This window comes from Algoriphagus aestuariicola, from assembly GCF_017254835.1.
Lineage (GTDB): Bacteria > Bacteroidota > Bacteroidia > Cytophagales > Cyclobacteriaceae > Algoriphagus > Algoriphagus aestuariicola.
This window is the reverse complement of the sequence record NZ_JAFKCW010000002.1, coordinates 403,701-461,371: the sequence shown is the minus strand read 5'-3', so window position 1 is coordinate 461,371 and position 57,671 is coordinate 403,701. Positions and strand designations below refer to the sequence as shown.

Here is a 57,671-nt window from a genome sequence, read left to right as displayed (position 1 = left end):
GGCCCCCTTCCCTGAAGTCGATGGATTTGGTTTCTGTACGCCAAGGCTTGGGAGCCCACCAAAGATCGAGTATTTCAGGATCTGTCCATGCCGTCCATACTAGCCCCAATGGGGCATCAAAGCTTCTTTTTACGGTGATTTTCTGGTTTTCCTTGTCAACCAAAAAGTCAAATAAGGCTGTCTTTTTCATTTTTTTTCTGTTTTAACGTTGCTAATACTTGGTCTAATTGTTCAAAACGTTTGGCTACCAATTCCCGGAATTGGTCGAGCCACTTTTCTATTTCTTCCATTTTTTCGGTTTGCAGGTGGTAGTAGATTTCCCGGCCTTTTTGGTTTTGGTTTAAAAGTTCGCTTTCGGTCATCAGACGGATATGCTTGGAAACCGCTTGTCTAGTGATGTCAAAATGATCTGCAATCGCGTTCGGCGTCATCGGCTGGGTCGCCAACAATAATATGATGGCGCGTCTTGTGGGATCGGCTAGAACCTGGAAAATATCTCTCCTGAGCATAGTGAAGTTCCGGTTTCAAAATATGGCTTCCCAAAAAAGGCAGATTGGGAAACCATTCGGTTGCTAATTTAAGACAAGAAACCATTCGGTTGCAAATAAATTTGTGTTTTTTTTCGAAGCGGGATTGCCAAGCCTGGTCTGAATCAGTCTCTCAAAGTGTACGGAAAGGTGTGTTTAACAGGGGGGTGTTCGCCTAACTTCGGAGATCTTAGGCTCGGTATTCTTTTAAATCTTAGTCGCACAAGCATGGATATCAGTCGAAAAACAGGCTTTTTTCAAAAAAAAGCTTATAAAAATCGCTGAAAATCAGTTTTATACTTTTTATACTCTTAGCTTTGAGTCGGCGAATAGCCAATTAATAATATCAAATTTTACCAATGAATACTGGAACAGTAAAATTCTTCAACGAGGCCAAGGGATTTGGCTTCATAGTTGACAATTCCTCAAAGGAGGAGATTTTTGTACACGTTAGCGGCCTGATCGACAAGATCCGTGAAGGCGACACAGTTTCTTATGATACTGAGCGTGGCAAAAAAGGGATGAATGCAGTGAATGTAAAGATCGCCTAAGATCTTTGCATCTTGAAAATAGGATTCTCGGACTATTGCAGGCCGGTTTTTTCTAAGTTCAACTCCACCGGTTAGCATCGGTCCGACTTTAGTTCATAGTCCAAAGGGCTATGAACTTTTTTGTTTTTGTCGGGTGGCAAGTTGGCGTAGGGCCCCGGTTTTTTGATAGCAAATGCCAAGGAGCGACCTTCAGTCAGTCATGAATCAAATCTAACTTTCATCCTTGCTGGCGCGGCAGGAGTGTTTTGTCGCTGGCTACAATCGTACTATGGGAGCGGAAAGCCAAGCCCCATACAACATTTTAGACTTTCACTTTGGAAGAAATCAGGCTGGGATTTCTATCTTTGGTGCTTTCCATGTCGAGAGAAGACCTATTGGTGCTTCTCAGAAGAAAAAAATCAAACCTAAAACACTATGAAATTCAAGCCTGGAGTAAAATACGGGGAAGAGCTTAAAGACCTTTATGCTTACGCAAAGGAAAACGAATTTGCCTATCCTGCGGTCAACGTGATCGGGACCAATTCCGTCAATGCGGTATTGGAAACAGCCAAAAAGGTAAATTCTCCTGTCATCATTCAGTTTTCAAACGGCGGAGCACAGTTTTTTGCGGGAAAAAGCCTTCCCAATGACAAACAACAGGCTAGCATCGCTGGAGGAATCTCCGGCGCGCAACATGTACACCAAATGGCCGAAGCCTATGGCGTTCCGGTGATTTTGCATACCGACCATGCGGCATTGAAGCTTTTGCCTTGGATAGACGGATTGCTTGAAGCTGGCAAAGCTTACTATGCCGCCTACAAAAAGCCGCTTTTTAGCTCCCACATGCTGGATCTCTCCGAAGAGCCATTGCACGAAAACGTCGAAATCTCTTCCAAATACTTTGCTGAGTTTACCAAGCTTCAGATGGCCATCGAAATCGAGCTTGGAGTGACTGGTGGCGAAGAAGATGGAGTGGACAATTCCGACGTGGATTCCTCTCGCCTGTACACCCAGCCTGAAGAGGTAGCCTATGCCTACGAGCACTTGAAGAAGATTGGCGATCTATTCACGATAGCTGCGGCGTTTGGCAACGTGCACGGCGTTTACAAGCCGGGCAACGTCAGCCTGAAACCTATTATCCTGAAAAACTCACAGGACTACATCAACGCAAATTATGGTACAAATGGGAAACCTTTGAACTTCGTGTTCCATGGCGGGTCCGGTTCGTCCGTTGAAGAAATCCGTGAAGCCAATTCCTACGGTTCGATCAAGATGAATATCGATACTGATATGCAGTGGGCTATGTGGGAAGGAATTCTTAATTTTTATAAGAAAAATGAAGGCTATCTGCAAACCCAGCTGGGCAATCCAGAAGGCGCTGACAGTCCAAATAAGAAATATTACGATCCACGCAACTGGCTGAGAAAGGGTGAAGAGAACTTTGTAAAGCGTCTCGAGCTCGCCTTTGACATGCTGAATGCGATTGGCAGAAACTAATCCTAGATGCGATGAAGAAGAAAGTCACCTGAAAAGGGTGACTTTTTTTGTGGGCTTGGGTGAGCAAAGAAGTTTAGTTGTCACCCCGAGTAGCCGTATAGGGCGGAGATTAAGAAGAATTGCCGTAGCTTGTTAGTAATGTAAGTATTATGAAAAAATCCCTTCTGATCTTATCTATTTTGACTACTGCCTTTAGTTTATCCTGTAGCGAATCAACACAGTCAATGCCAGAAGTCGAAAATTATTGGCCAAACGCAGGCATTACGTACGAGATTTTTGTCCAGTCCTTCTACGACTCCAATGGGGACAGCATCGGGGATTTTAATGGGGTGTCACAAAAGCTGGATTATGTAAAGGAGCTGGGAGCCAATGCGATATGGTTTATGCCGATCATGCCTTCGCCGACTTATCACAAATACGACGTCACCGACTACAAGGCGGTGCATCCAGACTATGGGACGATGGAGGATTTCAAGAAACTTGTCTCTGAGGCACACAAGCGGGACATCAAGATCGTGATCGACCTGATCATCAACCACACCAGCAGCGAGCACCCTTGGTTTCTCGAAGCTAAGACCGGTCGGGAAAATCCCTATCGGGATTACTACGTATGGGCCCAAAAGGACACTATTGCCGATTTTTTGGACAAGAAAACCGTGACGCTCGATTCGGACAACATTCGTCAATGGCATGACCCGGGTTCAGGAGAGGATTTCTACTATGGATTTTTCTGGGGAGGAATGCCGGATTTGAATTTTGACAATCCAAAGGTACGGGAGGAAATCTATGGAATCGGTAGATTTTGGCTGGAGGAAGTGGGGGTTGACGGTTTTAGACTAGATGCCGCCAAGCATATTTTTCCGGATGACAGGCCCTTGGACAACCATGAGTTTTGGGGTGAATTTCGCGCAGAGATGGAATCCATCAAGCCGGATATCTATCTTGTGGGAGAGGTGTATGACAAAAAGGAAATCGTTGCGCCTTACCTGCCAGGCTTGCCCGCATTGTTTAACTTTGACTTTCACTACACTTTGATCAAAGCCATGAACGAGGGAGAGGGGATGCTGCTACCCCGTATGCAGAAGGAGCTCTTGGATTATTACCAGGGTGTAACGCCAACTTTTATCGACGCAACTATCTCATCCAACCATGACCAGCCTCGCCTTCTCAATGAGCTGGGTTCTGACCCGGCCAAGTATAAGCAGGCAATCGCCGTTTTGCTTACCATGCCCGGCGCGCCTTATTTATACTATGGGGAAGAGATTGGTATGCTGGGATTGAAGCCGGATGAGCACATTCGAGAGCCATTTTTGTGGGATGAGAAGACAAAGGACAGGGGGCGCACGCAATGGATAACGGCTAAATACAGCACGGATTCTACGGTCACGCCGCTTGAGCTGCAACGAAAAGATCCCAATAGCTATTTTCACCATTATAAGAGCCTGATTGCACTGCGCAATTCTCATCCCGCCCTTGCTATCGGAAGCTTGGATCTACCTACAGGTGAATTGCCTAAGTCAGCGATGGTCTATTTTAGACGTCTGGGCAGCCAACAGGCCTATATAGTTCACAACTTGGGCAAGGAGGAAATAGAAGTGCCGATTCCCGAGGGATTTGATAGCCACATTTTTGGGTTGGGGGAAGCTGAGCTGGTTTCAGGCGCGGTGAAGTTGAAGGGGAATGCAAGCCGGGTGTTTCTGAGCCAGTAGTTTTATTGGGTAGGGTAGATTTTGAGTAAATCAGGATTTCTAGTTGATGGTTTTTTGGAGATAAGGCATTAGAATCTATTTCGGTGTGGCCTTGCCTCTCGGGGTTAAGAACTTATTTTTATTTTTTGAAAAGGAGCAGAATTTCAGCATTGCGAAGTCTGAAAACTCCCAATTTTCATATTGCATCCGACCGAATAACTTTCTAGATTTAATTGTTTGTGAATCTTTCACTTATCGGCCTGTGAGCGGAGAGGATTTTTAGTTTGGCTGGCAGGCTCGGCGTTTTTTCCACCGTTTTTAAGAATCTCTTACATCATGTCAACTTTCAAGATCAGGCTTAGAGGCCAAGAACTGCCCAAGGAAATTTCCCAAGCTGAAGACCAGGCGATGGGCTACTACAACATCAGCAGGATATTCACAGTCGAAAGCTCAACTCGCAGCGATGTACCGGAGCAAATCGTCGAGCTCGGGGATGATGAAGTATTGGAGTTGAATTTTGAGGACAACTCGGTTTGGCTCGGAGATGCCGAATCCATCAAGCAGATTTTCGCCAAGGAACTCAAGCGGGGTGGGGACGGAGACGAAGTATATCTCTCTGGACAGATCGAGACCGATGAGCAGGATAGGAGCTTGGTCCAATCTGTAGTCATCAAAGCGGCCAAGGTTTTTGTGAAAAACCAGGTGATCCGTCCAGGTATTCGGCAGCTTGCGACAAAGGCGGAAAATTCGGCGTTGAAATATGCCGGAAAAACCTTTGAAGACGATGGGGCGGCAGTCGTGCTCTCTGTCAGTGAGGATTTTGATTTGGGCTTAGCCGATTTTTCAAAAGTGGACTTGGGTAAAAAGTGCCTTTTTTTCATCCACGGAACAGGCTCTTCCACTTTGGGGTCTTTTGCGGAGATGAAAGGCACGCCGGAGTGGAAGGCGATGGTTGAATTCTATGGCAAAAATAACCTGTTGGCGCTGCAGCATCGCACGCTGACCTGCAGTCCTTTGGAAAATGTGTTAGCAGGTCTGGAAATACTGCCAGCTGGTATTACGCTCGATCTGGTAACGCACTCCCGTGGAGGCCTGGTGGGAGATTTGTTCGCACGGTTTGCTTCCCACGCAGAGGGCTTCGGAGATACGGAAAAGAAAGTCCTCAAAGACAATGACCGGGAAGAAGATCTCGATACGATCCAAAAAATCGCTGACCTGATCTCCAAGAAAAAGATCACGGTCGATCGCGTCGTCCGGGTGGCTTGTCCGGCAAATGGGACCACGCTCGCGTCCAAGCGACTGGATATGTTCCTGAATGTAATCATCAATCTTTTGGGAACAGCCATCGGCAGCGTATCCAATCCGATATTTGCCACGATGAAGGAGTTGGTGTTGGCGTCGATCGAGACCAAAGACGATGTCGCCGTACTTCCCGGACTGGAATCCATGAATCCCGAGTCGCCATTTATCAAGGTCCTCAATTACCAAGCAACAGCTTTGGAGATTAATTCCAAGCTGATTGTGGTGGCAGGCAGCAGTGAGTTGAGTGTTTCGCTGAAGAGCCTCGTCGTGCTCGTGGGCAAATTCTTTTTCCGGGGTAAAAACGACCTAGTAGTGGATACCGCCAGTATGGAATTTGGCGCAAAGCGAAAGCCCGGCAACGTCTTCCTGTATATGGAGGAAACCGGCGAGATCGATCACATCAAATATTTTAAGACGCCGAGGGTAAGAAAGATGATCCAGGCTGCCTTGTTTGGCAACCCTGAGGAGTTTGCTGGCAAAAGCAGAACGGATGGGATTACCTTCCTCCGGGGTGACTACCGGAGCCAAGAACGTGGTGGCTTGTTTCTGGAAGGGGGAGTGTACAAGGGAACAGACATCAGCGGCAAGAAGCCGATTTTGATCCTGTTGCCAGGCATCATGGGATCCAACCTGCGAGACAGCCAGGATTTGCTTTGGATAAAATATACCCGGTTTTTGACCGGGGATTTGAAGTACCTGCTTCCTTCTGATATTGATGGGATTTCAGCGGATTCACTGATCAAAACCTCCTATGAGAAGCTGGGTGAGTATTTAAGCAAAAACTACGATGTGGTCGCCTTTCCATTTGACTGGAGGCTCGGTATGGAGGGCAATGCCAAGCTTTTGAATACCAAAATCCTCGAACTGATGAAGCTCGGGCAAACCATCAAGATGATTGGGCATAGCATGGGAGGGGTGCTGATCCGGGATTTTATTCTTTATCATCCTGATACTTACAAGCAACTGAATGATCGACCCGGATTCAAGATTCTATTCCTTGGCTCACCTTTGGGTGGCTCATACAGGATTCCTTACGTCCTTTTCGGCAGGGACGGAATCATCAAGCTACTGGGCAAAATAGACATCACCAATACTTCCAAGGACTTGATGAGCGTCTTTGTCAATTTCCCCGGCATCCTCGCGCTGCTTCCGATCAACAAGTCGGGCAAGCATGACTTTTCCGACAGGAAGTTTTGGGAAAAGCTGCGCAAAGCCTCGGGAGACGATTCTTGGCCGATTCCAAATGACAGTGACCTGAAGACTTTTGGCAAATACCAAGAGCTGATCCTCCAGCAGGAAAGTAAGATCAGCTACGAAAATATCTATTACATCGCCGGGCAAAGCCGCAAGAAAAAATCGACGATTTGTGATCTGGAAATCAAGGATGAAAAACTCCATTTCTATCAAACAAACCGTGGCGATGAAAGTGTGACTTGGGAAAGTGGCATACCCAAAGGGATCGTAGAGTCTAAGCACCTATACTATGCGAATGTGACCCACGGCTCGCTTTCGGCAGAAAAGAAAATCTTTGGGGCAATCGAGGACATCCTGACCCAGGGTAAAACGGGCCGTCTCCAAAATGCACTTCCTGTTGGACGGGGTGATGAAAAAAGCTTTCCTGCCAAGGAAGAGGAGGTTTTTGATATCAGTGAGCAGAATACGGTGGCAACGCTGCTGGGTATCGGTGGAGAGGGAGAGGAGCGGGAGCACGAAGCTCCGATCCAAGTTAAGGTCTGTCATGGAGATCTCACCTATGCTGACTACCCGGTGCTGGCTGGGCATTTCCAGTTTGACGCCATTTTGACTACAGAGCGAGTCATTGATGGTAAGCTCGGAGGAGAGCTTTCGAGGCTGTTGAGTCTGGGACTCTATCCCGGACCTGTCGGCACTCATCAGATTGTCTTGACTAAGGACATTACTACCGAGGAGAAGTTATTCAAGGGCACAGTGGTGGTGGGATTTGGCGTCCCGGGCGAGCTGACACCATTTCAGATGATGGTGACCGTTTCCAAGGGAGTGGCGCGATACCTTACGATCCGCAATATCCGCGATGACGATACTACCCAGCCAAAAGAAAAAGAAGCTCCCAAAAAGACCGAAACGCTTGGCATCTCTATTCTCGCGTTGGCGACATCCTATGGCGGTTTTTCCAGTGATACCTCCATCAGGTCGATTATCTTGGGGATTCAGGATGCCAACCGTAATATTCGCAAGACCTACAACAACAAGGTGAAGGTCATCGAGGAAATCGAAATTATCGAACTGTACCAAGATCGCGCGCTTGGCATACTGAGGACGGTTAAAAACCTCGAGCAGGACGAAAGCCGGGAATTCAACATCAGCGTACCCAATCTTTGGCTGAATCCGAAAATTGGACGCTTGTCAAGAATCCCACATGACAATACTTCGGACTGGTGGACACGTATCAAGGTGACCGAGGAGACGATCGACGAGGAGTCCAAGACAGGCTTTGGCAGAACTATCCGCATGGCATTGGCTACCAACGGGGCAAGCGAAAAAGAAATCCCGCTTTTGACCAACGTCAGAAATATTGAGAGTCTGCTTGTGGACATGACGCGTCGAAATCAATACGAGCCCGAGATTGCGAAAACCATGTTTGAGCAATTGATCCCCTTTGAATTCAAAGAGGATCTCAAGCGCCAAAACAACATCACCTGGGTGCTCGACAAACGAACTGCGAACTTCCCTTGGGAGATGCTCCAAGAAGATCTGAACGGCATGCCACTTTGCATCCACTCAGGGATGGTCAGGCAGCTGGCGACCACCAATTTCCGAAGGCTTTCGACTACCGTTCAAGACAAGAGGGCCTTTGTGGTTGGCGATCCCGACTTGAAAGGATATATGAGCCAGCTAAAGGGAGCGGAGCGGGAGGCGAGCCATGTGGCAGAAAAACTGAAAGATGCGGGCTTCGCATCGGAAGTGCTAATCAACAATTCGGCACCCCAAATTATCCTGAAGCTCTTTACCCAAAACTATAGAATCATCCACCTTGCAGGACACGGCGTATTCAATGCCGACCCCAAAAAGCCCACTGGAATGGTGATTGGCGACGGTTATTTCCTGACTCCAAGTGATATCGCCCAATTGAGCAAAGTACCGGAGTTCGTTTTTGTAAACTGTTGTTACCTGGGCCATACAGATGCTTTCTCTGAGGAAATGACACACAATAGAAACAGGCTGGCGGCAAATATCGGTACCCAGCTTATCGAAATTGGCGTGAAGGCCGTCATCGTGGCGGGTTGGGCTGTGGACGATAGCGCCGCCTTCGATTTCTGTAAGAGATTTTACGAGTGCTTTCTTGGCGGCTCGGCTTTTGGTGAAGCGGTGAAGTCGGCTAGAAAGTACGTTTACGAAAACCATCAGGCCCGTACCAACACTTGGGGAGCCTATCAATGCTACGGCGATCCTTTCTATAAGATCGATGGCCCATTGACGGGTAGCAAACCAGGAAAAAGCTTCTTTCTCAAAGAGGAAGTGGAGATCGAATTGGATAATCTTCGCTTCCAGCTGGAGTCCAAGAATGTGACACCCGAGGTCGCAAAGAGGCGGCTCAGTGAGCTAGAGGAGGGATTTCAGCAGGCTAACCTTTCGAGTGACAGAATTCTCGAATACCAGGCGGATGTCTATGCCAAGTTGGGGGATTATGCGAAGTGCAAGAAGTCCTACGAGCAGTTGTTTCTGAACGAGCGAGCTGGCTTTAGTTTTAAAGCAATTGAACAGTATTGCAACATTGCGGGCAAATACCTAGTTGAGCGGCTGCAAAGTGGGGAGAAGTTGGAAGACTTGGTAGTTACTATTGACGACATTATCCAAAAGCTACAGGGCTTGCTGGCGATAGGAAAGACTTCTGAGCGGTATAGTCTTCTGGGGAGTGCATACAAAAGAAAACTCATGTTGTTGAAATCCAAAGAACAGGTGCTTTTTACAGAGACGCTGCTCAATTCGGCGAACGCGTATTTTGAAGCCGCCAAAATCAAAGGTTTTTCAGATTCCTACGCGGTCAACAATTGCCTGCAATTAGGTAGAATTCACGAACTGGTGACTGGGGAGGGCTTGGATTTTGTCGAAGGGAAGGCAAAGTTGAGCTTGGCAAAGCTCATTTCTAGGTATAAAAATTCGGTAAATTCTTCCACAAGTTCCAAAAAGGATTTCTGGGATTATGCTGCCGAGTCCAATTTGATGCTGTCCGAGCTGATCCTTTCATTTAGCGAAAACAAAGCCGAAAAGGTGAAAAAGTCATACCAAGAGCTTTGGGCTATTGCGGGGAGCCCGTCCAACCAAAAAGCTGAGCTGGAGCATTTGGATATTTTGCTGAAGGGCCTAGCTCTGTCTTCAGCCGATGAGGGAACGAAAATTTTCTCGGAGCTGGATAAATTGAGAAATGGCCTCAGCATATCCTGATATGCCTTATTAGACCCAAGTTCAAATCGTCATGAATCGGAAAAGAAGGATATTTGTCAGTTTCGTAAATCCGGAAATCTTGGATCCTCGGAGGATGGAGATCCAAAAAGCTGTGATCAAGAAAATTGAAAATCAGGGCTTCGAGCCAGAGATGTTTTTTCACAAAGGCTCCGCTGCCTACCTCTCTTGGTCCTTTCAAAACCTGATAGAAATTATGGGTAGGTGTGTTGGAGCTGTGGTCATCGCCTTTCCGAGATGGGAGATCGAGGAAGAAGAAGGTGCAAGAATGCGTATCGTGAGTGAGTATGCACAGATCGAAGGGGCGATTGCCACAGTCTTGAATTTACCGCTTTTCATCATGGCCGAGCGGGGTGTGGCCGATCGAGGGGTAACCTGGACAGGTGCTGGGCACCCCATCCACTATATCCCTACCGATGCTAATGCGGACTGGGTAGAAAATTCCGCCTTCCTTCAGCGCTTTGGCATTTGGAACGACCAGGTCAGCCAAAGGTCTGATGTTTTTCTGGGATACAGCAGCAAAGCTCGCAACACTGCCATGTCGGTTCTCGCCTTCTTGAGGGATAGACTTGGGATCAAGGTCAGAAACTGGGAGATTGATTTTGCCGCGGCTGGAATCATCATAGATGAAATTGAGACGGCAAGTAAAGTGTGCAGCGGAGGGATTTTCCTTTTTACAAAAGATGATCAGTTGGAGGGAAATGAGATGAAAGCAGCACCTAGGGACAATGTAGTATTCGAGGCTGGTTTTTTTACCGCTGCCAAAGGGAGGGACAAAGTCCTAATCATATTGGAGGAGGGAGCGAAGATGCCCGCAGATCTCGGCGGAAACATCTATTTGTCCCTTCAAGACCGCGAGGACATACGGCCAATCGAGTCGGCGATCAGAGATTTTATCGAGAAAAGGATCTAGTTTTCTGATTGCGTTTTTGCCGTGGATCTGAGGATAAAGGATGACGTTTGGTAAAGGGTGTGTTTGGCGGGTCTTAACATCAATTTGGGAATCCCGCTCGGGAGTTGTTATTCGGACAACTCAGCCAGTTTTCTTTGGACTTTTTCATTTTTGAGTTCAAGAGAACCTTGAACTCAACGTTTTTTTTTGCGGCAAAATTAGAATTCAAAGAGGAGGTATTTTTGACCTGTTTTTGTTGAAAAATTAAAGTATTGACCTTGATAATGAGTGGTTTATGTAAAAAATAAACTATTTTGTATTGTGTTCATATAGACTTTTTTATAAACTAAACCAATTGATGTCGCATGAAACTCACGCTACTTACTGTATTGCTTGGATGGATTCTGTTGTCGGGAGAGATTCAAGCACAAGACAAGTCGGTCACGGGGACAGTGATCTCGGGAGAGGACAATTTGCCGATGCCCGGTGTCAATGTGTTCCTGAAGTCCGATCCGAACAAGGGGACCATAACTGATGTGGATGGTAATTTTTCAATCGAAGGAAATCCAGAGGATATTTTAGTGTTTTCTTTTGTCGGATTTCTCTCCCAAGAAGTGTTGATCGGAAATAACACATCCATTAAGGTAGTATTGGAGGTGGATGAGACCACCTTGGGAGAAATTTTGGTGGTAGGCTACGGTACGACCAACAAACGGGATCTCACAGGCTCCGTCGGATCGGTAAAAGGGGAGGAAATCGCACGACTCCCCATGGCGTCTCTGGACAATGCCTTGCAGGGCAGAGCCGCGGGCGTATTTGTCGCCTCACCTTCTGGAACGCCGGGTGCCGGTATTACCATGCAAATCAGGGGGAATACTTCCCTCTCGGCATCCAGCGAGCCGCTTTATGTCATCGATGGGATTCCCATTATTTCGGAGGATCTATCGGGTCTTTTCTCGGGTGGCCAGTCTACGAACTCCCTAGCGGATATCAATCCCGGTGACATAGAATCTATAGAAATCCTGAAGGATGCGTCAGCAACGGCTATTTACGGCTCCAGGGGCGCAAACGGGGTAGTTCTGATTACTACCAAGAGGGGAAAGACCGGTGAGGCTAAGATAGAGATCAATGGCTTATATGGTGTCCAGAGCATTACCAATGAAATCGAGATGCATTCCTCTCGGGAATATCTGGAATTGATGAACGATGCCATTCGTCAGGATATCCGAGCAGGAGAGAGCTATGGGTACGATAACATCACGGATGTTTGGGGGATGGATCCGGCAGATCCAGATCTTCAAAATACCCATTGGTATGATGCCATTTTTAGAAATGCGCCCATTCAGAGCTATGATATTTCAGCATCGGGTGGGACAGAGAATACCCAATACTACACCTCCCTGGCATACTTCAATCAAGAAGGAGTGCAGTTGGGAACTGGCTTTGAGCGGATTTCGGGTAGAGTAAATTTGGATACTCAGGTCAAAAGTTGGTTGAAGGTCGGGACTAATTTGAACTTGAACCGCACCATACAGGATCGGACCATCAACGACAATTCACTCTACGGTGTGGTGATCAATACCATTGCCGGAGATCCCATGATGCCGGTCTATGAAGAGGATGGAAGCTACGCGGATCCTTTTAGCTACTTTGGCTGGTGGATGCTGGACAATCCCGTGCTGATAGCCAATGAGTACTACCGATTTACGCGGACGGTAAGAAGTCTGGGAACAGTTTACGGCGACGCAACCTTGTCAGAGGGGTTGACGCTAAGGGGCTCCATGTCTATCGACTATACCAATTTGGACGATGAATCCTATACTCCGATCATATCCCGCGAGTCCCAAAATTCGGATTACAACGGTCAAGGAACCTATGGTTCAACTCAGGATTTTACATGGTTGGCAGAAAGCTATCTGACCTATACCAGGGATTTTGAGCAAAGACATTCCCTGACGGCGGTGGTGGGGTTGTCTTATCAGGAATCAAACCGAAAATTCGCTGATATCACGGCACAAGGTTATCCCAATGATCAGTTTACTAATCTCGCGGTAGCCTCCAGGGTTACAGCCGGGTCCACCAATGGAACCAACTGGGGCTTGGCCTCCTATTTTGCGCGAGTCAACTATTCCTATTTATACAAATATCTGTTCACATTCACAGGGCGAGCTGATGGATCTTCCCGGTTTGGCGAGAATTTTCGCTTTGGTTTTTTCCCATCCGGATCGTTTGCCTGGAGAATGGGGGACGAGGAGTTTATGCAGTCACAGGATCTGATTTCGGACTTGAAATTGAGGGTGTCTTACGGGATCACGGGAAATCAGGATGGCATAGGAGACTTTGCTTCGAGGGGCCTTTTTGGCGTGGCAGCCTATCGCCAGACCCCAGGCTTGGTTCCCACTCAATTGAGCAACAGCAACCTCTCTTGGGAGACGACGGCACAATTTGATTTTGGTGTGGACATGGGATTCTGGGGTGACCGGATAATGCTTTCAGCGGATTATTTCATAAAAACGACTGACGATCTGCTTCTAAACCGTCTGATTCCTGGGATTGCGGGTTTTACCACCGTTACCGAAAATATCGGCAAAATCGAAAATAGGGGATTTGAACTGACGCTGGGAGGGGTGGTACTGGATGGCCCGCTGGGCTGGAACAGTTCTTTCAATATTTCTCAGGTAAGGAATAAAGTGTTGGAATTGGAAGTGGATGATCAGATTGTCAATGACTCCCATATTCTTTCTGAAGGCCATCCGATTGGTACATTTTACCTGATTGATCACGAGGGGGTAGATCCCCAAACAGGAAATATGAAGTGGGTAGATGTCAACGATGACGGAGCTATCAACTCCGCTGATCGACGAATTGTAGGGAATGCGCAGCCTGATTTTTTTGGTGGATGGAACAACAACCTGAGCTACAAAGGATTCGATCTGGGCTTGTTCTTTCAGTTTGTGGTGGGAAACAAAATCTTCAATCACAGCCGAGCGTCGTACGAAAACCTCGGCTGGTCACGTATCGGAACGGGTTTTCCTTTGCCGGACGGAAACAACCACAAACTGGTCGATGAGCGCTGGATGGAGCCGGGAGATCAAGCTGAAATCCCAAGAGCTTCCCTCAGTTCGGTTAACTGGAGAGAGTTTTCTACCCGATGGCTGGAAGACGGATCATTTTTGAGGTTGAAAACCGTGACTTTGGGCTATAATTTTTCACCAGAGATGGTCGAAAAAATAGGTCTGAGTAAATTCCGTGTTTATATCCAGGGACAAAACCTGCTGACCTTCACCGGTTATACGGGCTTGGATCCGGAAGTAAATCAGGATTCACGGAATCCACAGGCGGCGGGAGCTGATTTTGGAACTTACCCGCAGACCAAGAGTTTTTCCATTGGCTTCAACATTGGGCTTTAATCTTAAGAAATCATGAAAAAAACAGTTTCAATATTAGCGGTGATACTTGGATTGGGGGCTTGTAACGTGCTGGAACAGGAGCCTCAGGACGCCCTGGATTCTAGTATGGCCTTGGTCGATGGAGCGTCAGCAAATGCCATTCTCAATGGGGTGTATAGCATCATGGGAGATGACTACTACTACGGTGTGGAGTATGTTCTCAACATGGATTTGATCGCCGATAATGCAATTTTTCAGGGATTTTACGATTCCCAATTTGAGATTGATCAGAAGACAGTTCCGTTCACCAATGTGTTTGTCACGGAATCCTGGCCAGTGATGTACCGGGTGATCAATTCGACCAACTTGCTGATTGAGGGTGTTCCTGGGCTGGATGATCCCAATTTCGCCAATGAAGAGGATGTACTTGGGCAAGCCCATGCCTTGAGGGCCTTGGCATATTTTGATCTGCTACGGGTGTTTGGAGAACATTATATCCCAAGTTCCGAATTTGGGCTTCCATTGTTGTTGTTGCCGATTCCGGAAAACGATTTCAATCGGATTCCGGCAATTCCTAGAAGTACTGTTGCGGAGACCTATGCACAGATCAACAAAGATCTGGATTTGGCTCTTTCGCTTCTTTCCGAATCCATGGATCCGGGAACAATGAACTATTACGCGGCCTTGGCCCTGAGAGCCCGGGTTGCGCTGTATCAGAAAGACTATGAAGTAGCAAAAGCCGCGGCCGATGAGATCATCGAAGAGGGTGGATTTGCCCTCGTAGACGATTTGGATGAACTGTACTATACCACCGAAATCACGGATGAAACGATATTTGACTTGGAGTTTAACGACCAAGATCAGAGTTCCTTCAATGACTACACCATAGGGAGAGACGAATACAACCTAGATGAAGATTTGATCCGGGCTACGGAGGCAGGAGATCAACGTGCGAATTATTATGGCTTCTCTAGAAATGCCAACCGGACCCTGAAGTATACGGACGGAACCAATGCAAACAACACAAAAATATTCCGTTTGGCAGAGATAATTTTAATTCGAGCAGAAGCTGCAGCGATGATTTCAGGAGATCCGAACAGCGGACTTACAGATATTAATACTATCCGTGGGAGGGCTAGCATCAGCCCGATTACGACCTTGGCCAGCATGGATGCCTTTATCGATGCGTTGCTTCAGGAGAGGAGGATTGAATTGGCTTTCGAAGGTCACCGTTTTTTTGATTTGGTGAGGTTTGATAGGGCGGAGGCAGTCCTGGGGATGCCAGATTTCAGAAAGATATTTCCAATACCAAGAAATGAGTTGCAGGTGGCTGAGCCGGGAACTTTAGTACAAAATCCAGGATACGAGACCTTGTAAAAATGGCTTTGCGATCTGGGTGACTTCCTTTTTGGCGAACGAATGGTTGGGAAAATAAAAAGAGTTATTCTGGTACAAGGACATGGGGTTTCCTCAGTGACATTTATCACTACATTGCTTAATAGGAAAACCGACTTTTGTGAATACCCAAAAACAATGACAGTTGAACAACTTCGGGAAGCTTTTCCCAACTTCACCGATCCCAATCTGCTGAAAGCCATCCTGAACTCGGGTCAAGTCATTTCCTTGCCTGCGGGAAAGGTCCTGATGGAGCCAGGACAATTCATCAAAGCGGTTCCGCTCGTTCTAGAGGGCTCGGCTAAAATCCTGAGGATGGACGAGGATGGAAAAGAACTCTTCCTGTATTACCTCGATCCTGGAGAGACCTGTGCGCTTTCCCTTACCTGCTGTTCGGCTTCCAAACCGAGCGAGATCAAGGCGGTGGTTGAAGAGGACGCCTTGATGGTTTTCATTCCCATACAAACCCACGAGCAGTTCTCGGAGGATTTCAGGCAGTGGAAGGATTTTGTGTCCACTACATATCAACGTCGCTTTCAGGAACTACTGGTTGCTTTGGATGCGGTTGCATTTAAGCGTATGGATGAGCGCTTGATGCGCTATCTGGTGACAAAAATGAAGCAGTACAAAGCCAACGAACTGCATACCACCCACCAGGAAATCGCCAACGAACTGGGAACATCAAGGGAAGTCGTGTCGCGTTTGTTAAAGCAGTTGGAAAAGAAAAAATGGATAGAACTTGGCCGAAACATTATCTATATCCGGGATGATTTTGAGGAATTGATCGCGAGATAACGTCAATTCATAATCAGAAGAGGAATTCGGGTATGGTAAGCCATTTCGATGGATTGGCTTTTTTGGAATATCTGCTCCCAGAGATTTTTGTGCTGGTGACACATCACCAGGATCATATGGTCATGTTCATCGAGGTATAGTTCCAAGCCTTGTGAAGCGCTGCTGGCGTAGAACGTATGGATTCTTACTACGGTATCTGGATACTTCTTTTGAAGATATCCCTCCATTCCCAAGACTGCCAAGTTCCCCTTGAAATCGGCACTGGTTTGAACGTGAAGTATCTCCAATCCGAGCCCCCAACGACGGGTCATGTCCACTATCCAGTCAATGAATTTTTCCTCATGGTTTGCAAATTCCAGCGCAAGTGTCACTTTTTTGATCTGTAAAATCTCAGCCTGGGCAGGGACGACAAGCACTGGGCAATTTGCCTCCCGTACCACGCTTACGGTCGTGGAACCTACCAGGCTCTTTTTAATGCCGCTCGCTCCTTGAGTCCCCATGACAATAAGCGTGGCCTCGCGCTCTGCTGCTAGTCTTGCAATATTAATCGATGGATTCCCCTCCAAGATTTCGTAGTCCATTTCAACTTCTGCTCCAGAATATCGATCCAAGGTCTCTTTTAGTAGCTTTTTCCCGTCAATATACATGGACTCGAGAATGTTTGCCGTCTGCGAAGCAAAGTCATAGGCAACATTGAGCACATGGACAAGGGTTATCTTGCCATCTCGTTTGTCGGCAATGGAAATGGCAAAATCCAATGCCTTCAATGAGTTTTCGGAGAAGTCCAGTGGGACGATGACGATCATTGCGGTTTGATTTTCACTAATTTAAGATTTTGTCGCCAGGTACGAAAGCTATCCACTGGTTTGTGAATGTGTCCGAGGCAAAGAGGATCGTCATGCAGTCCTCTCTGGTTTTTTATGAATTGTAACAATTGTTACCGCCATTGGCGGAGGCCACTCCTTACTTTTGTAGCATAAACAGAATGCATTGAAATGGACATTGTAAGCCTTTTGGGATTTGCGGCGGCGGTAATGATCGGAGTTAGTTTGGGACTGATCGGCGGTGGAGGATCCATCCTGACAGTACCGGTTTTGGTTTATATTCTGGGCGTTGATCCCCTACTGGCTACCGCATACTCGCTTTTTGTGGTTGGATCCACGTCGCTGGTTGGAGCCGGGACTTTTATGAAAAAGGGCTTGGTCAATTATAAAACGGCTCTGGTCTTTGCGATTCCTTCTTTTGTTGCCGTTTTCCTGACCAGAAAGTACCTCGTGCTCGCGCTTCCGGATCCTCTTTTTTTTGCGGGAGAAAGTCCAGTCTCTAAGAGCGTTGGGATCATGGTTTTTTTCGCCTTGATCATGCTTGCGGCGTCGATCTCCATGATCCGCAACAAAGAATGCGTGGATTGTGATGAAAATGAAAAAGTACGCTTCAATTTTCCCATGATAGCTCTGGAGGGCTCAGTTGTGGGCCTGGTCACTGGGGTAGTGGGTGCAGGAGGAGGATTCTTGATTATTCCGGCTTTGGTATTGCTGGCAAAACTACCGATGAAGATGGCTGTGGGTACTTCACTTTTGATCATTGCGGCGAAGTCCCTGATCGGATTTTTGGGGGATGTTTCTACCCAATCGATCGATTGGCAATTGCTCTTGGTGTTTACCGCTTTGTCAATAGGGGGGATATTTATTGGAAGCGCTCTTTCCAAAAAAATCAACGAAAAGGCTCTGAAAACAGGTTTTGGATGGTTTGTGTTAGTCATGGGGATCTATATCATCGGCAAGGAACTAATGTCGCTCTAATTTCCAAATAATGGCGCCAGCCCGGAAGAGATTCGGTAACGGATGAATATGATGAAGTCCAGTGCCTGTTGGGTGACAAATGTTACTGAACTCATGGATGCACATCAGCTAGCTTTGTGAATTCAAGTTCTACCATGTTCAGCCTTTTTAACACGACAGCGAGAAAATTCAAAGACATCCCAGCCGCTGTTTTTAAAGAATTGGCTTTCAAGCCTGATACTGAAATCCTGGATGTCAGGACAGCCGTGGAGTTTTCATCAGAAAAGATCGAAGGTGCCAGAAATCTCGACATCCGAAATCCGGATTTTTTAAACCAGGCCAGGAATCTCCCAAAAGACAAAACCTACCTAGTCTACTGTAGAAGTGGAAGCAGAAGTGGCCAGGCTTGTGAAATTTTGTCCGAGCTGGGATCTGAAAAAGTGAATAATCTTTCTGGCGGGCTTGTCAGGTGGCCTTTTGGGACGATCTAATTATTTACAGGTCATTTGTTTTTTTCAATAGTCCGCAATCCAATGTGGACTCCGACTTCGTAAATCCGCAAAGACTAAACTTTGCGACCATGAAAAAACTATCATTTCATCCGATTGCATTTGCCGTGGCGGTGAGTGCTGCTATTCTTTTTTCCTGTAATGAAGAGGAAAATCCACCTTTGGTAGAAATGCCAGGAATGACCCCGGAAGTAAACTTTACTGCATTGGCAGAGGGGAATCAACTTCTGTATTTCGAAGAAGGAAATCTGAGCGCTCCCGTAGCTACAGTAAACATCACTGGGCTTAGCTCCGGCGAATCGCTTATTTCGATTGACTACCGTCCTGCGACTGGTCAACTTTACGCGCTGAGTTCGTTGAGTCGCATCTATTTTATCAACGAAAACTCGGGTGTGGCTACACCGCTCGGAGCATCAGCCTTCACTCCTGCAATCGAAGGGGAAATGGCTTCTATTGATTTTAATCCCACGGTGGACAGGATAAGACTGGTCGCCGAGAGCGGTCAAAATTTGAGGCTGCATCCCGAGACTGGAGCAGTGGTCGCCACAGATGGACGTATAAATGGAGGTACAAATCCGGTGATAGGTGCCGTAGCCTATACCAATAGCGTTTCGGGAGCGAGTTCCACAGTCCTTTTTGACATTGACATTGCGACGGATAAGCTCTACCAGCAGGTGCCACCTAACGATGGGGGCTTGATGGAGGTTGGAGATCTCGGGGTGGACTTGGATGGATCAGTAGACCTGGATATACTAGCGGACAATTCACTGGCCCTCGCTGTAAACAGATCTGCGACTGATACCCGATTGTATTCCATCGACCTTGCGAGTGGTGAGGCATCTTGGGTCGGTGTGTTTTCCCAACCTGTGATTAGCTTGGCCTTAAAAACCAATCCTGTGGCCTACGCTATTGACGAAGGAGGGATGCTGTATCGCTTCAATCCGATGAATCCACAGCCGACCATGGTTGAGCTTCAAGGCCTCAGCATGGGAGAAAAAATAGTCGGACTAGATTTTCGCCCTGCGAACGGGCAGCTGCTTGCAATCTCCTCCAACAGCCAACTTTATTCGGTAAATCCTTCCAGCGGTGTGCTGACTGCGATCGGAAATCCATTGATGCCCATGATGGAGGGGGATATCGCCGGATTTGACTTCAATCCCACGGTAGACAGAATAAGGCTGGTCACCAGTACTGGCCAAAATCTGAGACTGCATCCAGACCTAGGGACAGTGGTGGCGACTGATGGTAGACTGAACCCCGGGATGCCGATGGTATCTGGTGCCGCCTATGCCAATAATATTGCCGGAGCAACAACCACCACCTTGTTTGTAGTTGATCACATGACCGGATCGCTGTTTACCCAGATCCCGCCTAATGATGGCGTACTAGTGCCAGTAGGCTCACTCGGCATAACAATTACCGCGCAAAACGGTTTTGATATCGGTGGACATTCGGGGAGCGCTTTCGCTGTATTGACATCCGGGAGTGCTTCGGGCGTTTACAGTGTCAATTTGACCACGGGTGCGGCTACCAAACTTTCGGATTTGACGTTTAGCCCGGTCGCGATGACCGTTGGACTTGGGTTTTAGTATATAGTTGGGTTAGTGGGTTCAAAAGGCCAGGTTTATGACTTGGTCTTTTTTTGATTTTTGACAATGCCAGAAGCTGCGAATTGGCGAAGGGGTCTGCTCGGGCGAATTTGTCAGGAGCAGAGCCTATCGGTATGCCCCGATGTAAAATGCCAGCCAAAGAAACAGCGGCACAAAGTAGGCGATCAACACCACCAGCGTACTCTCTTCGATCGTTCTCCTGCTGATCGAATGAAATCCCAATACCCAAAGTGCGCCGTAGATCAACTCAAAAATATTCAGCACCGAAAGGGGATAGTGGTACTTGACGTCGACATTACTAGGACCGACTATCCAAAGCGCAGAAAGGGGCTCAAAATTTTGGATGTCAAAATAGGTGACACTCCCCGAAGGATTCATGTAAACAAGGAGGCGAAGTAGTTCAGGAAAGACGAAAACAACTTCTGCGACCAGGGCAAACTGCCAAAGTTGCCTGAAATTTGCCTTATACCCGATCATCAATCCGATTGACCAAAAAAGAAAAGCGATAACGGTAAACTTCCAAAGCAGGGAAAAGGGTGTCCACAAGTAGTTCAGCATGTTGAAGATGTGGAAAAACATCAATCCGCCCTGTTGGTCTAGGTTTTCGTAGTCGGGAATGGATTCCAATACCAGCGTGTTGGTCAAATACCTGATTACCAAAAAAATAAGCACGAGGAGGAAATAATAAACGCGTTTGTCGAAATCAATCAGCTCTTCCAGACGTTGTGCAATCGGTGAAGCAGGTTTTGCCATATTCATTTGTTAAAGTAACCAAATCTAAATGTTTGTTTGGATTTCGCCTTAATTTTGAATTCCAAACGAAAACAAAGTAATGAGTAAGCAAATAAGGATAGCAGTGTTGAGTCTGATGATGATCGCTTTGGCGGGCCCTGTCCTTTCCCAAGCGGGAGACCCCGTCGTCCCTTCAAATCCCTCGGGCTATCTGTTGCTTGACAAAGGGCTCCAATATCGCATTACCAAGGCGATCAACAGCATGTATAATTTTGATTTTGCTACTGCTGAGCGTGATTTTACCGTGATTATGTACCAGTATCCGGATCATCCACTGCCTGATTTTTTGATGGCGCTGGGGTATTGGTGGCGGATCGAGGTCGACGTGACCAACACTAGATACGACAATATTTTCATCCAGTATCTCGACCGGGCAAATGAGAAGGCAGAGAGGATATTTGACGAAGACCCCAAGAACAAGGAGGCGGCTTTCTTTTTGGCAGCTGGCTATGGATTTCAGGGGAGATTGTACAGCGAGCGGAAAAGCTGGACGAAAGCGGCTTGGGCTGGCAAAAATGCCTTGAAGTATATGGAGCTCAGCAGGGGAGAGGAGGAATTTAACCCAGAGCTGCTTTTAGGCGATGCCCTCTTCAACTATTTCTCAGTCTGGATTCCGGAGAATTATCCGCTGCTGAAGCCCGTGATGGCGCTTTTTCCGAAAGGGAACAAAGCATTGGGACTTCAACAGCTGGAGACGGTCGCGTCAAATGCGTTTTACACCAGGGTCGAAGCGCAATACTTTCTATTCAGGCTCTATGCCTCAGAGGAAAAGCGCCCTTACGATGCCCTCAGGATTTCTGAATACCTGCATGGCAAGTTTCCCAACAATCCCTATTTCCATCGCTCCTATGCAAGGCATCTCTATGCGGTAGGGCAGTGGACGGAATCTGTGGAGCAATCTTTCCAGATCCTCGATAGAATTGAGAAGGGACAGTTTGGCTATGAATCCAATAGCGGTAGATATGCGGCTTTTTACATCGCCGAGTATTATTATCGGGTAGGTGATCGGGCTATGGCCAAACAATACTACCTCAAGACAGTAGCTTATGGGGAAGAATCCGAATCACAGGAGAGCGGATATTACCTGCATTCGCTGATACAGCTTGGGAAAATAGAAACTGCGGCAAAAAATAAAGCACAAGCAAGAAAATACTTTGACCGGGTGAAAAAGTATGCGAAGCGAAAACACCCCGCTCATAAAGAAGCCAGAGATTTTATAAAAAAGAATAAACTTTAATCAAATTCCCTGCGTTCTACCAAATTATAACAGGAGATAATTTGAATTTTTTTAAGACGACAAATAGTTTTAGAAGGATTCTTTCTTTAAAGCCTTTAAAAGGTCAATAAAATTTCGATTTCCGTTCATCAAAAAGCGTTAAATCGATTTAAAACATTCATCAATTATATTAATTTTGCGCAACATAAAATTTTGTAATAACGGAATATCATGGACAATAGCGTAAGAATCAAATTCGATAAAATAGACCGCAGGATACTGGAAATCCTCCAGGCCAATGCAAAAATCACCAATGCCCAGTTGTCAAAAGATATTGGACTCTCACCAGCGCCTACTTTAGAGCGAGTTAAGAAGTTGGAGCAGTCCGGCATCATTAAGAGCTACCATGCCAAGCTGGATCCGGAAAGAATAGGTTTGGGCGTGAGCACCTTCGTTTTGGTGAGCCTGATTGGACACAACAAGGGCAACATTGATGCCTTCATGAGAGAGATCAACGAGATCCCAGAAATCATAGAATGCCACCATATTACAGGTACAGGCGACTTTATCCTGAAGATCATCGCAAAGGATATTACCGCTTATCAAAAATTGATGCTTGAGAAAGTGTCGGAAATCAAGGAAGTAGACTCCATGCAATCCATGGTAATTCTCTCTACCTTTAAAGACTCCAAAGTGCTCCCTATCCCTGCATAAGCAAGGTTTTAATACAGATCAAGGGCGGCTTTACCGCCCTTTTTTTTTTTGAATTACCATGACAGACAATCCTTGGACAACCCTCAAAATCACATCGCTCTACGAAAATCCCTGGATCAGGCTTGAGCACCACGACATCCTCAACCCGGCCGGGAAAGTGGGCGTGTATGGGAAGGTTCATTTCAAAAATCGGGCAATGGCCATCATTCCCGTCGACCAAGACGGAAACACTTGGCTGGTAGGTCAGTATCGCTATACCTTGGAAGAATACGCCTGGGAGATTCCCATGGGAGGCGGGCCGATTGGGCAGGATCTGCTTGAATCCGCCAAGAGAGAACTAAGGGAAGAGACGGGGCTAAGCGCCGAAAAATGGACTGAGGTCATGAAGGTGCACACGTCAAATTCGGTGACGGATGAAGTAGGTATTGTCTACCTCGCTGAAATGCTGACGCAGGGTGACACGGAATTTGAGGAAACGGAGATTCTTCAGGTCAAAAAGCTTCCATTTTCGGAGGTTTTGGAAATGGTAATGAGGGGTGAAATCACGGACAGTATCAGTGTGGCCGGAATACTGAAAGTTGCGCGGATTCTAGGATATTAAATGCTATGACGGTCAAAAACCATATCAACACCACTTTTCACCTTGCCTATCCCGTGATGCTGAGTCAATTGGGACAGGTGGCGGTCGGCGTAGCGGACAGCATGATGGTGGGTAGACTCGGAGCCTTGCCCTTGGCGGCAGCTTCCCTGGGAAACAGCATATTTTTCGTGATCATGATGTTTGGGATTGGCGTCTCCATGGGAATCACGCCCCTGGTGTCCCGAGCGGACGGGAAGGGGAAGTCCAAGCGAATTTCCCGACTTTTCAGTCATGGTCTGTGGATCAATATCGTCACGAGTGTGCTATTGACGGCCGTAGTGCTTGGCTTGTCCCAAGGTTTGCATTTTCTCAACCAACCCGAGGAAGTGGTGATTTTGGCTGTGCCCTACTTGCTGATCATTACTGCCTCCCTCTTGCCTCTAATGGTTTTTCAGACATTCAAGCAGATGGCGGAGGGACTTTCCCAGACTAGGCAAGCGATGTACATTACCATTTTTGCCAATCTGGTCAACGTCTTTCTCAACTGGGTGTTGATTTGGGGGGAATTCGGCTTCCCACAGATGGGGCTGAATGGCGCTGGAGTCGCCACATTGGTTTCCAGGATTTTGATGATGCTCATGATGGGAAGTTATATTCTCTTTTCGACTAGGTACAAAAAATACCACTTTCGACTTTCTCTGCCTGGAGCCAGTTTCCCGATGATTTCTAGGATTTTGAAAATCGGAATTCCGACCGGGTTTCAGTTCATCTTTGAAGTTTCCGCTTTCAGCACTGCGGCGATCATGATGGGCTGGATAGGAGTGAATGCGCTTGCAGGCCACCAGATCGCGTTGAATTTGGCTTCTGTTTCGTACATGATGGCCACAGGCCTCGCCACTGCGGGGATGATACGGGTCAGCAACCAAGTTGGGAGAGGTGACATGAAAGCGATGCGGGAAGCCGGCCTTGTGGTTTTCGGGATGGTTGCAGTGTTCATGTTGGCGAGTGCCTTGATCTTTTTCTCTTTCAGGTATTTCCTGCCGACGCTGTACATAGACGATACCGAAGTGATCGCTTTGTCAGCATCGCTTTTGGTTATAGCCGGACTTTTCCAGGTTTCTGATGGAATTCAGGCAGTGGGTCTGGGGGTACTTAGAGGATTGGAAGACGTCAAAGTGCCGACCATCGTGACCCTGATGGCCTATTGGGTTTTGGGGCTTCCACTCGGATATTTTCTTGCCTTCACGCTGGGCATGGGTGCTCACGGGATTTGGTACGGTTTGCTCATCGGGCTTACGATAACGGCCGCCTTGCTACTTTACCGATTTGCCACTTTGAGCAAAAGACAAATGGCCGAGAAAGAGAAGGTTTCTGGACTGAGTTCAATTATGTAAGCGGAGCTTTGACTTTTGCATCTAAAAGCTATCTTGGAATCAAATCAACCAAGATCCCATGAGGCTTTTTACGCTCTTTTTCTTCGCCGCATTGCTTGCGGGTTCGGCTTTTTCGCAGCAGCCAGCTGTACTTTCACAACGGGAACAAGCCGAAGTGATCGATTCTTGGCTGGAGGATCGCATTGAGAATCTCTTGCCGAGTCTGATGACCGAAACCGGGATAGACATGTGGATCGTGATGTCGCGCGAATACAACGAAGATCCCGTGATCAGGACACTCCTGCCGGCGACATGGCATGCTGCCAGACGTCGCACCATCTTGGTGATGTACCAGCCAAGCCCCAATGCCAAAGTGGAGACTTTTGCCATTGCTAGATATGATGTAGGCAAGTCGTTCAAAAGGGCTTGGGATCCAGAATCTCAGCCCGACCAATGGAAGGCGCTGATGGATGTGATTGCCTCCAAGAATCCCAAGAAGATCGGGCTCAATTTTGCCCAGGACTATGGTCACGCGGACGGATTGACTCATTTCGACCATGAGGAGTTTATGCTCAACCTCTCGGAGGAGTATAGGTCAAAGGTGGTCTCCGCGCAAACTTTAGCAGTGAGATGGCTGGAGACTAGGATTCCCGCTGAGATGGCTGTTTACAAGCATATCCAAGAGTTGGCGCACTATATAATCGCGGAGGGCCTCTCCGATAGGGTGATTACCCCAGGAGTGACCACCACTGAAGACGTCGTTTGGTTTTACCGGGAGAAAATCGCGGAGATGAAACTTGATACTTGGTTTCACCCCACCGTGGATATCCAGCGGCCAGATCCAGCTTCCGAGGAGGCAAGCCGTTCCTTCGCTGTTCGGCCAGATGAACAGGTTATCATGCCGGGCGATCTACTCCATATCGATTTTGGAATCACCTACCTAAGGCTGAATACGGACACCCAAGAGCTAGCTTATGTGTTAAAGGCTGGGGAATTGGAAGTGCCTGCCTACTTGCAGAACGCTCTTGCGGTCGGTAACCGACTTCAGGATATCTTGACCTCCAACTATGTGGCCGGAAAAACAGGAAATGAGATTCTCAGGGCTTCGAGGAGCCAAATGGAGTCCGAGGGGATCAGAGGGAGCATTTATACCCACCCGCTAGGGTTTTATGGGCATTCGGCGGGCCCGACCATAGGAATGTGGGACAATCAAGGAGATACTCCCGGAGCGGGCGATTTTCCGCTCCATGCCAATACGGGCTATGCGATCGAATTGAATGCGGTTGTTTTTGTCAAAGAGTGGAATAAGGACGTCAGAGTGATGTTGGAGGAGGGAGCATTTTTCGATGGCAATAAAGTGACCTATTACAATGGACGGCAAAAGTCGATTTTGGCAATTCCCCGAGCGAGCAATTATCTCGGCTACTGAGGCGGAAGGTAGGTTTTTCGATCTCTTTTGATAAAGATTAGGGCTAGGAAAGCTAGGGAAGCGATTGATCCGGACGTGAGGAAGACCGTTCTGAAATTGTTCGGATCATTTGCAAAAAGCCATCCTGAGATCAATGCGCCGAAGCCAATGCCGCTTTCGGAGAAAATATACATCGTGGCAAGCGCCCGGCCGCGAAATTGATCCAAGGATCTGTCTACCACCCAAGCGGTTACTGTCGGGCTGTACATTCCGACTGCGGCTCCGAAGATCACTCCAGAGAATAGGAGCATGAATTTGCTTTCAGAGAATGCTAAAGAGGTCATAGCCAAGATCAAGAAAAATAGGGCAACCCTCATCACTGCCACTCTTCCATATCGGTCAGACGTTTTTCCCGCGAGTAGCCTGATTCCCAGAGAGGAGATAGTGAAGACTGAAAAGAACAGCCCTTTGTTTTTCACTCCTAAATGGGAAGAGAAGTCTGGGATGATGGTAAGCAGTACGCCAAATGAAAAAACCGAAAGAAATAGGATGATCGATGGTAGGAGAACACGTGGTTCAATGATTTCATCGCGTTTGAGTTTGAATAGGCCAATGGACATGGGATGTTTTTCTATCACGGACTCCTTCAACCTGATCAAGATCAAAATGGAAAAAATGGAAGTGAAAGCGGAGCAATAAAATACCGTGTCGATAGTCGAGACGCTTGCGATCCAGCCTCCGATAGCAGGACCTGCCGCCATCCCAAGAGAGCTGAATAGGGATTGAATCCCCATCGCTTCCCCGCGTTTTTGGAAGGGAACGATGTCTGCCACGTACGCCGCGATGCCCGTAGGCGTGAAACCTGTGGAGAATCCATGAACGAATCTTAGAAACAAAAATCCGGAAACAAAGGAGAGAATAGGGTAGAGCAGCCCGACTATGAAGCAAACTGACGCTCCGACCATCATGACTGGTTTTCGGCCGACTTTGTCAGCCAATTTGCCGCTGAACGGCCTGGAAAGCCCCGCCGAAAGGGTAAACAGTGCGATGATCAAGCCCTTGTATTCCTCTCCTCCGAGCGAGGTTAGGTAAGCGGGTAGTTCTGGTATGATCATATTGAAGCTCGAGAAAAACAGGAATGAGCTTACGCAGAGAAGAAAAAAATTGAGGTTGAAAAAAGTAAGTTTTGGTGGCATCTAGCGGTAGAAAAAAGGCCGGAAAATTTCCGGCCTAACTAGCTCATTCTTTATTTGCTTCTTCTTCGCTTTGGGCAAGTAGGAAGGCTTTCATAAACTCATTCAAGCCTCCATCCAGCACGCCTTGCGCATCGGAGGTCTCATGACCGGTTCGGTTGTCTTTCACCAGTTTGTAAGGATGAAGGACGTAGTTTCGGATCTGGGAACCAAAATCCACGCGAAGCTTGGAGGATTCGATCTTGGCTATCTCAGCGTTTCTTTTTTCCAATTCGAGCTGGTAAAGTCGGGACTTTAACATCTGCATGGCCTTCTCGCGGTTGGCTAGCTGGGAGCGTTCGATCTGGCAAACCACCACGATTCCGGTCGGCTTGTGGGTCAATTGCACCTTGGTTTCCACCTTGTTGACGTTCTGTCCACCGGCGCCGCCTGATCTGGAGGTATGGAGCTCCACATCCGCTGGGTTGATTTCTATCTCGATTGAGTCGTCGACTTCCGGATAGGCATATACGGATGCAAAGGATGTATGTCTTCTGCCTCCCGAATCAAAAGGGGAAATTCGGACCAAGCGGTGTACGCCAGTTTCCGATTTAAGGAATCCATAGGCCAACGGACCTTCAAACTCCAGAGTTGCGGATTTGATCCCTGCTACTTCTCCAGGCTGCACATCTACCTCTTTGACCTTGAAGCCATTTTTTTCTCCCCACATGATGTACATCCTCATGAGGATAGAGGCCCAGTCGTTGCTTTCAGTTCCTCCGGCTCCTGGGTTGATCTCGAGCACGGCATTGAGCTGGTCTTCTTCAGCTGAAAGCATCTTCTTCAGCTCCAGTTCCTCTACGGCATCTTTGGCCTTGAGGTACTCGGTCTTGAGCTCTTCCTCGGACACGTCACCGGATCCGTAGAATTCATACAGCACTTCCAAGTCTTGGATTTTTTGGTCCAAGTCTTCAAAAGAAGTAGTCCAGCCTTTACGGGCCTGGATTTGTTTCATTGTTTTTTCGGCTTCCTCCGGGTTGTTCCAGAAGTCAGCCTGGGCCGAAACGGCCTCTAGGTCTTGGATCTCTACTTTCTTCCGATCGTAGTCAAAGATACCTCCTCAAAGCCGAAGTGCGGGCTTTCAAGTCTTTCAGTTGTTCTGAAGTCATCTGTCTAAGTGAAAATTAAGGCTGCAAAACTCCGAAAAAATATCGGGTTTTGCCAGCGTATTGGTATTAATCCATCCTCATTTGAATGATTTGGATGCCGTATCCGGTGGTGTTTTTGAAAGTCTTGTATCGGACTGGGAGAAGGGCGAGTCCAGTTCCCAGCAGAATGCCGGAGGTGACCGCGACGCCTCCGTCTATCTTCAGATCACTTTGTTGATAAAGGCTGTTGACAGCTTCTACGGTGAGCAGGATGCCACCCGCACCGAGAAAGAGCGCCGTCAGATTGCGCATCGTTCGGTTTCTCGGGTCTTTACTCCGGACGTCCACTTCCAGGATATCGCTTGGACTGAGGATGTTTTCAGTTAGGTAAATGAAACCATCGTCCAGTTTGACGATCTGGTCTGTGACAAAATAGCCCATCTTCTTGCTCTTGTAAGTGATTTCCTCGCCTGGGTAAAAGCGGATTTGGGACTTTTGATTACTGCCCCTTTTCAGAAGAATGAAGTCTTTGGACTGGGCGTGGGCACCGAAAAACAGGGAAAGTAAAAGAGCGGCAGCTAAAGCTAATTTCATAAAAGAAAAGTAACGAAAAACAGGAAGTTGCCTTCCTGTTAGATCTTAGATTTTTGAGATCCAGCTCCTAGTGTCCACGATATCCCCATACTTGATTCCGTCCAGCTCATGCAGAACTTTGTACGAAAAAGAGTCTGATTTCTTTTCGGGAAGAGCGTAGTCTTTACCATTGACATTGATCTTGGAAATATGCGCTATGGTCGCAGCGGTGCCGGTACCGAAGGCTTCGCGCAGCGTACCGTTTTCCAAGGCTTCCTGAAGCTCCGACACAGTCAGAAATCGCTCCTCCAGTGGCTTTCCCCAGTCTTTGGCCAGCCGGATGACGGAATCTCTGGTGATACCCTTTAGAATAGTGCCAGTATTGGTCGGCGCCGTGACCAGCGTGCCGTTGATGTCAAACATGACGTTCATAGTGCCACTTTCCTCGATCTTGCTGTGGGATTTCCCATCCGTCCAGAGAAGCTGGTCGTAGCCTGCTCGCTGAGCCTGCAAGGCTGGAAAAAGGGAAGCGGCGTAGTTACCGGCTGTTTTTGCTCCACCGGTTCCGCCTTCGGTTGCCCTTGTAAACTCGGTTTCCACCTTCACGCTTACTGGCTTGCTGTAATAAGCTCCTACAGGACAGGTGAAGATGATAAACTTATAAGTGTCGGAGGGCTTCACCCCAATATAGTTGTCAGTCGCAAACATGTAAGGGCGGATGTATAGGCTTGCGCCTTTGCCAGATGGAACCCAGTTTCTGTCCAGGTCGACCAACTGTAGAAGGCCTTCCATGAAAATCTCCTCGGGGATCTCCGGCATGCACATTCTTACGGCCGATTCATTCATCCGCTGCGCATTGGCGTCCGCACGGAAAATCAGGATTTCACCTTTTTCGTTCTTATAGGCTTTCATCCCTTCAAAGATGGACTGGCCGTAGTGAAGGGCCGCATTTGCGGGATGGAGGTCCAATGCTCCATAAGGTTCAATGCGAAGATCAGTCCACTCGCCGTTTTTGTAGTCCGCCACAAACATGTGGTCAGAAATGGTTTTGCCGAATACCAGATTCGAAAAGTCTGTCTCGGCAAGTTTGGAATGGGTGGTTTTCTGAACCGGGATAGCAAGTGTGGTTTTCATACGCTTTCTATTTGGAGGCGAGATGCCTGAGGTTTCTATTTGGAACAGATCCGCTGGATCGGTGGTTTCGGTTGCAATTTATAAAAATGCGGCTGCTTATTTTAATCTTGGAGTCCAAGTCACCTCTTCAACGTCGAGTTCTTGGGCCATTTTTCTTCCCAACACGAAGAGATAGTCAGAAAGTCGGTTAAGATATTGGATGACCAGCTCTGATACGGTCTCTATAGACGAGAGCTCTACCACGATTCTTTCTCCGCGCCGGCAGACTGTTCGGGCGATATGGCAGAAGGAAACCGACTGATGTCCTCCGGGAAGTATGAAGGAATTAAGCATCGGCAACTGGGCTTCCATCAGATCCATTTCGTCCTCCAAGGCTTCGATGTCTTCAGCATGCAGATCCGGTTTTTTGACTTTGTCTTTTCCCGGAACAGTCGCCAGATCTGCTCCGATGGTGAACAGCCTGTCTTGGATTTCCTTTAAGAAAACAGCTCGGTTTGCATTGACTTTCTGATCACGAAGCAAACCCAAGTATGAATTCAGTTCGTCGATGGTGCCATATGCGTCTATCCTCAAATCGGATTTTGGCACCCTTTTGCCGCCAAGTAGTGCAGTAGTTCCCTTGTCTCCGGTTTTGGTGTAGATTTTCATTCGACGCTGTTCTTTCAGAGTCAAAAATAAGAATCTATTTCAAATAACTCGGAGTAAATCAAGCGTGGACGGGAACGCCTCGGGTAGGGTTGGGGTTGATTTTGTCGGTTTCCACTAAGCCATCCCTCAAACGGATCACTCGGTGTGCATAGTGCGCGATATCGTCTTCGTGCGTTACCATGATGATGGTGTTGCCCTTGGCGTGCAGTTCATGAAAAAGCTCCATGATATCATGGGAAGTCTTGGAATCCAAGTTACCGGTAGGCTCATCGGCGAGGATGATGCTTGGATTGTTTACCAAGGCCCGGGCAATCGCTACCCGTTGACGCTGACCGCCGGAAAGTTCATTGGGACGGTGCTTGGTCCTTTCGCCAAGTCCTACATTTTCCAATGCCCTGAATGCCTTTTCCTCTCTTTCCGCCTTGCTAAAACCGGCATAGACCAACGGTAGTGCAACATTGTCCAGACAAGAGGCACGCGGAAGAAGGTTGAAAGTCTGGAAAACGAAGCCGATTTCTTTGTTGCGAATCTCGGCAAGTTCGTTCTCGCTCATGTCGCTGACGTCTTTTCCCGCCAAAATATAGGTGCCGGAGGTAGGTGAGTCGAGGCATCCGATGATATTCATGAGGGTGGATTTTCCCGAACCGGAAGGACCCATGAAAGCCACGTATTCTCCACGATCTACGGTGATGCTTACTGACTTGAGGGCTTGGATGATTTCGGAGCCCATTTTATAGGTTTTGTTGATTTCGTGGGTTTCAATGACTCTGCTCATGGTAGAAAATTTTGCTTAAGATAGTGGTTTAGTGTTTAAAATTTCGAAGACCGATGCGTCAAAATACGTGAAAAAGTGCTAATAGTTTGTCCGTTGCAAGAATTCTATTTCGTCCCAGCTCAGCCAGGTGCTCATCTCTTGGATGGCGTCGGTGGCGTAGTTGTCCAAACCGATACGCTTGGCGGCCTGTACCTTTCGAATCCAGAGCAGGGGATCCTTGCTGAATTCACTTGCGGTATTCAGCAGCTCATATTGGGCTAACGGGTCCTGAAGGCGCTCCGCTGCACTGAGGACAAGCGGTGTACGGTAGGGGTTTGCGGACAATTCCTCGCCAGTCTGCAAAAATTCGGTGAAAGACTTCAGAGCCGCCTGATCAGACCAGTCCGGATTTTGGAGGAACAGCTTCAGTTCTTCCTCGTTTTCAATCCTTCCTTCTAGTGTTTTCCCTAATTCATTCAGTTGGTAGCCGGTCAGGCCATGCGCTTTCCTCTCTAGCATGAGATAGGCCAACGTAGCTTTGGTTTCCTGCGACGGAATCTGGCTCCATAGTTCAAACAGTCTATCGGGCATGCTCTGGTTAAATCGTGCGACAAAGTCGAGCATTGGATCTTGGGAGGTTGATTCAGGAACTTGGTATTGATCCTGCAATTCCTTTGCTTTTTCCGAGAATCCCCCGAGTCTCAGGATTGCGATGTGCTGTGGCCTAAAAGCCTTAAATCCCTTTTCCTCTGCTGCAATGATGTCTTTCGAAGCTTTTTCGAAATCCAGATTTCTCGCCAAAATCCCAGCAGTGAGATTGAGGTAGTAGCCTGCGTCTCCCGGATTTCTGAACGCCAGGCCGTTTAGGTTTTTAATGGATTCAGTGATTCTTCCAGCTGCCAAACTTCGTATGGAAGCGGTTTCCTGCATCTGCATCAGGTATTCGAGCATCTCAGGCTTTCGGCTGACCGAGTCGATCCAAGCCAAGTCCTGTGCTGTGGCGGAGATATCCCCGACAGATGACAAATTCCTCATGCCGGCATTCAGCAGCATGGGCGAAGTTTCATTTTCCAGTTGTGCCCTAAGCTTATTTAGCTCATCACCATTGACAGCCTCCCCGCGGAAATTATTTCTTGACAGACGATTGATCCTGGTGATCAGGTCGTCTCCAGTGGGAGTTTCCGGCTGATTTTTCTGGAGTTTTCCCCGCATAGCGATTAGATTGGAGGCAAGTACGGGATCTGATGCGCTGTTTTCCTCCAATAGCCTTAGCGCCTCCTCGTGTTTTTGGATTTTGACATAGACCAGCGCGAGGTTATTGACGAGGTGTGGATTTCCAGGAAATCTCTTTAGTCCATTTTCAAGATAAAATACGGATTCAAAAGGCTTGTTTTCCAAGATCATCCTCGAGCTCAGCAGCAGGATGTTGTCTACTTGGGGCGCTTCCGCAAAGCTTTCATCCAGGTGTTCCTTAGCAAGAGTAGGCTGGTTCAGTTCGAAGAGAAGGTGGGCGGTTAAGCTCTTTGCCTTTTTATTTTTTCGAAAAGTATCCCAGGCATTTTCATAGAGAATGCTCGCTTCCAGTTTTCGGCCGGTTTGGTAGTAGTAGTCTCCCAGTACGTGGGTTGTCATGGAGCTTGTCTGGGCGGCGAGCACGGCATCCATGTAGATCGTAATTACCAGCATGGTGATCATCCCGCCGATTCGGAGGTGGTAGTAGGGGAGGGAAAAAGGTTTGAAAAGCACCTTGTCTACCGATTTGCCCGAATCCATGATGGAAAGGAAATTGCTAAAGAGGTATACCAGGAAAAACAGGGAAAATCCAAACTGGGAATAGACGATCAAATGCTTTAGAAATTCGCCTGCGGGTTCATTTCCCGAGACCTCAAATTTCCAGATTAGCCAGCCTGTCATCGCAAAACCAAGTAGAAAAAGCGCTTGTAGAAAGTTGGGTTTCGCTGCTATGTTGGATTCCTGATGGATTTTTTCAAGCGTGGAGATCCATCCCAAAATTCCCATTGGGAAAAGAAGCATTAGGGAAGTCGAAGCCGGAATCGGCAAACTGACTTCGCCCTTGAGATCCAGCAGCAAAAAGATCAGCGCAAGCAGGTAGAGGATGCCGATGCCGAGGATTTGCCAGGATATCCTCATGCTGATGTTTTGGTTTGCCCTAGCCAACAAAATGTAAATACCAGAGATGATCCCGTGACCCTGCCAAAATACCCAAGCTGCCGCCATACCTAGCCCGATCACTAGGCTCTGTTCCGCCAAATAGAGCTGAGGCTTGGGAATTGGGCTGAGCAGAACCAGCGCTGACAATGCGACACCGAGTGAGAACAGCACTGTCAACCAACGCAGGCCGAAAGCGGCGTTAGGCTTCCACACATGGAAAAACATCAAAGGCAAAATGCTTCCCGCAATCAGGATAACCAGCGGCAGGTTGGAGCTAGGGACGCCAATGTTCAAACCGTTTGAATTCGAAACCGTCAACAGGACAATCCAGGCTGCGCTGGCGATCAAAAAAGGGATTTTCTTGAAGGTACTAAACAGGGCTAGCGCGGAAACGGATAGTAAGAATACGATTGAACCGAAAAGGTAGCTTTCTTCAAAGGTAGAAGCGGGGGCTAGGGAATGGAATTCCTGGAAGACCAAATAGTTGTCCACCTGAATCGGAAACGAAAGTGAGCCCAAATTGACCCAGTCAATCGGTACGGCGAGGGTATCCAAAAAGGCTGCGGGGGCAATCCTAGGATAGTGGGCAGAGTCGAAAACAAATGAACAAAACGCAAAAAGCCCTCCGGACACTAAAAGTAGGAGGGCGGCGGTTTTTGCAATGAAGTTCGTGGTGGAAGCGGATTTCAGCATTCTTACTCTAGGACTTTCGGTACCCGGAAGTACTCAGAATCTCTCTTTGGGGCGTTTGTCAGACCGGCCTCGTGGTCGAGGTGCCTTCCTACTTTGTCTTCGCGCATCACGTTCACCTCGGATGACATTGTCGTGAGAGGTTCCACATCGGTGGTGTCGATTTCATTGAGCTGCTCTACCCAATCGAGGATTTGCGACATGTCTTTGGACATTTTTTCGGCGGAACCTTCGTCAAATTCCAGTCTCGCCAAATGCGCGATTTTCTTGATGGAGTCTTTGTCTATTTTCATTAGGAAATTTCAAGAGCCAAACCCGGGATTATCCAAGTCCAGTTGTTTTTGTATGGTTGCAAAACACCGTTCCTTCAGCAGTTCATCCGAGACAAAATCTGCTGGGTTCAGTGCTTGGTGAAAGACCATTTTTGCACTTCTTCTGCTGAGCAAAAATTGGCCATCGTCGGGTAAAATTAGGTGATTATAGGATAAGGTGACAGGGATGACGGGGATTTGTTTTTCCATGGCAAGCCTGAAAGCCCCATTTTTGAAGGGGATCATTTGGGGTGGCCACTTTGTGAAAATCCCCCCTTCCGGAAAAATCACGATCCCGCTACCGGCATCCAGAGCCTCTCCCGCCTGCCTCATGGTCTCAGCCCGGCTTTTCAGCCTGTCGCGATCCACGGCGATGTGGAGATTTTTGAAATAGTAGCCAAAGAGCGGCGCTTTCCGGATAGAGGCTTTTCCCACGAAGAGTACATCTCCCGGGATGAATCCCATCATGGCTACATCCAAGTAGCTAAAATGGTTGGAGAGGAAGATATAAGGTTTCCCTCGATCAAGCTTTCCTTTGAATTCTATTTTCACCGGCAGAAAAATCAAAGAGAAGTAGGCCCTCGCCCAATAGCGGTTGATTTTTCTACCGTATTTTTTCCATCCGGGTATCCAAATACATAGGACGATAAACGGGAAAATTACGAGAAACGTGATCACGAATGTCACGGCCGCATAGATCGAGTAGATGCGCCGCAAAATCCTATTCATGGTTGATCATGTGGTTGGCGACTTTGATGAAGTACCCAGCCATCAGCTCTTTGGCGTTTTGGTCAGGGTCGAGTTTGTCCAAAGCGGTAAGCATGGCATTCAGCCAATGGTTCCTCATGTTGGGATCAATCTTCCAATCCAGATGCCTCATTCTCAATCGCGGATGGCCCCGCTCCTCGGAATAGGTCTGGGGACCGCCGAACACCTGGAGAAGAAAGAGGAAAAGCCTGCGCTCGGCAGGCTCCAAATCTTCCGGATAGAGCCTTCTCAATTCTGAATTCTGGCTTACTTCCTCGTAAAAGTATTGCGTGAGCAGTCTGATTTGGTCTTCGCCGATCAGTTCATAAATGGACTGAAATGGATTCATGCCGCAAACTTATGGAAATCTTTCAGGTTCAAGCCGAAAGATTCTTCACTTTTAGCGATGTTCCTTCTGTGGATATGACGACGATTTTTTCGCCCTGGTCGATAAACTCACCTCTTGAGTATGCGTCATAGATTTCACCTTCGATCTCTACCTTTCCGCTTGGTCTCAGCCGGGAGTGAACTGTGCCGGTTTTGCCCATGAGCCCTGGCGAATAAAAGCTGGAAGTATATCCCTCGCTTCTTTCTTGGGTGGTAACAAGGGTAATATGTCGGAAAGCTCCCCACTCGTTCACTTTGGGCGTAAGCCAGAAAACCATTCCCACGGATACGATGGAAGCAAGAATGACGGTTAGCAATGCGGTAAAAAGTTGGGAGGTGGGGACAAAGTCAAAGTTGAAGTCCTGATTTGGCACCATGCCCAAGACCAATCCACCAATGATGAAAACGATCCCAAGGATGCCGAAAACCCCAAAACCCGGGATTACGAAAAGCTCCACGGCCAAGAGAATGATGCCTGAAAAAAAGATGAGGATTTCCCAGTTTTCGGCCAGGCCATTCAGATAGTAGGGAATAAAATATAGGAGTGTTGCAACGATGGCCGCGAGGATCGGAAATCCAACCCCGGGAGTTTGTAGTTCAAAGTAGATTCCTCCGATGATGATCAAAATCAGTACTCCGCTGATGGCTGGGCTCAAGAAGAATGAAATGATTTTGTCTATCGTATCTTCTTCGTAGGCCAAGACTTCCGCGTTTTCCAGATTTTTGGCATCCAGGATGGCCGTCACCGAAGAGTATTCTCCATCGCAAAAGCCGAGTTTGATGGCTTCAGACACGGATAGGGTGATCACCGAACCAGCCTTTTTTATCCCCTCGATTTCAATTTTTTCATCCACCATTCCTTCTGCGATCTTTGGGTCCCGACCGCGAGCCTCCGCTGTGCTCCTCATCATCGACCTCATATAGGATTGGTATTTGTCCGGAGCGGCAGCACCGTCCGTACCATTGACTACAGTCGCCGCGCCTATACTTGCACCGGGAGCCATGTAGATGCTGTCGCAGGCAATGGAAATCAAGGCCCCAGCCGAAGCCGCATCTTTGTTGATGAAGACGTAGACGGGAATTTTGCTTTCCAAAATCCTCGTGCGAATTTCGTCCGCATCGGTGACCACGCCACCATAGGTATCCATTTCGATCAAGATCAGGCTGGCCTTTTTCTCCTCGGCTTCCTGCATGGCCAGTTGGACTCTGCGATTCATGGCCGGATCGATGTCCGAATCGATCTTAAACGTGAAGACTCGGGACGCTTGCTCTTGTCCATAGAGGGAAAAGCAAATCAGTCCACAAAACAAGGTTAAGAGCAGGAGTATCCGCATCATTCTGGAGAATTAGTAAGAAAAGATACGTATAGGGCTGAGATTACGCCAATTTTTGCCTGAGATTTAGCAGGCTAGCTTTTGGTCTTTTTCCATATTCCAAATAAGGAATGAAAAAGCCTGGGCAGTCTCATTTCTAGCATAATTCTTGCGAAACACATAGTGAAATTTTTGACCTGTTTCACTTCAATACCCTAGATTACAATGATTCCTCAGTCCAAATTCCTCAGTGCCTTCCTTCTGATCTTGATGCTAACTGTCTCTTATTCAAAAGCCTCTCGCCTAGTCTCGGGAGATTCGATTGGGATAGAGCGCGTAGGAGACAAGACCTTTATCCTGCACAAAGTCACTCCCCAAGAGACGCTTTTTGCGATATCCAGAAAGTACCAGGTACCGGTGGGAGAGATCCAAAATGCAAACGAAGTCTTAAAGCAGGGCTTGAAGATCGGGCAGACCATTCGGGTCCCGTATTTTGAGAAGAGTAAATTGCCGGAGGGCGCCGCTCTCCACAAGGTAAATCCGGGTGAAACACTCTTTTCGATTTCCAAAAAATATGGGGTGAGCGTCGACTCATTGAAGCAGTGGAACAAACTCCTTGGCAATGATCTGAGTGTGGGCCAGGCTCTGATCGTGAAAGAAGCTGCCATAGCAACCAATTCCCAGCCCACTCCCGTAGCTCCTACCGTAGCGGCGACTACGACCGCTGCCGCCGAAAGTGTAACTACAGCCGGAAACAATCCCAAAACTGAATCAAAGCCAGTCGAAAAGAAGGCTGAAAAGCCATCCGCCGAAAAGCCTACTACCAAAGCCCAGCCTGAAACAGTCCTGACAACTCCATCCACGACCGTCGCCAACACAACTCCGATCGCCCCCGGCGAATGGATTTCGCATACCGTCAAACAGGGTGAAACACTCTTTTCCCTTTCTACCCAATACAATTCCAGCGTCGAAGATTTGATCAAATGGAATGCGTTGACCTCTAATAATCTTCGCTCCGGACAGGTGATCAAAGTGGGAAGAGCGCCGGAAGGTCCCTCTACCGTCCCTGTCATAGGCTCTCCAAAAGTCGCGACGTCTACTGCCGAGATGAATGTAGAACCAACAGTGGCAAATACGTCTGGTGGGTTTAAGAACATTACCGAAACAGGCCAGGCGGAACTGATCGAAGGGACTGGTTCTCACAAGAAGTATTTAGTCCTGCACAGAACGGCACCGGTAGGGAGCATCATGCGCGTGAAAAACGAAGAAAACGATCTCACAATTTTCGCTCGGGTCGTGGGCACACTTCCAGAGACCGGGGACAACTCAAAATTGGTGATCAAGCTCTCTCAAGCAGCTTTTGACCAGCTGAAAGCCGTCAACCAACGCTTTCCTGTCGAGGTTCTCTACTAATCCTAAAAAACATTATGACAATATCCCCTTTCTGACTTGGAAGGGGATTTTTTGTATGTGTCAGTGCTGGCTACAAACTTGCCCGAGCCTTCATGGCCTAATGCTACTTGGCATTGTAAGCGGGTCGAAGTAACTTTGCGCATTGATTATTCAGGCATGAATAGAGTCCAGCTCTTTTTCCATCACGTGTTCCGATTTGTTTGGAACATGGTCTTTATCCTCAGCTATCCGATTTTGGCAAGTTTCGGATTGCTTTTTATCGGGCTGACATTTGTTTTTTCGAAGCTTTCCCAACTTCTCACGCGCATCAGACCCGAGGGGAACAAAGTGGTATTCAAAGAATCTGATTGGGAAATCATGCCCTATACCAATGAGCTACTCGAAGCTAAGGTATGCAAGCAGATTATGTTTGGTCCTTCGGGTTTTAAGTTGAGGAGAAAGGACGGAGTACCTTCCATTTTGGAAGACTATGTGTTTGGGAACAAAGTCAGGGCCATGGAGGAGGGATTTATCCTGGAAAAATGGAATACGCTCGAATCAAAGGATATGCCTGATTTTGATATTTGTCTTTACGATCCGGATCAGGATTCGCTCCGTCCATTGACCAACATCAAGTGCTTCGACTGGCACGTATCCGAAAAGGTTGACAATGAACTTTCCTTCAAATGGTTTGATGGAACACAGGGCGGGGAAGTGAAAGTGGCGCTTTGATGCAGAGATTGAAGGACTTTCTTGACGTAAAAGTTGCCCAATATAACCAGCCAGGATTCATAGCCAACGATCCCATATCCATTCCCCATCGCTTTTCCAAAAAGCAGGACATTGAAATCGCTGGCTTTTTTGCGGCGATCTTGGCTTGGGGGCAACGTAAGACTATCATCAACAAATGCTTGGAGCTATTTAAACTGATGGATGACGCTCCGCACGATTTTCTCCTCAATCATCACGAGGCTGATCTGAAGAGTTTTTCAAGCTTCAAGCATCGAACTTTCAACGAGATCGATACGCTTTATTTTATCCATTTTCTTAGCAGTTTCTACAGAAACAACGAAAGTCTGGAAGAGGCCTTTCTCAGGGGGCAAAACGGCCTTGTTGATGCCATGGAGTCTATTTTGACCGAATTTCGCCGGTATTTCTTTAGCCTTCCTGACGCTCCCGACAGGACAAAGAAGCACATCGCGTCACCGGATAGGAAGGCGGCTTGCAAGCGGATCAACATGTATCTACGCTGGATGGTACGTTCGGACGAAAACGGCGTGGATTTTGGCTTGTGGAAGAAGATCAGCCCTGCCCAGCTGGTATGTCCCTGCGACCTGCACGTGGATCGAGTAGGGAGGAAGTTGGGATTGATTACAAGAAAGCAGACCGATTGGCTGACAGCGGTGGAGTTAACTCAGCGATTGCGGGAATTTGATCCCGACGATCCCGTTAAATATGACTTTGCCTTATTTGGCTTGGGAATAGAAGAGCAGTTTTAACCCATGGCCATTCCCTTTACTTTATTCGAGCATCCGCTCGATGTACCTCAGCAGTAGGCCGACTCCATAGGCAGTTCCTGTTTTGGTTTTTGCGAATTCGCTATCTGTGAAGGAGACTCCGGCGATATCCAAATGAGCCCAAGAAGGATGCCCATGGGTGAATGCCTGCAGAAACTTTGCCGCGGTGATTGCACCCGCGAAGGGCTTCCCGTTGTAGTTTTTGATGTCGGCTATCTCCGAGTCCATCTCCTTGGCATAGCTGTCCCAAAGCGGTAGAGGCCAAGACTTTTCCCCAACCGCCTTGCCGGCTTCTTGCAAGCCATGAGACAGGCTTTCATCATTTGAAAACAGCGCCGCACACTCGTAGCCAAAAGTTCCAATTGCGCTCCCGGTAAGTGTCGCCAAATCGATCACCTGATCTATTTTATATTTTTTGGCGAGGTAGGAAAGACCGTCTGCCAGGATCAGTCGCCCCTCGGCGTCCGTGTCGACCACCTCGATGCTCAGTCCTGCGTGGCTCCCAATAACTTCGGATGGGAGATAGGCGTCTTTGTCGATCGCGTTTTCAACTGAAGGGACGATTGCAGTAAGGTTTATGGCAAGCTGAAGATCGGAGACCAGCTGCGTCGTCGCCAACACGGCAGCTGCTCCGCCCATATCAGATTTCATCTCATGCATTCCTTGGGTCTTCACATTAAGCCCGCCGGTATCGAAAGTCACTCCCTTGCCAACCAATCCAATGTGGTGTTTAGCTTTTGGATGGCGGTATTCGAGAATAATGAATTTCGGCTCTTTTGATGAGCCCCGTCCCACTGCTAAAAAAGCCTCCAAGCCTTCTGATTTAGCCCTTTTCGAATCAAACACCGTAGTGCTGAGCTTGGATTTTTTGGCAAGTTTTTTCGCCCAGTCTGCAAGATATTCAGGGGTGATTTTGTTAGGAGGTAGGTCTACCAGCCTAAAAGCCTCTATCTTGGCCGCTGCGATTTTTTCGGCCCTATCGACAAGTACTTTTGCTTTTTCCTGAACCGAGCGAATTTCAACCTTTAATCCGTCAAATTCCGTCGCCTTCGCGGATTTATAGAATCCGATAGAATAGGTGCCCAGTACGAAGCCAACAAGTGCTGCCTCGGCTTGCGTGGCCGTAAAGTTGTCGGGTAGATCAATAGAAACGCCATTTTCAGCTAGTGTCCCATTTTTTGAAAGTATTCTTCGAAATGCGGTTTCGATAGTTTTGTAGTCAGGATTTTGTCCAAGTCCCAGTAGTAGTATCAATTGGCCTTCAGAATCATAGCAATACGCTGAGTCCTTTTTTCCCGAGAATAGGACGGGAGCGGGAGCGGGTTTTCCCAGCTTTTCGGCCAAGCCGGCTATAGCGTCTTCGAAGACAGGAATGACGCGCAAAAAAGTCTTAGATGGGGATTTTGGATTAATCTTGAATTGCATATGATCTATCTTGAAGAATTTAGATGGGCTAAAAATAGAGTAGAGAACGCCTCCCTACGACGGCTTGAAATTAGCTCTTCTGTGATCGAAAGGGAAATTATGATGGAATTAAACAGATTCCCCGGGGCGAAATCTGATCTCCTCGGGATAGGGAAAGGCATGGATTAGCTCTCCCTTTCCGATTCGGTCTTTCAAGGAATTCCAATAATTGGGGTCAAACAGATCCTTGTGATAATCCAGGAAGTGTGGCTTCAGATCCGGCCGACCAATCATCCAGCGGCGAAAATCCTCAGGGAAAACGTCGTTTTTATGAATTTCATACCAAGGCTCGGCGGCATAGATCTGTTCATAGTTTTGGGGCTTTGGCTTTTCCCGAAAGTTCATTTCTTCCAAAAGCTCAATTTCATCGTAGTCGTAGAAAATCACCCGCTTTTGGCGGGTCAACCCAAAGTTTTTCGTCATCATGTCCCCGGGGAAGATGTTGGCTTGGGCCAGCTGAAGTATTGCCCGACCATAGTCTTCCACCGCCCTCAGCCCTTCGTCCGTCGAGCATGTTTCCAAAAAAATATTTAAAGGAACCATTTTTCTCTCTGTGTATAAATGTTTGATTACGAGAAAATTTTCCTTGATCTGCAGAAGCGAGTTAGTTGTGTTTCGCAGCTCTTTCATGAGCTCTTCACTGATGCGGTCCAGTGGGATCTTGAAGTACTCAAACTCATGGGTGTCGGCCATTCTTCCCACCCTGTCGTGGAGTGATACCAACTTGTATTTCTCCCGGACTTCCTGTCGGGTCATATTTTTGGGAGGCTCAAAGTGGTCTTTGATCAGCTTGAAGACAATGTTGAGAGAAGGCAAAGCAAAGACGGTCATGACCATTCCCTTGATCCCCGGAGCGACCACAAACTGGTCCGAACTCTCCGACAAGTGATGAAGAAAGTCCCGGTAAAAAAGCGTCTTGCCGTGCTTGTTGAAGCCGATCGCATTGTAGAGTTCGTGGATTTTTTTGTGTGGTATGACCGAACTCAAAAAGCCAACAATCTGGGAAGGCACTTCAGCTTCGACCATAAAATAAGATCTGGTGAAACTGAACAGGTGACTCATCAGGTTTGGGTCGAAGATGAGGGTGTCGACATATATGCCCTCTGATCCATGCATAAAAGGAATAATAAATGGCATCCATTTTTTTCCGACATTGGTCCTTCCGATCAGGTAAGCTGCTTTGTTTCGGTAAAACACCGGTTTTAGCAGTTGGGTTTTGGTGCCCACTTCCACCTGATATCTGGTGAAGATGACCTTTTTCACTCCATCGACGAGAAAGTTGACGTCCTGCTCTTTGTCCATATAGGGGACGCCAAAGTCAAAGTCTTCAAGGATTTGGCGGATGATCTGCTCAAGCCCCATTTCAGCCGGGTAGGTGTACAATAGCTCCGAGTTTTCCCGGATTTCGCAGGACCCATAGCCTTCCATTACAAACATCAGCTCATCGTCGAGGGGGTTATTTGGGAAGGTTTTTCTAAACACCGAGTTGAAAAATGTCTCCGCCAGCTCCACATCCAGTCGCACTTTGATCAATAGCTGGTACTCCTGCCTGATCAAGGCCCAAATGGCTCTATTGTCGGAATCTTTTCCTAGTATCTGCTGGAAAATTTTCACCAGCTGAAAGAGAAGATCTTTGTAAAGTCTGAGACGTTGGCGATGGTTGAGCTGGGTGGCTTGCCAGTTACGCTGGGCAAAGTAAAGCGGCGCAAGGCGTGTATAAGTTTTGAACGTTTCGGTATAGGTCAGGAAACCTTCAAAAATCCTGTGGGCAAGTGGACGGGCTCGTTGTGGCATACGAAATTTGGTGGTGGTGTCGAAAAATAATTTTTTTTCTAATTTTTGGGTCTATTGAAATTTAAAAACGCCTTGATTTTCTGGGGCTTAGAGGTCTTAGTTCTTTGCAGAATAAAATTTTGAAACTTTTTCGCAATCGATTGTTTGGTGGAAATAAAAACATTTTCTACTTTTCGACTGTATTCATGAATTGAATATCTACAATAGGTTTAATAGGTTTGAGAGCAGGAAAAGGCCCGGATAATATCCAGGCCTTTTTTGTTTTTTGCGGCCTGTCGATTTTGAAATAAAATGCCGTGGGTGGCCAGATTGGGGATACAATCTTGGTAGTGCTTGGCCACGCAAGATTTGATTTTTCCTCCACTTCTCTTAGCTTCATCTTTCTAATTTTCTCCTATGGATGCGACCGGGCTTTTTTTGAGACGAGTAGTGATTTGCTTGGTGATTGCGTTGACCGCCTGTGAAACTTCTGAGTCTGTGAAAGATGAAAAGATAAGTGACTTGTCGCCGGATAGCGAAGCGATGGATGTGATGCGCACCCAGATCGACCTTGGACTTGCGCAAAAGTCAGGCTGGCAAAAACACTGGGGCGAAAAAATCGGGAATTTCAGCTCCGAAGACTTTGAACTTACATCGATCGATTCGATAGACGCAATGGAAATGCCGGAGAAAAACCCGATCCTCGAAGGCGATCCCCTGTTTCCCTATCAGATTCCCCACCCCGAAGGCGACGGAACGATGGACATTTATTCTTACAAGGTCGAGGCGCAGGAAGGTTTGGATCATCCCTTTCTCAATCCCGATTCCGAGGTGATTTGGTATCGTTCAGATGGCATGAAAGAGCGGCTGCTTTTCATGGGGCCTTCTGGAATGTTTGAAGATGGCCTATGGATGAACGCAGACGAATTTTTGGTTGTAGGATTTTTGCAGGAGGAGGAGGGTTTCAGGCCGATGGTGTGGATTATCAACGTCGACGGCCATCGGCTTAGTCAGTTCAAATTGAACCAGGTCGTGAAGGACTATTCCTATGAATCCTACTTGGACTTGAAGCTGAAATCAGTCGATTTGGATACTGATGGAGTTTGAGTTTTTGATTTCTTTATTGGAAAGAAAGCTGAAAGCCCCTCTTCCAGGAAAGGAGGCTCATCTGAAAATGTCGCCTCGGCCAATAGATGAAAGAAGGTTTGTTGCGGAAATGCCAGTTGGTATTCGAAATAGCGGAGTGTTGATTCTTTTTTACACCGATGGGAAAGGCTCTTTTTTTCCGCTGATCAAGAGGCCGGAGTATCCTGGGTTCCACAGCGGCCAAATGGCTTTTCCTGGAGGGAAAATGGAGAAGACGGATGAAAATGTCATCCAAACGGCCCTGAGAGAGACGGAGGAGGAAGTGGGGATAGATAAGCACGAAGTCCGTGTAATTGGCAAGCTAAGTGACCTCTATATTCCCACCAGCAATTTTTTGGTGAGTCCTGTAGTTGGTTTTTTGGAGCACCCTCCAGAATTTGTCCCTGATCCAAAGGAGGTGTCGAGGATTGTACCTACTAACTTGAACCAGCTCCTGAGCGCGGAGATCCACAAGGAAACCGTGTTGGAGATCAACGAAAGCATTTCCCTTCACACGCCCTATTTCGAAATTGATGGGGAGGTAGTATGGGGAGCCACAGCGATGATACTGAGCGAATTGATCCATGTACTGGAGCAGGCTGACTCATAAAAGTTGGCCAGTTTGATCTTTTGTTGGTATTGTTGCAGTTCAATCCCCAGATCAACACATGGAAGAAAACTCCCCATTGATTAGCAATGATGCCGTCGTTTTGGGCTTGCTGATGGCGACACTGGCATTTGTGTTTGCTACTTCGGCGAGCAAGCGCCCCTTTTGGGTCAAATTTTACACCTACGTCCCGACCGTATTGCTTTGCTATTTTATTCCAGCGGTGTTCAATTCTCTGGGCCTTATTTCGGGGGAGTCTTCTGGATTGTATCGGGTTGCGTCCCGCTACCTGCTGCCAGCCTCTTTGGTGCTGTTTACCATCAGTATTGACCTCAAAGGAATTCTCAAACTTGGCCCAAAGGCTCTCACGATGTTTTTGGCCGGAACTTTGGGGATTATGTTTGGAGGGCCCTTAGCCTTGTTAACCGTAGGATTTTTTTATCCTGAGATCTACTCGGGTACGGGGGCGGATGAGATCTGGCGAGGGCTCTCGACGATAGCGGGAAGCTGGATAGGTGGTGGAGCCAACCAAACCGCGATGCTGGAGGTGTTTGGCGCCAGCCCTACCTTGTTTGGACAGATGATTGCAGTAGACGTCTTGGTGGCAAATCTCTGGATGGCATTTTTGCTGTATTGGGCGGCCAAGCCTGAAAAGATCGACAAGTTACTCAAGGCCGATGCCTCAGGCATCTATCAGCTGAGGGACCGAATCGCCAAATACCGCGAGGGAATCATGAAGATCCCCAGTCTGGGAGACACGATGTTGATTTTGGGCTTTGGATTTGGAGTGACCGGATTATCCCATCTCTGTGCGGACTTTCTGGCACCTTGGTTTGAAGTAAACTATCCCCAACTCAATCAATATTCGCTTAATTCGGCCTTTTTTTGGATCGTGGTCATCGCCACTACAGCCGGTCTTTTGCTTTCGTTTACCCGCGCGCGTGAATTGGAGGGGGCGGGTGCCTCCCGAATGGGAAGCGTGCTCTTGTATATTTTGGTGGCTACCATCGGGATGCAAATGGATCTTGGCGCGGTGCTGGACAATCCTGTCTTCTTTTTAATCGGAATCCTGTGGATGATATTTCACGTAATGATCATGATTTTGGTAGCTTGGGTTATCAAGGCTCCGTTCTTCTATGTGGCGGTAGGTTCACAAGCCAATGTAGGTGGAGCTGCGTCAGCTCCTATTGTGGCGTCTGCATTCGATCCTTCTCTCGCTTCTGTTGGTGTACTGATTGCGGTTTTGGGATATGCATTGGGAACCTACGGAGGCTACCTTTGTGGATTGATGATGCAGGCAATCTCAGGAATGTAATGAAGTTTAGCAGACAATTGGTTTTGATATGCAGCGGGTCAGACTGCAAAAAGGCCGGTTCAAAACGAATCCGGAAGGAACTGAAGCATGCGGCAACCGAGGGTTCACTCCGGGGGCATTGCAAGTTTTTTCAGACAAAATGCATGGATATGTGCAAGTCAGCTCCCGTAGTGGTGGTGAATTCCCATTTTTGCAAAAAAGCAGATACCAAAACGGTGATGGATCAAATCAAAAAGGCCTGAGCCCGGGCTCAGGCCTTGCCGATTCATTTATAGTTTACTCACTTTCACGGCGGTGCCGCTGACGGTTACCATCAGCATCCCGTCGCGGATAGTTTCGTAATCCAAGTCGATACCCACGACGGCATTTGCGCCAAAATGCCTGGCCTGCATTTCCATCTCAGACATGGCGGTTGCTTTGGCCTCACGGAGCACTTGCTCGTATGCTGATGACCGTCCGCCGACTATGTCGGTGATGCTGGCAAAAAAATCTTTGAAGACGTTGGCACCAATGATTGTCTCTCCGGAGACGATTCCCAGGTATTGGTCGATTTGATATCCCTGCAATGACGGGGTGGTGGAAATGATCATAGAAATGGGTTTGGATTGAAATTAAATGTTGTTTAGAGTTTGAGACGGCTTTCTTATGCAGAATGTTTGCCTTAAATAAGCAGAAATTTCTACCCTTGATTTTGGATTCGGTTTCAGAAAAGCCGGCAACGTCTGGCAATTTTGAAGTTTTCAGTTTGTGTTTAAACTTTTCTTTTTAAATATTCCCGCCTTATTTGGGTTTCCAAAATCCGCTTCGACAATCGATGAGCCAGTTCCAGCAGTTTGACATTTCTGATTTTCTGGATGAAATACAGGAACCCATGTTCCTAATGGATAGAGAGGAGATCGTATTTGCCAACCGGTTTTTCAGAGAAAATTTTAGTCCATTGTCTGACGACTGGAATCTTTTTTTTGACGATTCAGATTTAGTCCGTGAGTTGGAAGTTTTTTTCGAAAAAGGCACAATCCCCAAATTCAGGTTCAAAAGGGAATTGTCGGATAAGAATGGCAATAACGTCCTGTTTGAATGGATGTTTATCAATCTGCCTTCCAGCTATTCTTCGCGTTTTTTGATCGCAAAGGGAAGCCAGATTAAATCACAAGAAACCAGAAGCAAGGCTGGCACCGAGACTACGACAGAGCCTTTGGCGGCCGAGCTCAGCTTCATGCAAAGCATCCTGAGCAACAGTCACGATCTAATTGCGATCCTGGACAAAGAGGGGAATTACAAGTTCATCAGCGATTCCGTCACCGACAAACTTGGCTTTTCCAAGTCCGATATTGTTGGGAAAAATTATAGGGAATTTTCTGAACGGGGCATCCTCGAATTGGTCAAGGGTGACTTTTCGGATGTGTTGGGCTCCCAGGAGGAAGTTGCCATTGATTTTTGGGTGAGATTGAAGGATGGAAAGAGGATCTATCTGGAGAGTTTTGCAAAGAACCTTTTGCATCATCCAGATATTCAGGGAATTATATTCAGCTCTCGGGACATTACTGAATACATCCATACAGAACGAACGCTGCAAAGGCGCTACGAAATTGAAAACCTCATCATCCAGATTTCTTCCAATCTGATCAACGGAAGCATGCGGGAGTTGGAGTCGGAGTATTTTGCAGCCATCGCGCGGCTCGGGGAATTTTTGCAAGCGGACCATGCGGACCTTTTGGTTTTCAACAGCGAGTCAGAGCGGCTCGAGGCGATAACCTCGTGGACCGCTGGCAAGAATCTCCCAACTCATTTTGAGCTTTCAAAAGAGGAATTACACGTGGTTTTTGAAAACCAACCTTTTTTGGAAAAGGGAAAAGTAAGGTTGGTGAAACCGGAATTGCCGGAGCAGCACGCGATACGGGATCTCTCGCACAGTAGGATTTTGGTTCCGATGATATCTGCCAATCGACTTCTTGGGCTCGTCCGGTTTCAATCTGAAACGCCAGACTTCCTATTTGAGGAAAGGGAAGTCCAGGTTTTGAGACAGCTTGGGGACGTACTAGCGGGAGCCTACTTGGCCAGTCAGATGACCCAAAGGTTGGAGCGAAACGAAAACCTGCTGGCCTACACGGAGCTGCTTTCCAAGTCCGGCTCTTGGAGGTTTAGCATCCACAAAAAACGCTTTTATTTCTCCGGCGGACTCGCCAGCCTTTTTGATCTGGGAACCAAGCCGATCAGCAAGGATTTTTTGTTCCTGATTTTCAAGATAGACAAGGAATGTCGGCGAGCCTTTATCCGCGATCTGAGAAAATCAATGGAAAGCTTGACAAGAACTTCCGGGGAATTCACCACGACGGACAAAGATGGCAAAGTAAGATTCGTCAGCTATGAGATCGAAGGCAGAAGGGAGTTTCTGAGCCATGCACTGGAGGTTTACGGCTTTTGTACCGATATCTCACACAAGAGAGCTTCTGACAGCTACCTTCGACTGCAGTCGCAGATATTGGCCCAGGTGAATGATCCCATTCTGGTGACCAACCTGAATTTTGATGTGATCTACCAAAATGAAGCGGCAGTTCAACTATGCTGCTTGGATAGGACGAGGGATTTCGAAGGGAGTTTTCCTGAGCTATTGTCTATCAAATGGAAAAGGGGCGAGTCGCTGGAAAAAATCTCCTCCAGTCTCAAAGTGGGAGAAGTCTGGAAAGCGGAGCGCCAGATCAAAACCCAGAAGAAGGACTATGCGCCTTTCGAATTGTCGATTCAAGCCATCCTTGCCGAAGGAAAGGAAAAGATAGGCTATTCGATCATTCTGCGCGGGCTGGAGGAAAAATACAAGTCGGAGCAGATCGCAAAGCGTGCAAAACTGATCGTGGAAAACAGCCCAGCGGTGCTTTTTCGAGTCGATCCCAATGATCGGTTTAGAATCCATTACATTTCCGAAAACATCAAACGATATGGCTATGAAGCAGCTAGCTTGATCGCAAAAAAGACTTCGATCTTGGAATTGCTGCATCCTGACGATGCTGAGATGGTCTTGGCAAAGTCCAAACGTGCAAAGGTAGATCAAGGCGTTCCCGCTTTCTCCGGAGAGTATCGTCTCCAGACTGCGTCCGGAGAGTTTGTTTGGGTGGAAGATCGTACACAAGATGTGATTGCCAAATCTGGTAAGATCGTATTGCATGAAGGCCTTTTCCAGGACATCACAGACCGCAAAAATCTGGAGCTTATCCAGAACGAGCGAGATAGGCAATACCGTGTTTTAGCTTCAAACGTCCCAGATACCAATATTTTCCTCATCGATTCCGGCAGAACCTACATCTTGGCGGAGGGGACTAATTTTGAGAAGTGGGGACTTAGCAGGGAGGATTTTGAAGGTAAAAACTTAAGGGATCTTCAGCTCACTCCCTACCAGGAAATAAGCGATATCATTGATCGTGTATACAATAACCAGGAAATCGTAGAGACCGAGTTTTTTCTAAAAGGCCGGAGGTACCATAGGACGATAAGGCCCATCGTCATCCAAGACCAGGTGAAATATGCTCTCAGTATCGTGAGGGATGTTCAAGACGAATACCAAGCAAAACTTGATCTTTTACAATCTGAGGAGAAATACCGAAGGCTGGTGGAGGAATCAACGGAGATCATATTCTCGCTGACGGAAACCTTCATCATCCACTACGTTTCACCAAATGTAAAGCAGTTTCTCGGATACGATTCTGAGTGGGTGACGGGACGGAGTATTTTTGATTTTTTGCATCCGGATGATTTGGGGGTGTTTCAGGTATTGCTAGGAGAAAGTAAGGATTTCCTGGCGAACAATCAGTTTCTGGAATATAGGCTCAAGCATTTCAACGGCGAATATCGGGTATTCAATTCCAACGGGAAGCTGATCGAAGACAAGAACGGAATCCATCGCTATTACACTGGCGTGGCACGTGACATTTCCAAACTGAAGGAAACCCAGCGGGAGCTTTTGCTGGCAAAGGAAAAAGCGGAGCAGGCCTCTCAGGTGAAATCCCAATTTCTTTCGGTGATGAGCCATGAGATTCGTACGCCGATGAATGCGGTCATAGGATTGGCCCATCTCATGATGGAGGAAAACCCTAGGGAAGACCAGCTCGAAAACTTGAAGACGCTCCAGTTTTCAGCTGAAAACCTAATGGGGCTAATCAATGATATCCTCGACTACAACAAGATTGACTCGGGAAAGGTGGAATTGGAAAAGGTGCCATTTGATCTGAGAAATGTCATTCACCGGATCGTCCATTCCCACAGCTACCAAGCCCACGAAAAATCCCTCAAAGTCACCTGTGAAATAGATGAAGGCATTCCCGAAACCTTGATCGGAGATTCACTTCGTATAGGTCAGATAGTCAATAATTTGGTATCAAATGCCATCAAGTTTACCGAAAACGGATTTGTGAGGATTTCTATCTCGAGAGAGTTCACTTTGGACAATAAGACCGACATTCGATTTGTCTTTGAGGACACTGGCATCGGAATTCCGGAAACGAAGATGAAGTCGATTTTTGAGGCCTTCACCCAGGCATCATCTTCTACCAGTCGCAAATATGGGGGCACAGGCTTGGGCTTGGCGATTGTTAAGCGTCTCGTGGAGTTATTCGGCGGGGAAATCGAAGTACATAATAGAAAAGGAGGGGGCAGTATATTCGAATTTACCATCCCCTTCGAATTTGTCGACTTGCGCAAGATCGAGGCAGAAAAAGCATTGCAAGCTTCCCAGCAAAGGACGCTGGAGAAAGCCTCCATCCTAGTGGCAGAGGACAATGTTGTGAATCAGATTTTGATCCGAAAATTCCTTAAGAAATGGAACGCGGGACATCTTGTGATTACTTCGGATGGAAGGGAAGCTTTAGAGCAGTTCGACTCAGGAGACTTTGATCTGGTACTTCTTGATCTCCAGATGCCCGAATTGGACGGCTTTGCTGTAGCCCATGCTATCCGCAACAATACAGATCCAAAAAAGAGGAATACACCAATTTTGGCTCTGACGGCGGCCTCCCTCAATGAGGTGAAAGAGGAGATGAGGGTGAGCGGAATGGATGACTTTGTGCCAAAGCCTTTTTCTCCGGAAGTCCTTTTTGAGAAAATTTTGCGGCACCTCAACCTAAAAGTTCGGGGTGCGAATGGGGTTTAGCATTAATTTTGCCCAGTCGCAGCGGAATGACTCCGCTTTGTCACAAACCTGAATTCATGACACCCTTCAGAAGGCTACTGCTTCTTATTTTCCTGATATCAATACCCAACTTCATAAATGCGCAAGAGCTGATCAACAAGCGTTCTTCATTTTATGCTTTTACAGGCATTTCGGGAGCCAAACTAAGGCAGTTTAACGAGATGCTTTCAGATCGAGGTTTGTCGCCCATGCGCAACAGGTACCGCTCTTATGGGCTTGGCTATCAGGCTCGAATCAACGATTTTGTGTTGGGTTTTGAACTTTCCCAACACCAAAGCAAGACCAGCCATTTTGACGAGTTCGAAATCAAATATCGGACCTCTAGGGCTTTGGTAAATGTAGGATATGCATTGACAGAAGAGGGCAAGTTCCAGCTGATTCACTACATGTCCTTGGGAGTAGGCTATCTGAACTTTGAAATGCTCCCATCCCAGCAGACCCAAAATCTGGAGGATTTTCTCTCTGATCCGAGCGAGGGGTTTGTCCTGAGGGAAAACAATATCCAAAAAGGCACCCAATACTTCGGGGACTTTCTCACCGAAATCGGTTTTCAGTTGAGCTATGATTTTGATCTTCCCGGCAGAAAAGAAGCATTTGAGGTACTGGCTAAGGTAGGCTATTCTTTCAGTCCCTTTGAGGGGAAGTGGCAGATGAACGGGCTTTCTTTTGACAATACCCAGTCAGGAGCCTTCGTTCGGATCGGTGCCGGTATTTCTCTTCCCGACCGTAATTTTTTCTACAAAGATGCCTCCATCGGTGTTTCGCTTTTCAGGGGATTCCATTTCAGCAAGCCTGACAGGCTGAACAATGAGCTGCTGCAAAAAGGCTATCAGCCCTTGGGCGGCACTCCTTCAAACTGGGGCTTGAGGATTTTGGGTGAAACAGACGGGCTACTCTATGGGGTCGATGTCTACAACTCTGCTATGAAAGGCCAGGCTACCAACTTCCAAGACCAATCCCTCAACAGCCTGAGAGTCTATGCAAATGCCGGGATGAAGTTTTTTCAATTCAAAAATTTTGCCGTTGGAGCAATGGGAGGACTCGGATATGGCAATATCCGCTATACGCTTAGCCAGGTGGAAAAACCTGATTTCCCAGAGCTATTTGAACAGCGATATTTTGATGGTTATTTGAAAAGCTCGGGTCTTATGGCGAAGCCGGAGGTGTTGGTCGAGTACGGGATCCCAATGACCAACCGAAAGCTGTTTGACCTAGTGCTGAGCGCATCCGCCGGATACGAAGTGGCCCTTGGCAACTACCGACTAGGAGAATTGGGTATGGCCCAGTTCCTCACCGGACCCGTCCTTGGCTTCAGTGTCGGAGTGCGTCCCTGATTCCCGTTTTATGAATTATCCTGAGAACAAAAAACACCGAATTGAATTTTAACTAGCGCATTTTGATAAAAATGCTGTTACCTTTGTGGGGCTTATCGAGAAAGACTGAGGGAAGGGCCCTGCGACGTCTTAGCAACCTGCAACCAAGGTGCTAACTCCCATTCCGGAGATGCCGGGAATAGATGAGCGGACAAGTACCTGTACTTTTCTCCGTAGTTTTGCTCGATTGGCTTTTTGAAACAACTATAACGCGATGCAAAACAGAACGGAATCCCTCCTCCACGCAGTAAAGAATCGGATTTTGATCCTCGATGGGGCTATGGGAACCATGATCCAGAGATATCAGCTTACCGAAGACGACTTCCGTACAGCGGAACTCAAAGACCATCCAAAATCCCTGAAGGGAAACAATGATCTTCTATCCCTGAGTAGACCCGACATCATCAAGCAAATCCACAGAGAATATCTGGATGCGGGAGCAGATATCATCGAGACCAATACCTTTTCCAGTACTACGATTGCCCAAGCAGATTACGAGCTTTCGCATCTGGCCTATGAGATCAATTTAGAGTCTGCCAAGATTGCTCGGGAAGTCGCTGACGAATTCTCGGCACGAGAACCACAAAAGCCCAGGTTTGTCGCGGGAGCGATCGGTCCAACTAACAGGACAGCCTCGCTCTCTCCCGACGTCAATGATCCGGGTTTTAGGGCAATTACCTTTGACCAGTTGGCAGAAGCCTATTCGGAGCAGGTCAGAGGCCTGCTGGATGGTGGTTCGGATATACTTTTGATTGAGACCATATTTGACACCCTCAATGCCAAAGCTGCTTTATATGCGGTGCAGGACGTATTTGAGGAGCGAAATATCCCCTTGGATCCAAAGGAGGGAGGCATCCCGATCATGATTTCCGGAACAATTACAGATGCGTCTGGCAGGACACTTTCCGGACAAACAACCGAAGCATTTTTGATTTCGGTGTCACATGTGCCTTTGCTTTCGGTCGGGCTAAATTGCGCTTTGGGAGCAAAGGAACTTCGCCCATATCTGAAGGTACTGGCCCAGAATGCTCCGTTTTACGTGTCAGCCTATCCTAACGCCGGCTTGCCAAACGAGTTTGGCGCATACGATCAGGGTGCCAATGAAATGGCAGACCAAGTACGGGATTTTTTGAAAGAGGGAATGCTGAATATACTCGGTGGATGCTGCGGAACCACACCGGATCATATCCAAGCCTTGGCCAAGCTCGCGGCCGAATATCAGCCTAGAAAAATAGAAGAAGTAACTGAGGAGGAAGAGAGCAATGTTTAAGAACTATATGAAACTTTCGGGCTTGGAGCCGCTGGTTTTCACCCCGAATATCAACTTTGTCAATATCGGTGAACGGACAAATATCACCGGCTCTCGGAAGTTTGCCCGGCTGATCCTAAACGGCCAGTACGACGAAGCCCTTGAAATAGCTTTGGATCAGGTACGCGGAGGAGCGCAGGTCTTGGACGTGTGCATGGACGAGGGGATGCTCGATGGGGAGTATGCAATGGTCAAATTCCTGAACCTTATCGCTTCCGAGCCCGAGATCAGCCGTATTCCCATCATGGTTGATAGCTCCAAGTGGAGTATCATTTTGGCAGGCCTGAAGTGTATCCAAGGTAAGGGTATTGTCAATTCCATTTCCCTCAAAAACGGGGAGGCTGAATTTATCCATCAGGCCAAGACCGTCAAGAAGTTTGGCGCCGCAGTGGTGGTGATGGCGTTTGATGAAGTTGGACAGGCGGATACCTATGAGCGCCGGATCGAGATCTGTGAGCGCAGCTACCGTATTCTAGTCGACCAGGTTAGATTCAATCCGCAGGATATCATCTTTGACCCGAATATCTTTCCGGTGGCGACCGGCATGGAGGAACACCGCAAGAACGCCTTGGATTTTTTCCTCGGAACCAAGTGGATCAAGGAAAATCTGCCAGGAGCAAAAGTCAGCGGCGGAGTCAGCAACGTCTCTTTTTCTTTCCGCGGCAATGACCGGGTAAGAGAAGCGATGCACGCTGCTTTTCTCTACCATGCGATTCACCATGGCATGGACATGGGCATCGTCAACCCGACCATGCTAGAAGTCTATGACGATATTCCAAAGGATCTTCTGGAGCGGGTAGAAGACGTGCTTTTTGACAAAAGGGATGATGCCACAGAGCGCCTGTTGGACTTTGCCGAGACAGTAAAGTCTGCGGGGAAAAAAGAAGTGGTCAATGAAGCGTGGAGGTCGGATTCTGTAGCAAAGCGCATTGAGCACGCTTTGGTCAAGGGAATATTGGACTTTATTGTAGAGGACACTGAGGCTGCCCGTCTCGAGCTGAACAATCCTCTAAAGGTGATTGAAGGGCCTCTCATGGACGGGATGAACGTAGTTGGCGACCTATTTGGAGAGGGAAAGATGTTCCTTCCCCAAGTGGTGAAGTCGGCTAGGGTGATGAAAAAGGCGGTGGCCTATCTTGAGCCGTTTATGCCTTTGCCTGAAGAGGGGCAAGAAGCATCCTCTCTAAAGAAAATCCTGCTTGCGACCGTGAAGGGCGATGTACATGATATCGGCAAAAACATCGTCGGCGTCGTATTAGCCTGCAACAGCTACCAGATAATAGACCTCGGCGTGATGGTGGGCTCTCAGAAAATCATTGATGAGGCAATCAAAAACAAAGTAGATATCATCGGGCTCAGCGGATTGATTACTCCTTCTTTGGACGAAATGGTCAATGTAGCTTCCGAAATGGAGCGCCAAGGGTTGAAAATTCCATTGCTGATCGGGGGTGCTACTACGTCCAGGATTCATACCGCCGTTAAAATAGATCCGGTTTATTCCGGCACGGTCGTCCACGTAACCGACGCAAGTAAATCTGTTCCAATTGCAGGAGAGGCGATTTCTGAGGAAACCAAAGAAGCTTATCGCCTGCAAATCAAAGAAATCTATAGACAGTTGAGGGAAGAGCATGAAGCTAAGCAAGCTGTGAAACAGCTGGTGAGCTATGAGGAAGCCAAAGCAAATCCGGTTGAGATAGACTGGGTAGCCTTCGCGCCGATTAAGCCAAACGTGCTTGGAAATACCGTCTTGGAAGACTTGGACCTTTCCATCCTGAGAAAGTACATTGATTGGACACCGTTTTTCAGTACATGGATGCTAAGCGGAAAATATCCAAAGATTCTCGAAGACCCAACGGTGGGAGAAGAAGCCAAAAAGTTGCTTGCCGATGCCCAGGCGATGCTGGACCGGATTATTGCAGAGAAATGGCTTTCTGCCAATGCTGTTTTCGGGCTTTATCCAGTGCAGCGTTCCGCCGATGACGTTGTAGTCTTTGATTCAAGCGGGCAGACTTTGGCGAGTTTCCACTTTTTGCGCCAGCAGGGTAAGAAAGGAAAGGGAGTGCCGAACCGCTCGCTCGCCGACTATCTGCATCCTGTAAAGACCGATTACATCGGTTGCTTTGCGGTGACTGCTGGAATGGGGATGGAAACCAAGCTGGCCGAGTTTCAAGCCGCTGGAGACGATTACAATGACATTCTTTTCAAAGCACTCGCTGACCGCTTGGCAGAAGCCGCAGCGGAGTACCTGCACGAGGAAGTCAGAAAGAACTATTGGGGCTATTCGACGGAGGAAAGCCTGGACAACGATTCCCTCATTCGTGAAGAATATCCGGGAATACGTCCGGCGCCTGGCTATCCTGCCTGTCCGGAGCATTCCGAAAAGGAAACCATCGCCCGCCTGCTGGACTTGGAAGCTTCCGCTGGGATTACGTTGACCTCCAGCTATGCCATGTACCCGACCAGCTCCGTCTCCGGATTCTATTTTGCCAATCCGGAAAGCAGGTATTTTGGACTGGGCAAAATCGGAGAAGACCAGGTAGCCAGCTATGCGGAGCGAAAAGGGATTACCCTCCAGCAGGCGGAACGGCTACTTTCCCCAAATCTTGCCTATTCTCCAGCACCTATTTTAAGTTAATTCATGAAAATAACAGATCACCTAAAAAACGCGAATTCGACGCTTTTTTCATTTGAAATCCTGCCCCCGCTCAAGGGGCAAAGCCTAAAGGAACTTTTGGAAGGAATTGCTCCATTGATGGAGTTTAAGCCGCCTTTTGTGGATGTGACTTACCATAGGGAAGAGTTTATCTACAAGAAGCATCCGAATGGACTTTTGGAGAAAGTAAGCACCAAAAAACGGCCGGGCACCGTAGGTATCTGCGCTGCGATCATGAACCGGTTTCATGTGGATGCGGTGCCGCACTTGCTCTGCGGAGGCTTCACCAAAGAGGAAACCGAGAATGCGCTGATTGACCTGAACTTCATCGGTGTGGACAATGTCCTCGCCCTTCGTGGAGATGCGCCCAAGACCGAGGGCAGGTTCATCGCGGAGCCTGAGGGCCACAGCTTTGCCAGCGAGCTGGTGGAGCAGATTGTGCGGATGAACAATGGGCGCTATTTGCACGAAGAGACC

At 47.7% G+C, this 57,671-nt stretch carries 46 protein-coding genes and 1 riboswitch (2 of these 47 cut by a window edge); of the genes, 28 read left to right on the top strand and 18 right to left on the bottom strand.

The annotated features are described in order from the left end of the window. Window positions 1-190, bottom strand: the start of a protein-coding gene (locus tag J0A67_RS09225; RefSeq protein WP_206569022.1) for an SRPBCC family protein. Its footprint begins 314 nt before the window's first position; 190 of the gene's 504 nt are visible here — the first part of the coding sequence; the start codon lies at window positions 188-190; the stop codon falls past the left edge of the window. Continuing rightward, window positions 168-509, bottom strand: a complete 342-nt coding sequence (locus tag J0A67_RS09220) for an ArsR/SmtB family transcription factor (RefSeq protein ID WP_206569021.1) — start codon at window positions 507-509, stop codon at window positions 168-170. Before J0A67_RS09220 ends, J0A67_RS09225 begins: the two co-directional genes overlap by 23 nt. A 377-nt stretch (window positions 510-886) precedes the next feature. Here J0A67_RS09220 and J0A67_RS09215 point away from each other — a divergent pair, with 377 nt between their 5' ends. The 8 genes from J0A67_RS09215 to J0A67_RS09180 all read left to right on the top strand — a co-directional run bounded on the left by J0A67_RS09215 (window position 887) and on the right by J0A67_RS09180 (window position 16,455). Next, a complete protein-coding gene (locus tag J0A67_RS09215; protein WP_206569020.1) occupies window positions 887-1,078 on the top strand; it encodes a cold-shock protein in 192 nt (63 codons plus the stop codon). 414 nt (window positions 1,079-1,492) lie between these two features. Continuing rightward, window positions 1,493-2,554: a class II fructose-bisphosphate aldolase gene (gene fbaA / locus J0A67_RS09210; RefSeq protein ID WP_206569019.1), complete on the top strand. Its 1,062-nt coding sequence runs from the start codon at window positions 1,493-1,495 to the stop codon at window positions 2,552-2,554. Window positions 2,555-2,778: 224 nt separating this feature from the next. Further along, on the top strand, window positions 2,779-4,263 hold the full coding sequence (locus J0A67_RS09205) for an alpha-amylase family glycosyl hydrolase (RefSeq protein WP_241265126.1): 1,485 nt from the start codon (window positions 2,779-2,781) through the stop codon (window positions 4,261-4,263). Window positions 4,264-4,578: 315 nt separating this feature from the next. Beyond that, on the top strand, window positions 4,579-9,966 hold the full coding sequence (locus J0A67_RS09200) for a CHAT domain-containing protein (protein ID WP_206569017.1): 5,388 nt from the start codon (window positions 4,579-4,581) through the stop codon (window positions 9,964-9,966). Between the two features lie 31 nt (window positions 9,967-9,997). After that, a complete protein-coding gene (locus tag J0A67_RS09195; RefSeq protein WP_206569016.1) occupies window positions 9,998-10,897 on the top strand; it encodes a TIR domain-containing protein in 900 nt (299 codons plus the stop codon). Window positions 10,898-11,241: 344 nt separating this feature from the next. Continuing rightward, window positions 11,242-14,286, top strand: a complete 3,045-nt coding sequence (locus tag J0A67_RS09190) for a SusC/RagA family TonB-linked outer membrane protein (protein ID WP_206569015.1) — start codon at window positions 11,242-11,244, stop codon at window positions 14,284-14,286. A 12-nt stretch (window positions 14,287-14,298) separates the two neighbouring features. Continuing rightward, on the top strand, window positions 14,299-15,642 hold the full coding sequence (locus tag J0A67_RS09185; RefSeq protein ID WP_206569014.1) for a RagB/SusD family nutrient uptake outer membrane protein: 1,344 nt from the start codon (window positions 14,299-14,301) through the stop codon (window positions 15,640-15,642). A 156-nt stretch (window positions 15,643-15,798) separates the two neighbouring features. Next, window positions 15,799-16,455, top strand: coding sequence for a Crp/Fnr family transcriptional regulator (locus J0A67_RS09180; RefSeq protein ID WP_206569013.1), 657 nt, complete (start codon window positions 15,799-15,801; stop codon window positions 16,453-16,455). A 2-nt stretch (window positions 16,456-16,457) separates the two neighbouring features. On the opposite strand, the gene J0A67_RS09175 is transcribed toward J0A67_RS09180, so the two are convergent. Beyond that, a complete protein-coding gene (locus J0A67_RS09175; RefSeq protein ID WP_206569012.1) occupies window positions 16,458-17,261 on the bottom strand; it encodes a universal stress protein in 804 nt (267 codons plus the stop codon). A gap of 189 nt (window positions 17,262-17,450) precedes the next feature. Here J0A67_RS09175 and J0A67_RS09170 point away from each other — a divergent pair, with 189 nt between their 5' ends. The 3 genes from J0A67_RS09170 (at window position 17,451) to J0A67_RS09160 (ending at window position 20,334) form a co-directional block, all read left to right on the top strand. Continuing rightward, on the top strand, window positions 17,451-18,257 hold the full coding sequence (locus J0A67_RS09170; RefSeq protein ID WP_206569011.1) for a sulfite exporter TauE/SafE family protein: 807 nt from the start codon (window positions 17,451-17,453) through the stop codon (window positions 18,255-18,257). 134 nt (window positions 18,258-18,391) lie between these two features. Further along, window positions 18,392-18,727: a rhodanese-like domain-containing protein gene (locus tag J0A67_RS09165; RefSeq protein WP_206569010.1), complete on the top strand. Its 336-nt coding sequence runs from the start codon at window positions 18,392-18,394 to the stop codon at window positions 18,725-18,727. A gap of 89 nt (window positions 18,728-18,816) precedes the next feature. Beyond that, entirely contained in the window at window positions 18,817-20,334 is a 1,518-nt protein-coding gene (locus J0A67_RS09160; RefSeq protein WP_206569009.1) for a DUF4394 domain-containing protein, read from the top strand. Between the two features lie 126 nt (window positions 20,335-20,460). On the opposite strand, the gene J0A67_RS09155 is transcribed toward J0A67_RS09160, so the two are convergent. Further along, window positions 20,461-21,108 carry a sulfate ABC transporter permease gene (locus J0A67_RS09155; RefSeq protein ID WP_206569008.1) on the bottom strand — a complete coding sequence of 216 codons (648 nt, stop codon included), beginning with the start codon at window positions 21,106-21,108 and terminating at the stop codon, window positions 20,461-20,463. Between the two features lie 118 nt (window positions 21,109-21,226). Here J0A67_RS09155 and J0A67_RS09150 point away from each other — a divergent pair, with 118 nt between their 5' ends. From J0A67_RS09150 to J0A67_RS09130, 5 genes are all read left to right on the top strand, one after another. After that, entirely contained in the window at window positions 21,227-22,384 is a 1,158-nt protein-coding gene (locus J0A67_RS09150) for a tetratricopeptide repeat protein (RefSeq protein WP_241265165.1), read from the top strand. Window positions 22,385-22,594: 210 nt separating this feature from the next. Beyond that, the gene (locus J0A67_RS09145) at window positions 22,595-23,077 is read left to right on the top strand and encodes an Lrp/AsnC family transcriptional regulator (RefSeq protein WP_026970059.1); all 483 of its coding nucleotides are present in this window, start codon (window positions 22,595-22,597) and stop codon (window positions 23,075-23,077) included. Between the two features lie 58 nt (window positions 23,078-23,135). Then, complete coding sequence (locus tag J0A67_RS09140) at window positions 23,136-23,678, top strand: NUDIX domain-containing protein (RefSeq protein ID WP_206569006.1); 543 nt, start codon at window positions 23,136-23,138, stop codon at window positions 23,676-23,678. Window positions 23,679-23,683: 5 nt separating this feature from the next. Further along, entirely contained in the window at window positions 23,684-25,051 is a 1,368-nt protein-coding gene (locus J0A67_RS09135) for an MATE family efflux transporter (protein ID WP_206569005.1), read from the top strand. Between the two features lie 58 nt (window positions 25,052-25,109). Further along, window positions 25,110-26,459: a M24 family metallopeptidase gene (locus tag J0A67_RS09130; protein WP_206569004.1), complete on the top strand. Its 1,350-nt coding sequence runs from the start codon at window positions 25,110-25,112 to the stop codon at window positions 26,457-26,459. Here the strand turns inward: J0A67_RS09130 and J0A67_RS09125 are convergent. The 11 genes from J0A67_RS09125 to J0A67_RS09075 all read right to left on the bottom strand — a co-directional run bounded on the left by J0A67_RS09125 (window position 26,453) and on the right by J0A67_RS09075 (window position 37,508). Beyond that, a complete protein-coding gene (locus J0A67_RS09125) occupies window positions 26,453-27,634 on the bottom strand; it encodes an MFS transporter (protein ID WP_206569003.1) in 1,182 nt (393 codons plus the stop codon). The genes J0A67_RS09130 and J0A67_RS09125 overlap by 7 nt on opposite strands. 43 nt (window positions 27,635-27,677) lie before the next feature. Further along, window positions 27,678-28,779, bottom strand: a protein-coding gene (gene prfB / locus J0A67_RS09120) for a peptide chain release factor 2 (protein ID WP_206569002.1) whose coding sequence is annotated in 2 segments (ribosomal slippage) — window positions 27,678-28,718 and window positions 28,720-28,779 — 1,101 coding nt in all. Because the reading frame shifts where the segments join, the coding sequence is not laid out codon by codon here. Between the two features lie 66 nt (window positions 28,780-28,845). Then, window positions 28,846-29,352, bottom strand: coding sequence for a hypothetical protein (locus tag J0A67_RS09115; protein WP_206569001.1), 507 nt, complete (start codon window positions 29,350-29,352; stop codon window positions 28,846-28,848). 45 nt (window positions 29,353-29,397) lie between these two features. Continuing rightward, a complete protein-coding gene (locus J0A67_RS09110) occupies window positions 29,398-30,465 on the bottom strand; it encodes a branched-chain amino acid aminotransferase (RefSeq protein ID WP_206569000.1) in 1,068 nt (355 codons plus the stop codon). A 96-nt stretch (window positions 30,466-30,561) separates the two neighbouring features. Beyond that, the gene (locus J0A67_RS09105; protein ID WP_206568999.1) at window positions 30,562-31,113 is read right to left on the bottom strand and encodes a cob(I)yrinic acid a,c-diamide adenosyltransferase; all 552 of its coding nucleotides are present in this window, start codon (window positions 31,111-31,113) and stop codon (window positions 30,562-30,564) included. A gap of 58 nt (window positions 31,114-31,171) precedes the next feature. Further along, complete coding sequence (locus J0A67_RS09100) at window positions 31,172-31,888, bottom strand: ABC transporter ATP-binding protein (RefSeq protein WP_206568998.1); 717 nt, start codon at window positions 31,886-31,888, stop codon at window positions 31,172-31,174. A 78-nt stretch (window positions 31,889-31,966) separates the two neighbouring features. Next, a complete protein-coding gene (locus J0A67_RS09095) occupies window positions 31,967-34,732 on the bottom strand; it encodes a tetratricopeptide repeat protein (RefSeq protein ID WP_206568997.1) in 2,766 nt (921 codons plus the stop codon). A 2-nt stretch (window positions 34,733-34,734) separates the two neighbouring features. Beyond that, window positions 34,735-35,022, bottom strand: coding sequence for an Asp-tRNA(Asn)/Glu-tRNA(Gln) amidotransferase subunit GatC (gatC, locus tag J0A67_RS09090; protein ID WP_206568996.1), 288 nt, complete (start codon window positions 35,020-35,022; stop codon window positions 34,735-34,737). A 9-nt stretch (window positions 35,023-35,031) separates the two neighbouring features. After that, window positions 35,032-35,769, bottom strand: coding sequence for a lysophospholipid acyltransferase family protein (locus tag J0A67_RS09085; RefSeq protein ID WP_206568995.1), 738 nt, complete (start codon window positions 35,767-35,769; stop codon window positions 35,032-35,034). Then, entirely contained in the window at window positions 35,762-36,136 is a 375-nt protein-coding gene (locus J0A67_RS09080) for a globin domain-containing protein (protein ID WP_206568994.1), read from the bottom strand. Before J0A67_RS09080 ends, J0A67_RS09085 begins: the two co-directional genes overlap by 8 nt. Before the next feature lie 28 nt (window positions 36,137-36,164). Then, entirely contained in the window at window positions 36,165-37,508 is a 1,344-nt protein-coding gene (locus tag J0A67_RS09075) for an NfeD family protein (RefSeq protein ID WP_206569679.1), read from the bottom strand. Window positions 37,509-37,712: 204 nt separating this feature from the next. Between J0A67_RS09075 and J0A67_RS09070 the strand changes: the two genes are divergently transcribed. The 3 genes from J0A67_RS09070 to J0A67_RS09060 all read left to right on the top strand — a co-directional run bounded on the left by J0A67_RS09070 (window position 37,713) and on the right by J0A67_RS09060 (window position 40,378). Then, the gene (locus tag J0A67_RS09070) at window positions 37,713-38,900 is read left to right on the top strand and encodes a LysM peptidoglycan-binding domain-containing protein (protein ID WP_206568993.1); all 1,188 of its coding nucleotides are present in this window, start codon (window positions 37,713-37,715) and stop codon (window positions 38,898-38,900) included. A gap of 156 nt (window positions 38,901-39,056) precedes the next feature. After that, on the top strand, window positions 39,057-39,611 hold the full coding sequence (locus J0A67_RS09065; RefSeq protein WP_206568992.1) for a hypothetical protein: 555 nt from the start codon (window positions 39,057-39,059) through the stop codon (window positions 39,609-39,611). Further along, window positions 39,611-40,378 (top strand): TIGR02757 family protein, encoded by a 768-nt coding sequence (locus J0A67_RS09060; RefSeq protein ID WP_206568991.1) that lies wholly within the window; start codon window positions 39,611-39,613, stop codon window positions 40,376-40,378. Before J0A67_RS09065 ends, J0A67_RS09060 begins: the two co-directional genes overlap by 1 nt. 21 nt (window positions 40,379-40,399) lie before the next feature. On the opposite strand, the gene J0A67_RS09055 is transcribed toward J0A67_RS09060, so the two are convergent. Next, window positions 40,400-41,821 carry a leucyl aminopeptidase family protein gene (locus J0A67_RS09055; RefSeq protein ID WP_206568990.1) on the bottom strand — a complete coding sequence of 474 codons (1,422 nt, stop codon included), beginning with the start codon at window positions 41,819-41,821 and terminating at the stop codon, window positions 40,400-40,402. 108 nt (window positions 41,822-41,929) lie between these two features. Beyond that, the gene (aceK, locus tag J0A67_RS09050) at window positions 41,930-43,654 is read right to left on the bottom strand and encodes a bifunctional isocitrate dehydrogenase kinase/phosphatase (protein WP_206568989.1); all 1,725 of its coding nucleotides are present in this window, start codon (window positions 43,652-43,654) and stop codon (window positions 41,930-41,932) included. Window positions 43,655-44,050: 396 nt separating this feature from the next. Here aceK and J0A67_RS09045 point away from each other — a divergent pair, with 396 nt between their 5' ends. The 4 genes from J0A67_RS09045 (at window position 44,051) to J0A67_RS09030 (ending at window position 46,922) form a co-directional block, all read left to right on the top strand. Continuing rightward, a complete protein-coding gene (locus tag J0A67_RS09045; RefSeq protein WP_206568988.1) occupies window positions 44,051-44,740 on the top strand; it encodes a hypothetical protein in 690 nt (229 codons plus the stop codon). A gap of 67 nt (window positions 44,741-44,807) precedes the next feature. Beyond that, complete coding sequence (locus J0A67_RS09040) at window positions 44,808-45,368, top strand: NUDIX hydrolase (RefSeq protein WP_241265125.1); 561 nt, start codon at window positions 44,808-44,810, stop codon at window positions 45,366-45,368. Window positions 45,369-45,426: 58 nt separating this feature from the next. After that, entirely contained in the window at window positions 45,427-46,680 is a 1,254-nt protein-coding gene (locus J0A67_RS09035) for a DUF819 family protein (RefSeq protein ID WP_206568986.1), read from the top strand. Further along, window positions 46,680-46,922: a (2Fe-2S) ferredoxin domain-containing protein gene (locus J0A67_RS09030; protein ID WP_206568985.1), complete on the top strand. Its 243-nt coding sequence runs from the start codon at window positions 46,680-46,682 to the stop codon at window positions 46,920-46,922. The genes J0A67_RS09035 and J0A67_RS09030 overlap by 1 nt, the downstream gene beginning before the upstream one ends. Before the next feature lie 27 nt (window positions 46,923-46,949). Here J0A67_RS09030 and J0A67_RS09025 read toward each other — a convergent pair whose 3' ends face one another. Continuing rightward, window positions 46,950-47,270 carry a YbjQ family protein gene (locus tag J0A67_RS09025; RefSeq protein ID WP_206568984.1) on the bottom strand — a complete coding sequence of 107 codons (321 nt, stop codon included), beginning with the start codon at window positions 47,268-47,270 and terminating at the stop codon, window positions 46,950-46,952. 224 nt (window positions 47,271-47,494) lie between these two features. Here J0A67_RS09025 and J0A67_RS09020 point away from each other — a divergent pair, with 224 nt between their 5' ends. From J0A67_RS09020 to metF, 5 genes are all read left to right on the top strand, one after another. Further along, window positions 47,495-51,820, top strand: coding sequence for a PAS domain S-box protein (locus J0A67_RS09020; protein WP_206568983.1), 4,326 nt, complete (start codon window positions 47,495-47,497; stop codon window positions 51,818-51,820). A gap of 56 nt (window positions 51,821-51,876) precedes the next feature. Continuing rightward, window positions 51,877-53,193 (top strand): hypothetical protein, encoded by a 1,317-nt coding sequence (locus tag J0A67_RS09015; RefSeq protein WP_241265124.1) that lies wholly within the window; start codon window positions 51,877-51,879, stop codon window positions 53,191-53,193. An 89-nt stretch (window positions 53,194-53,282) separates the two neighbouring features. Continuing rightward, window positions 53,283-53,382, top strand: a riboswitch (SAM riboswitch). A gap of 64 nt (window positions 53,383-53,446) precedes the next feature. Continuing rightward, on the top strand, window positions 53,447-54,502 hold the full coding sequence (locus tag J0A67_RS09010) for a homocysteine S-methyltransferase family protein (protein WP_206568982.1): 1,056 nt from the start codon (window positions 53,447-53,449) through the stop codon (window positions 54,500-54,502). Then, window positions 54,495-57,176 (top strand): methionine synthase, encoded by a 2,682-nt coding sequence (gene metH / locus J0A67_RS09005; protein WP_206568981.1) that lies wholly within the window; start codon window positions 54,495-54,497, stop codon window positions 57,174-57,176. Before J0A67_RS09010 ends, metH begins: the two co-directional genes overlap by 8 nt. 3 nt (window positions 57,177-57,179) lie before the next feature. Further along, on the top strand, window positions 57,180-57,671 hold the 5' portion of the coding sequence (gene metF / locus J0A67_RS09000) for a methylenetetrahydrofolate reductase [NAD(P)H] (protein ID WP_206568980.1). 462 nt of this gene lie beyond the right edge of the window; the window shows 492 of its 954 coding nt (coding positions 1-492); it begins with the start codon at window positions 57,180-57,182; the stop codon falls past the right edge of the window.

What these genes read in the sequence shown, in the direction of transcription:
- J0A67_RS09170 (WP_206569011.1), top strand. Translation starts at nt 17,451, where the DNA reads ATGGACATTGTAAGCCTTTTGGGATTTGCGGCGGCGGTAATGATCGGA.
- J0A67_RS09085 (WP_206568995.1), bottom strand. Translation starts at nt 35,769, where the DNA reads ATGAATAGGATTTTGCGGCGCATCTACTCGATCTATGCGGCCGTGACA.
- J0A67_RS09080 (WP_206568994.1), bottom strand. Translation starts at nt 36,136, where the DNA reads ATGAATCCATTTCAGTCCATTTATGAACTGATCGGCGAAGACCAAATC.
- J0A67_RS09025 (WP_206568984.1), bottom strand. Translation starts at nt 47,270, where the DNA reads ATGATCATTTCCACCACCCCGTCATTGCAGGGATATCAAATCGACCAA.
- J0A67_RS09215 (WP_206569020.1), top strand. Translation starts at nt 887, where the DNA reads ATGAATACTGGAACAGTAAAATTCTTCAACGAGGCCAAGGGATTTGGC.
- J0A67_RS09040 (WP_241265125.1), top strand. Translation starts at nt 44,808, where the DNA reads ATGTCGCCTCGGCCAATAGATGAAAGAAGGTTTGTTGCGGAAATGCCA.
- J0A67_RS09135 (WP_206569005.1), top strand. Translation starts at nt 23,684, where the DNA reads ATGACGGTCAAAAACCATATCAACACCACTTTTCACCTTGCCTATCCC.
- J0A67_RS09220 (WP_206569021.1), bottom strand. Translation starts at nt 509, where the DNA reads ATGCTCAGGAGAGATATTTTCCAGGTTCTAGCCGATCCCACAAGACGC.
- J0A67_RS09055 (WP_206568990.1), bottom strand. Translation starts at nt 41,821, where the DNA reads ATGCAATTCAAGATTAATCCAAAATCCCCATCTAAGACTTTTTTGCGC.
- J0A67_RS09205 (WP_241265126.1), top strand. Translation starts at nt 2,779, where the DNA reads ATGCCAGAAGTCGAAAATTATTGGCCAAACGCAGGCATTACGTACGAG.
- J0A67_RS09100 (WP_206568998.1), bottom strand. Translation starts at nt 31,888, where the DNA reads ATGAGCAGAGTCATTGAAACCCACGAAATCAACAAAACCTATAAAATG.
- J0A67_RS09065 (WP_206568992.1), top strand. Translation starts at nt 39,057, where the DNA reads ATGAATAGAGTCCAGCTCTTTTTCCATCACGTGTTCCGATTTGTTTGG.
- J0A67_RS09190 (WP_206569015.1), top strand. Translation starts at nt 11,242, where the DNA reads ATGAAACTCACGCTACTTACTGTATTGCTTGGATGGATTCTGTTGTCG.
- J0A67_RS09035 (WP_206568986.1), top strand. Translation starts at nt 45,427, where the DNA reads ATGGAAGAAAACTCCCCATTGATTAGCAATGATGCCGTCGTTTTGGGC.
- J0A67_RS09185 (WP_206569014.1), top strand. Translation starts at nt 14,299, where the DNA reads ATGAAAAAAACAGTTTCAATATTAGCGGTGATACTTGGATTGGGGGCT.
- aceK (WP_206568989.1), bottom strand. Translation starts at nt 43,654, where the DNA reads ATGCCACAACGAGCCCGTCCACTTGCCCACAGGATTTTTGAAGGTTTC.
- J0A67_RS09070 (WP_206568993.1), top strand. Translation starts at nt 37,713, where the DNA reads ATGATTCCTCAGTCCAAATTCCTCAGTGCCTTCCTTCTGATCTTGATG.
- metH (WP_206568981.1), top strand. Translation starts at nt 54,495, where the DNA reads ATGTTTAAGAACTATATGAAACTTTCGGGCTTGGAGCCGCTGGTTTTC.
- J0A67_RS09015 (WP_241265124.1), top strand. Translation starts at nt 51,877, where the DNA reads ATGACACCCTTCAGAAGGCTACTGCTTCTTATTTTCCTGATATCAATA.
- J0A67_RS09075 (WP_206569679.1), bottom strand. Translation starts at nt 37,508, where the DNA reads ATGCGGATACTCCTGCTCTTAACCTTGTTTTGTGGACTGATTTGCTTT.
- J0A67_RS09130 (WP_206569004.1), top strand. Translation starts at nt 25,110, where the DNA reads ATGAGGCTTTTTACGCTCTTTTTCTTCGCCGCATTGCTTGCGGGTTCG.
- J0A67_RS09110 (WP_206569000.1), bottom strand. Translation starts at nt 30,465, where the DNA reads ATGAAAACCACACTTGCTATCCCGGTTCAGAAAACCACCCATTCCAAA.
- gatC (WP_206568996.1), bottom strand. Translation starts at nt 35,022, where the DNA reads ATGAAAATAGACAAAGACTCCATCAAGAAAATCGCGCATTTGGCGAGA.
- J0A67_RS09180 (WP_206569013.1), top strand. Translation starts at nt 15,799, where the DNA reads ATGACAGTTGAACAACTTCGGGAAGCTTTTCCCAACTTCACCGATCCC.
- J0A67_RS09020 (WP_206568983.1), top strand. Translation starts at nt 47,495, where the DNA reads ATGAGCCAGTTCCAGCAGTTTGACATTTCTGATTTTCTGGATGAAATA.
- J0A67_RS09060 (WP_206568991.1), top strand. Translation starts at nt 39,611, where the DNA reads ATGCAGAGATTGAAGGACTTTCTTGACGTAAAAGTTGCCCAATATAAC.
- J0A67_RS09115 (WP_206569001.1), bottom strand. Translation starts at nt 29,352, where the DNA reads ATGAAATTAGCTTTAGCTGCCGCTCTTTTACTTTCCCTGTTTTTCGGT.
- J0A67_RS09030 (WP_206568985.1), top strand. Translation starts at nt 46,680, where the DNA reads ATGAAGTTTAGCAGACAATTGGTTTTGATATGCAGCGGGTCAGACTGC.
- J0A67_RS09200 (WP_206569017.1), top strand. Translation starts at nt 4,579, where the DNA reads ATGTCAACTTTCAAGATCAGGCTTAGAGGCCAAGAACTGCCCAAGGAA.
- J0A67_RS09045 (WP_206568988.1), top strand. Translation starts at nt 44,051, where the DNA reads ATGGATGCGACCGGGCTTTTTTTGAGACGAGTAGTGATTTGCTTGGTG.
- J0A67_RS09175 (WP_206569012.1), bottom strand. Translation starts at nt 17,261, where the DNA reads ATGATCGTCATCGTCCCACTGGACTTCTCCGAAAACTCATTGAAGGCA.
- J0A67_RS09125 (WP_206569003.1), bottom strand. Translation starts at nt 27,634, where the DNA reads ATGCCACCAAAACTTACTTTTTTCAACCTCAATTTTTTTCTTCTCTGC.
- J0A67_RS09160 (WP_206569009.1), top strand. Translation starts at nt 18,817, where the DNA reads ATGAAAAAACTATCATTTCATCCGATTGCATTTGCCGTGGCGGTGAGT.
- J0A67_RS09140 (WP_206569006.1), top strand. Translation starts at nt 23,136, where the DNA reads ATGACAGACAATCCTTGGACAACCCTCAAAATCACATCGCTCTACGAA.
- J0A67_RS09145 (WP_026970059.1), top strand. Translation starts at nt 22,595, where the DNA reads ATGGACAATAGCGTAAGAATCAAATTCGATAAAATAGACCGCAGGATA.
- J0A67_RS09165 (WP_206569010.1), top strand. Translation starts at nt 18,392, where the DNA reads ATGTTCAGCCTTTTTAACACGACAGCGAGAAAATTCAAAGACATCCCA.
- J0A67_RS09150 (WP_241265165.1), top strand. Translation starts at nt 21,227, where the DNA reads ATGATCGCTTTGGCGGGCCCTGTCCTTTCCCAAGCGGGAGACCCCGTC.
- J0A67_RS09155 (WP_206569008.1), bottom strand. Translation starts at nt 21,108, where the DNA reads ATGGCAAAACCTGCTTCACCGATTGCACAACGTCTGGAAGAGCTGATT.
- J0A67_RS09105 (WP_206568999.1), bottom strand. Translation starts at nt 31,113, where the DNA reads ATGAAAATCTACACCAAAACCGGAGACAAGGGAACTACTGCACTACTT.
- fbaA (WP_206569019.1), top strand. Translation starts at nt 1,493, where the DNA reads ATGAAATTCAAGCCTGGAGTAAAATACGGGGAAGAGCTTAAAGACCTT.
- J0A67_RS09095 (WP_206568997.1), bottom strand. Translation starts at nt 34,732, where the DNA reads ATGCTGAAATCCGCTTCCACCACGAACTTCATTGCAAAAACCGCCGCC.
- J0A67_RS09195 (WP_206569016.1), top strand. Translation starts at nt 9,998, where the DNA reads ATGAATCGGAAAAGAAGGATATTTGTCAGTTTCGTAAATCCGGAAATC.
- J0A67_RS09010 (WP_206568982.1), top strand. Translation starts at nt 53,447, where the DNA reads ATGCAAAACAGAACGGAATCCCTCCTCCACGCAGTAAAGAATCGGATT.